This window comes from Acinetobacter sp. YH12099, from assembly GCF_013419195.1.
GTDB lineage: Bacteria > Pseudomonadota > Gammaproteobacteria > Pseudomonadales > Moraxellaceae > Acinetobacter > Acinetobacter towneri.
In genome coordinates this window covers 1-55,260 of sequence record NZ_VPAP01000012.1, presented here as the reverse complement: position 1 = coordinate 55,260, position 55,260 = coordinate 1, and the positions used below count along the sequence as shown (strand labels likewise).

General features: G+C 41.9%; 66 protein-coding genes, 1 tRNA gene and 1 pseudogene (1 of these 68 only partly in view). 39 read left to right on the top strand and 29 right to left on the bottom strand.

Annotated features, from left to right (window positions below; all coding sequences use genetic code 11):
- The 16 genes from FTU39_RS08815 to FTU39_RS08740 all read right to left on the bottom strand — a co-directional run.
- Positions 1-276, bottom strand: partial view of a PBSX family phage terminase large subunit gene (locus tag FTU39_RS08815; protein ID WP_180052042.1) — the start only. The gene continues 972 nt to the left of window position 1, outside the view; only the first 276 of its 1,248 coding nucleotides appear in the window; it begins with the start codon at positions 274-276; its stop codon lies off the left edge, out of view.
- A gap of 11 nt (positions 277-287) precedes the next feature.
- Positions 288-734: a terminase small subunit gene (locus FTU39_RS08810; protein ID WP_180052041.1), complete on the bottom strand. Its 447-nt coding sequence runs from the start codon at positions 732-734 to the stop codon at positions 288-290.
- Positions 735-738: 4 nt separating this feature from the next.
- A complete protein-coding gene (locus FTU39_RS08805) occupies positions 739-1,242 on the bottom strand; it encodes a hypothetical protein (protein WP_180052040.1) in 504 nt (167 codons plus the stop codon).
- Positions 1,242-1,514, bottom strand: a complete 273-nt coding sequence (locus FTU39_RS08800) for a DUF968 domain-containing protein (RefSeq protein WP_180052039.1) — start codon at positions 1,512-1,514, stop codon at positions 1,242-1,244. Before FTU39_RS08800 ends, FTU39_RS08805 begins: the two co-directional genes overlap by 1 nt.
- The gene (locus FTU39_RS08795; protein ID WP_180052038.1) at positions 1,501-1,680 is read right to left on the bottom strand and encodes a hypothetical protein; all 180 of its coding nucleotides are present in this window, start codon (positions 1,678-1,680) and stop codon (positions 1,501-1,503) included. Before FTU39_RS08795 ends, FTU39_RS08800 begins: the two co-directional genes overlap by 14 nt.
- Before the next feature lie 613 nt (positions 1,681-2,293).
- Complete coding sequence (locus FTU39_RS08790) at positions 2,294-2,833, bottom strand: hypothetical protein (RefSeq protein ID WP_180052037.1); 540 nt, start codon at positions 2,831-2,833, stop codon at positions 2,294-2,296.
- Positions 2,834-2,843: 10 nt separating this feature from the next.
- Complete coding sequence (locus FTU39_RS08785) at positions 2,844-3,110, bottom strand: hypothetical protein (RefSeq protein ID WP_180052036.1); 267 nt, start codon at positions 3,108-3,110, stop codon at positions 2,844-2,846.
- Positions 3,111-3,120: 10 nt separating this feature from the next.
- Positions 3,121-3,459, bottom strand: coding sequence for a DUF1064 domain-containing protein (locus tag FTU39_RS08780; RefSeq protein WP_180052035.1), 339 nt, complete (start codon positions 3,457-3,459; stop codon positions 3,121-3,123).
- Entirely contained in the window at positions 3,452-3,769 is a 318-nt protein-coding gene (locus FTU39_RS08775; protein WP_180052034.1) for a DUF6378 domain-containing protein, read from the bottom strand. The genes FTU39_RS08780 and FTU39_RS08775 overlap by 8 nt, the downstream gene beginning before the upstream one ends.
- Positions 3,762-3,926, bottom strand: coding sequence for a hypothetical protein (locus FTU39_RS08770; protein ID WP_180052033.1), 165 nt, complete (start codon positions 3,924-3,926; stop codon positions 3,762-3,764). The genes FTU39_RS08775 and FTU39_RS08770 overlap by 8 nt, the downstream gene beginning before the upstream one ends.
- Positions 3,923-4,513, bottom strand: coding sequence for a hypothetical protein (locus FTU39_RS08765; protein ID WP_180052032.1), 591 nt, complete (start codon positions 4,511-4,513; stop codon positions 3,923-3,925). Before FTU39_RS08765 ends, FTU39_RS08770 begins: the two co-directional genes overlap by 4 nt.
- Complete coding sequence (locus tag FTU39_RS08760; protein WP_180052031.1) at positions 4,510-5,487, bottom strand: hypothetical protein; 978 nt, start codon at positions 5,485-5,487, stop codon at positions 4,510-4,512. Before FTU39_RS08760 ends, FTU39_RS08765 begins: the two co-directional genes overlap by 4 nt.
- Positions 5,488-5,739: 252 nt before the next feature.
- Positions 5,740-8,052, bottom strand: a complete 2,313-nt coding sequence (locus FTU39_RS08755) for a bifunctional DNA primase/polymerase (RefSeq protein WP_180052030.1) — start codon at positions 8,050-8,052, stop codon at positions 5,740-5,742.
- Positions 8,049-8,705 (bottom strand): Rha family transcriptional regulator, encoded by a 657-nt coding sequence (locus FTU39_RS08750; RefSeq protein ID WP_180052029.1) that lies wholly within the window; start codon positions 8,703-8,705, stop codon positions 8,049-8,051. The genes FTU39_RS08755 and FTU39_RS08750 overlap by 4 nt, the downstream gene beginning before the upstream one ends.
- A 16-nt stretch (positions 8,706-8,721) precedes the next feature.
- A complete protein-coding gene (locus FTU39_RS08745) occupies positions 8,722-9,012 on the bottom strand; it encodes a hypothetical protein (protein WP_180052028.1) in 291 nt (96 codons plus the stop codon).
- Positions 9,013-9,026: 14 nt separating this feature from the next.
- Positions 9,027-9,227 (bottom strand): hypothetical protein, encoded by a 201-nt coding sequence (locus tag FTU39_RS08740; RefSeq protein ID WP_180008270.1) that lies wholly within the window; start codon positions 9,225-9,227, stop codon positions 9,027-9,029.
- Positions 9,228-9,350: 123 nt separating this feature from the next.
- Here FTU39_RS08740 and FTU39_RS08735 point away from each other — a divergent pair, with 123 nt between their 5' ends.
- The 16 genes from FTU39_RS08735 (at position 9,351) to FTU39_RS08660 (ending at position 17,584) form a co-directional block, all read left to right on the top strand.
- Entirely contained in the window at positions 9,351-10,034 is a 684-nt protein-coding gene (locus FTU39_RS08735) for a helix-turn-helix transcriptional regulator (protein WP_180052027.1), read from the top strand.
- A gap of 202 nt (positions 10,035-10,236) precedes the next feature.
- A complete protein-coding gene (locus FTU39_RS08730) occupies positions 10,237-10,461 on the top strand; it encodes a hypothetical protein (RefSeq protein WP_180052026.1) in 225 nt (74 codons plus the stop codon).
- Positions 10,458-10,736: a hypothetical protein gene (locus FTU39_RS08725; protein ID WP_180052025.1), complete on the top strand. Its 279-nt coding sequence runs from the start codon at positions 10,458-10,460 to the stop codon at positions 10,734-10,736. Before FTU39_RS08730 ends, FTU39_RS08725 begins: the two co-directional genes overlap by 4 nt.
- 9 nt (positions 10,737-10,745) lie before the next feature.
- Positions 10,746-11,150: a hypothetical protein gene (locus FTU39_RS08720; RefSeq protein WP_180052024.1), complete on the top strand. Its 405-nt coding sequence runs from the start codon at positions 10,746-10,748 to the stop codon at positions 11,148-11,150.
- A 2-nt stretch (positions 11,151-11,152) separates the two neighbouring features.
- Positions 11,153-11,842: an ATP-binding protein gene (locus FTU39_RS08715; protein ID WP_180052023.1), complete on the top strand. Its 690-nt coding sequence runs from the start codon at positions 11,153-11,155 to the stop codon at positions 11,840-11,842.
- Between the two features lie 12 nt (positions 11,843-11,854).
- Positions 11,855-12,367: a DUF669 domain-containing protein gene (locus FTU39_RS08710; RefSeq protein ID WP_180052022.1), complete on the top strand. Its 513-nt coding sequence runs from the start codon at positions 11,855-11,857 to the stop codon at positions 12,365-12,367.
- An 11-nt stretch (positions 12,368-12,378) separates the two neighbouring features.
- Positions 12,379-13,347 carry an oxidoreductase gene (locus tag FTU39_RS08705; protein ID WP_180052021.1) on the top strand — a complete coding sequence of 323 codons (969 nt, stop codon included), beginning with the start codon at positions 12,379-12,381 and terminating at the stop codon, positions 13,345-13,347.
- On the top strand, positions 13,335-14,966 hold the full coding sequence (locus FTU39_RS08700) for a DEAD/DEAH box helicase (protein WP_180052020.1): 1,632 nt from the start codon (positions 13,335-13,337) through the stop codon (positions 14,964-14,966). Before FTU39_RS08705 ends, FTU39_RS08700 begins: the two co-directional genes overlap by 13 nt.
- On the top strand, positions 14,953-15,222 hold the full coding sequence (locus tag FTU39_RS08695; protein ID WP_180052019.1) for a hypothetical protein: 270 nt from the start codon (positions 14,953-14,955) through the stop codon (positions 15,220-15,222). The genes FTU39_RS08700 and FTU39_RS08695 overlap by 14 nt, the downstream gene beginning before the upstream one ends.
- Positions 15,223-15,231: 9 nt before the next feature.
- A complete protein-coding gene (locus tag FTU39_RS08690) occupies positions 15,232-15,477 on the top strand; it encodes a hypothetical protein (RefSeq protein ID WP_180052018.1) in 246 nt (81 codons plus the stop codon).
- A 1-nt stretch (position 15,478) separates the two neighbouring features.
- Complete coding sequence (locus FTU39_RS08685; RefSeq protein ID WP_180052017.1) at positions 15,479-16,069, top strand: HNH endonuclease signature motif containing protein; 591 nt, start codon at positions 15,479-15,481, stop codon at positions 16,067-16,069.
- Positions 16,069-16,296, top strand: a complete 228-nt coding sequence (locus FTU39_RS08680) for a hypothetical protein (RefSeq protein ID WP_180052016.1) — start codon at positions 16,069-16,071, stop codon at positions 16,294-16,296. Before FTU39_RS08685 ends, FTU39_RS08680 begins: the two co-directional genes overlap by 1 nt.
- Positions 16,296-16,565: a hypothetical protein gene (locus FTU39_RS08675; RefSeq protein WP_180052015.1), complete on the top strand. Its 270-nt coding sequence runs from the start codon at positions 16,296-16,298 to the stop codon at positions 16,563-16,565. The genes FTU39_RS08680 and FTU39_RS08675 overlap by 1 nt, the downstream gene beginning before the upstream one ends.
- The gene (locus tag FTU39_RS08670) at positions 16,558-16,962 is read left to right on the top strand and encodes a hypothetical protein (RefSeq protein WP_180052014.1); all 405 of its coding nucleotides are present in this window, start codon (positions 16,558-16,560) and stop codon (positions 16,960-16,962) included. Before FTU39_RS08675 ends, FTU39_RS08670 begins: the two co-directional genes overlap by 8 nt.
- Positions 16,959-17,321 (top strand): hypothetical protein, encoded by a 363-nt coding sequence (locus FTU39_RS08665; RefSeq protein WP_180052013.1) that lies wholly within the window; start codon positions 16,959-16,961, stop codon positions 17,319-17,321. Before FTU39_RS08670 ends, FTU39_RS08665 begins: the two co-directional genes overlap by 4 nt.
- On the top strand, positions 17,318-17,584 hold the full coding sequence (locus FTU39_RS08660) for a hypothetical protein (protein ID WP_180052012.1): 267 nt from the start codon (positions 17,318-17,320) through the stop codon (positions 17,582-17,584). Before FTU39_RS08665 ends, FTU39_RS08660 begins: the two co-directional genes overlap by 4 nt.
- An 81-nt stretch (positions 17,585-17,665) precedes the next feature.
- Here the strand turns inward: FTU39_RS08660 and FTU39_RS08655 are convergent.
- A tRNA-Arg gene (locus FTU39_RS08655) sits at positions 17,666-17,741 on the bottom strand.
- 179 nt (positions 17,742-17,920) lie between these two features.
- On the opposite strand from FTU39_RS08655, the gene FTU39_RS08650 reads away from it, so the two are divergent.
- The 7 genes from FTU39_RS08650 to FTU39_RS08620 all read left to right on the top strand — a co-directional run bounded on the left by FTU39_RS08650 (position 17,921) and on the right by FTU39_RS08620 (position 24,071).
- Positions 17,921-18,856, top strand: a complete 936-nt coding sequence (locus FTU39_RS08650; protein WP_154320519.1) for an ABC transporter ATP-binding protein — start codon at positions 17,921-17,923, stop codon at positions 18,854-18,856.
- On the top strand, positions 18,853-19,626 hold the full coding sequence (locus FTU39_RS08645; protein WP_096902393.1) for an ABC transporter permease: 774 nt from the start codon (positions 18,853-18,855) through the stop codon (positions 19,624-19,626). Before FTU39_RS08650 ends, FTU39_RS08645 begins: the two co-directional genes overlap by 4 nt.
- Positions 19,626-20,441: an NADPH-dependent 7-cyano-7-deazaguanine reductase QueF gene (gene queF / locus FTU39_RS08640; RefSeq protein WP_004972810.1), complete on the top strand. Its 816-nt coding sequence runs from the start codon at positions 19,626-19,628 to the stop codon at positions 20,439-20,441. The genes FTU39_RS08645 and queF overlap by 1 nt, the downstream gene beginning before the upstream one ends.
- Before the next feature lie 18 nt (positions 20,442-20,459).
- Positions 20,460-21,110, top strand: coding sequence for a hypothetical protein (locus tag FTU39_RS08635; protein ID WP_070152374.1), 651 nt, complete (start codon positions 20,460-20,462; stop codon positions 21,108-21,110).
- A gap of 369 nt (positions 21,111-21,479) precedes the next feature.
- Positions 21,480-22,481 carry a lytic murein transglycosylase B gene (gene mltB, locus FTU39_RS08630; protein WP_096902392.1) on the top strand — a complete coding sequence of 334 codons (1,002 nt, stop codon included), beginning with the start codon at positions 21,480-21,482 and terminating at the stop codon, positions 22,479-22,481.
- A 294-nt stretch (positions 22,482-22,775) separates the two neighbouring features.
- Positions 22,776-23,384 (top strand): septal ring lytic transglycosylase RlpA family protein, encoded by a 609-nt coding sequence (locus FTU39_RS08625; protein ID WP_179996093.1) that lies wholly within the window; start codon positions 22,776-22,778, stop codon positions 23,382-23,384.
- 231 nt (positions 23,385-23,615) lie between these two features.
- Positions 23,616-24,071, top strand: coding sequence for a DUF962 domain-containing protein (locus tag FTU39_RS08620; RefSeq protein WP_004972797.1), 456 nt, complete (start codon positions 23,616-23,618; stop codon positions 24,069-24,071).
- Positions 24,072-24,105: 34 nt separating this feature from the next.
- Here the strand turns inward: FTU39_RS08620 and FTU39_RS08615 are convergent, their stop codons facing one another.
- The 3 genes from FTU39_RS08615 to rpsB all read right to left on the bottom strand — a co-directional run bounded on the left by FTU39_RS08615 (position 24,106) and on the right by rpsB (position 26,585).
- Positions 24,106-24,627: a DUF3465 domain-containing protein gene (locus tag FTU39_RS08615; protein ID WP_180052011.1), complete on the bottom strand. Its 522-nt coding sequence runs from the start codon at positions 24,625-24,627 to the stop codon at positions 24,106-24,108.
- 192 nt (positions 24,628-24,819) lie between these two features.
- Entirely contained in the window at positions 24,820-25,695 is an 876-nt protein-coding gene (gene tsf, locus FTU39_RS08610; RefSeq protein ID WP_004972793.1) for a translation elongation factor Ts, read from the bottom strand.
- Positions 25,696-25,838: 143 nt separating this feature from the next.
- Entirely contained in the window at positions 25,839-26,585 is a 747-nt protein-coding gene (gene rpsB / locus FTU39_RS08605; RefSeq protein ID WP_004972791.1) for a 30S ribosomal protein S2, read from the bottom strand.
- Between the two features lie 207 nt (positions 26,586-26,792).
- Between rpsB and map the strand changes: the two genes are divergently transcribed.
- The 5 genes from map to FTU39_RS08585 all read left to right on the top strand — a co-directional run bounded on the left by map (position 26,793) and on the right by FTU39_RS08585 (position 31,039).
- Positions 26,793-27,620 carry a type I methionyl aminopeptidase gene (map, locus tag FTU39_RS08600; protein WP_004972787.1) on the top strand — a complete coding sequence of 276 codons (828 nt, stop codon included), beginning with the start codon at positions 26,793-26,795 and terminating at the stop codon, positions 27,618-27,620.
- A 341-nt stretch (positions 27,621-27,961) separates the two neighbouring features.
- Entirely contained in the window at positions 27,962-29,014 is a 1,053-nt protein-coding gene (locus FTU39_RS08595; protein WP_180052010.1) for an OmpW family protein, read from the top strand.
- A 193-nt stretch (positions 29,015-29,207) separates the two neighbouring features.
- Positions 29,208-30,419, top strand: coding sequence for an MFS transporter (locus FTU39_RS08590; protein ID WP_180052009.1), 1,212 nt, complete (start codon positions 29,208-29,210; stop codon positions 30,417-30,419).
- Positions 30,412-30,546 (top strand): hypothetical protein, encoded by a 135-nt coding sequence (locus FTU39_RS13845; RefSeq protein WP_019836563.1) that lies wholly within the window; start codon positions 30,412-30,414, stop codon positions 30,544-30,546. Before FTU39_RS08590 ends, FTU39_RS13845 begins: the two co-directional genes overlap by 8 nt.
- A gap of 67 nt (positions 30,547-30,613) precedes the next feature.
- On the top strand, positions 30,614-31,039 hold the full coding sequence (locus FTU39_RS08585) for a VOC family protein (RefSeq protein WP_136144686.1): 426 nt from the start codon (positions 30,614-30,616) through the stop codon (positions 31,037-31,039).
- A gap of 132 nt (positions 31,040-31,171) precedes the next feature.
- Here FTU39_RS08585 and sthA read toward each other — a convergent pair whose 3' ends face one another.
- A complete protein-coding gene (sthA, locus tag FTU39_RS08580; protein ID WP_042068765.1) occupies positions 31,172-32,587 on the bottom strand; it encodes a Si-specific NAD(P)(+) transhydrogenase in 1,416 nt (471 codons plus the stop codon).
- 287 nt (positions 32,588-32,874) lie between these two features.
- Here sthA and lipA point away from each other — a divergent pair, with 287 nt between their 5' ends.
- A complete protein-coding gene (gene lipA / locus FTU39_RS08575) occupies positions 32,875-33,888 on the top strand; it encodes a lipoyl synthase (protein WP_180052008.1) in 1,014 nt (337 codons plus the stop codon).
- 211 nt (positions 33,889-34,099) lie between these two features.
- Positions 34,100-34,486, top strand: coding sequence for a carboxymuconolactone decarboxylase family protein (locus tag FTU39_RS08570; protein ID WP_004972770.1), 387 nt, complete (start codon positions 34,100-34,102; stop codon positions 34,484-34,486).
- Positions 34,487-34,563: 77 nt separating this feature from the next.
- Here FTU39_RS08570 and FTU39_RS08565 read toward each other — a convergent pair whose 3' ends face one another.
- The gene (locus FTU39_RS08565) at positions 34,564-34,824 is read right to left on the bottom strand and encodes a hypothetical protein (RefSeq protein WP_004972768.1); all 261 of its coding nucleotides are present in this window, start codon (positions 34,822-34,824) and stop codon (positions 34,564-34,566) included.
- Positions 34,825-35,029: 205 nt separating this feature from the next.
- Here FTU39_RS08565 and FTU39_RS08560 point away from each other — a divergent pair, with 205 nt between their 5' ends.
- Positions 35,030-35,542 (top strand): tetratricopeptide repeat protein, encoded by a 513-nt coding sequence (locus FTU39_RS08560; protein WP_004972766.1) that lies wholly within the window; start codon positions 35,030-35,032, stop codon positions 35,540-35,542.
- Positions 35,543-35,631: 89 nt separating this feature from the next.
- On the opposite strand, the gene FTU39_RS08555 is transcribed toward FTU39_RS08560, so the two are convergent.
- On the bottom strand, positions 35,632-36,138 hold the full coding sequence (locus FTU39_RS08555) for a cysteine peptidase family C39 domain-containing protein (protein ID WP_178319510.1): 507 nt from the start codon (positions 36,136-36,138) through the stop codon (positions 35,632-35,634).
- Positions 36,139-36,358: 220 nt separating this feature from the next.
- Here FTU39_RS08555 and ahcY point away from each other — a divergent pair, with 220 nt between their 5' ends.
- The 6 genes from ahcY (at position 36,359) to FTU39_RS08525 (ending at position 46,329) form a co-directional block, all read left to right on the top strand.
- Positions 36,359-37,741: an adenosylhomocysteinase gene (ahcY, locus tag FTU39_RS08550; protein WP_004972762.1), complete on the top strand. Its 1,383-nt coding sequence runs from the start codon at positions 36,359-36,361 to the stop codon at positions 37,739-37,741.
- Between the two features lie 183 nt (positions 37,742-37,924).
- Entirely contained in the window at positions 37,925-38,761 is an 837-nt protein-coding gene (gene metF / locus FTU39_RS08545; protein WP_004972760.1) for a methylenetetrahydrofolate reductase [NAD(P)H], read from the top strand.
- 41 nt (positions 38,762-38,802) lie between these two features.
- Positions 38,803-39,519, top strand: a complete 717-nt coding sequence (locus FTU39_RS08540; RefSeq protein ID WP_154320509.1) for a 16S rRNA (uracil(1498)-N(3))-methyltransferase — start codon at positions 38,803-38,805, stop codon at positions 39,517-39,519.
- 188 nt (positions 39,520-39,707) lie between these two features.
- Positions 39,708-42,584 (top strand): bifunctional diguanylate cyclase/phosphodiesterase, encoded by a 2,877-nt coding sequence (locus FTU39_RS08535; RefSeq protein ID WP_180052007.1) that lies wholly within the window; start codon positions 39,708-39,710, stop codon positions 42,582-42,584.
- Positions 42,585-42,723: 139 nt separating this feature from the next.
- Positions 42,724-45,003, top strand: coding sequence for an NADP-dependent malic enzyme (locus FTU39_RS08530; RefSeq protein WP_004972754.1), 2,280 nt, complete (start codon positions 42,724-42,726; stop codon positions 45,001-45,003).
- Between the two features lie 90 nt (positions 45,004-45,093).
- Positions 45,094-46,329: a multifunctional CCA addition/repair protein gene (locus FTU39_RS08525; protein WP_004972751.1), complete on the top strand. Its 1,236-nt coding sequence runs from the start codon at positions 45,094-45,096 to the stop codon at positions 46,327-46,329.
- Between the two features lie 170 nt (positions 46,330-46,499).
- Here the strand turns inward: FTU39_RS08525 and epmA are convergent, their stop codons facing one another.
- Together epmA and FTU39_RS08515 are read right to left on the bottom strand one after the other, a co-directional pair.
- Positions 46,500-47,480 carry an EF-P lysine aminoacylase EpmA gene (gene epmA, locus FTU39_RS08520; protein WP_180052006.1) on the bottom strand — a complete coding sequence of 327 codons (981 nt, stop codon included), beginning with the start codon at positions 47,478-47,480 and terminating at the stop codon, positions 46,500-46,502.
- Positions 47,477-48,544, bottom strand: a complete 1,068-nt coding sequence (locus tag FTU39_RS08515) for a 4-phosphoerythronate dehydrogenase (protein ID WP_004972744.1) — start codon at positions 48,542-48,544, stop codon at positions 47,477-47,479. Before FTU39_RS08515 ends, epmA begins: the two co-directional genes overlap by 4 nt.
- A 51-nt stretch (positions 48,545-48,595) precedes the next feature.
- Here FTU39_RS08515 and FTU39_RS13840 point away from each other — a divergent pair, with 51 nt between their 5' ends.
- Complete coding sequence (locus FTU39_RS13840; protein ID WP_256732322.1) at positions 48,596-48,727, top strand: hypothetical protein; 132 nt, start codon at positions 48,596-48,598, stop codon at positions 48,725-48,727.
- A gap of 26 nt (positions 48,728-48,753) precedes the next feature.
- Here FTU39_RS13840 and purL read toward each other — a convergent pair whose 3' ends face one another.
- The 4 genes from purL to FTU39_RS08495 form a co-directional block, all read right to left on the bottom strand.
- On the bottom strand, positions 48,754-52,590 hold the full coding sequence (gene purL / locus FTU39_RS08510) for a phosphoribosylformylglycinamidine synthase (RefSeq protein WP_179989408.1): 3,837 nt from the start codon (positions 52,588-52,590) through the stop codon (positions 48,754-48,756).
- A gap of 331 nt (positions 52,591-52,921) precedes the next feature.
- A complete protein-coding gene (locus FTU39_RS08505) occupies positions 52,922-53,689 on the bottom strand; it encodes an OmpA family protein (protein WP_180008701.1) in 768 nt (255 codons plus the stop codon).
- Between the two features lie 2 nt (positions 53,690-53,691).
- Positions 53,692-54,651, bottom strand: coding sequence for a type VI secretion system-associated protein TagF (tagF, locus tag FTU39_RS08500; protein ID WP_180052068.1), 960 nt, complete (start codon positions 54,649-54,651; stop codon positions 53,692-53,694).
- Positions 54,652-54,734: 83 nt separating this feature from the next.
- Positions 54,735-55,052 (bottom strand): hypothetical protein, encoded by a 318-nt coding sequence (locus tag FTU39_RS08495; RefSeq protein ID WP_257222792.1) that lies wholly within the window; start codon positions 55,050-55,052, stop codon positions 54,735-54,737.
- Between the two features lie 83 nt (positions 55,053-55,135).
- On the opposite strand from FTU39_RS08495, the pseudogene FTU39_RS08490 reads away from it, so the two are divergent.
- Positions 55,136-55,260 (top strand): annotated as a pseudogene (locus FTU39_RS08490) (IS3 family transposase); the annotation flags it as partial.

Here is a 55,260-nt window from a genome sequence, read left to right as displayed (position 1 = left end):
AATACGCTTAATTAAGTCACGCTGACAGTCGAAGTAATCAGACAATCCAAGTGCTTTAATCTTATCCTCAATCAATTGCTTTGATGAAAACTTGATAGACTTTTGCACTTCACGAATACATACAGCGCGAAGCTCTTTGTCTGCAAAGCAATCCTCAACCAATGCTTCTGCAAAGAAATGTGATTTACCTGAACCACGACCACCGTATGCACCTTTGTAGCGCGATGGTTTTAATAACGGCAATGCCCATCGTGGCGTTTGAATCTCAAGCTCCACAATGTCACTCCTTAGTCAATTACTCGCCTTGTAATGGTTACGTTAATGTCACCACCGTTAGGACCTGAATGCTCAATTTTTTCTTTGAACATGCCTAAGTGTTTACCAAGCAACTCCAAACCTTTTAATGCACCCTGTTCTTTAAACATGAACGCTTGAGCAAGCTCACCATCTTCGGTCTGAGTTAAGCAATTGTCCACCTGTTGCACCTGCATACATCGCTCAATGACTTTTTGAATATTGGTTAACACATAGTCTTGTGTAATTTGAGTGCGTTCTTCTCGCTTTGCTTGAGCCTCTGCAATGGCTTCTGAAATACTAAGTTTTGCTAAGTTTTGTGCGCCTTGCTCGTTTGCCGTCCTTGGCGAGTAACCCGCACGAATCGCGGCTTGTGTAGCATTTAGGTCTATCAGATATTCTTCGACAAACCTTTGCTGTTTAGGCGTTAGGTTCGCCATATCTTTACTCCATTGCAAACATCAAATCATCTGGTGTACTTAAATATTTCCCATGCTTCAAACAGAATGCATGAATGTCATTCAGGTACTCAGCAAACTGTTCAACACTTGCGTCAGTCGTTGTGATTAATTCATTCAATCCATCTGCCACTTGCTGATACATCGGATGCCGTTGTTCTTTCAAAACCTTAACCGCTGCAAACGTCTTTCGATATTGACCCACATCATCACGATGATAAATACGCGCTAAGAATTGCTTCTTGAAAAATAAATGCTCTGCGTCTTTATCTGTGCCTTGATGCTTCGACCATTGAGATAACCAGAGCCAATAGAGACGATTCTGCGCCTTGCTTCGATCTTCTTGTTTCTGATCTATGCGAACAACCAACGGCTTACCATCTTCACACGCTGCCGCATGATGCCTGTGCATATAAGCAATGGCTCGACCTACTTCTTCAAATGACTTGATAACAAAGCATGCGGGTTCGAGTTTGACTTTCGCATCCATCAAAACACCTCACCACCTTTTCGCATCATCAACTCAGTTTTGACTAGCCACTTCTCAAACATCGCTTCGCTTTCTGCCCGACTGCCTAACTCAAACCGATCAAACGCAGCATGGCAGATTGCACATAAGGGAATTGCAAAAAGGTCAGAACTTTTGATTCCTCTGCCCTTACCGTGCTTCGCTGAATTACTGTGTGCCGCTTGCGAGTTTGGATTTCCACACCTTACACACGGAAGCTTACGGATCTCTGCCAGTCGTTTAGGACTGCGCATTGAGTTGCTTCTCTATGTTGTAAATCTGTCTGCCAATCTTCTTTAATTCAGCACCACAGTCTTGTTTAAACGCATAGCTTGAAAACAGATGGTTGTAATTCATTAACCGCACTTGGTTTGCTTTAAGTATTTCTAAATTTTTAGATGCTTCGACACGATCAACCATGACCACCACCAATAAAAAGAAAAACCCCGCCAATAATGCATATTGAGCAGAGTCTTATGTGCCGTAATACGTTCGGCAAATGCCACCGAAGTGGCGAGGGTTACTTTGTTTTGCCACACTTTCTACATTCAACTTGAATGAAAATATCCGACTCATAGTCGTAATCGTGAACACAGAACAATCGTTTTAAGAATTGGAGCATTTGATTCTCCTTTCTAATTAATTACGAGAGACAAACTATTTTGCTTCTCGTTTTTAGAATCTGAATGACGGCATTCAATTTAAACCACTACGATTAAAGGGAAGCCGCCATAAAAAGCCCTTTTCGCAGGGCTAAACGCTACTCACAATCACACACACCCAACATGCACGGTCTGCTTTACTTGCTTTCAATCCTCTTTAAGTCGGGGCGCTACTCCCTGATCTAGATTCCCGAAGGAAGTTTACTCAATGGCATGTTCCACTGGTCAGCACTCCAGTAGGCTTAGGTCGCCTTTTTACAGGCAACAAAAAAGCCCACATTTCTGTGAGCCTTTACTATCAGTCTTTCCTGATCGTCATTTGCTGTTCAAGTGGCTTGCGTATAGTTTTGCCACTATACAAAAAATATAGCTTAGCGACGGCTACGTGTCAATTCCTTTCTGTACTCATCTACATAAAAATCAATTTCTTCCATGAATCCATCAAGGATATTTTCAGCCATATAACTTAGGTACTTGTACCGCTTCCCATAAGTGTCTGCATTAACTTCCGTAATTCCAAAAAAGTTAAGCTGACCTTGTGCTGTACGCTCACCTTTAAGTCGTGGTCGCAAGTTATAAAACACCGCCATTTTTGCCAATTTCATACAAAATGCCTCAAGGTTGAACTTTTGGCGTTGCACTTTTTCCTCTGCTGCATAATGTAGAATTTTGGCAATGTAGTTGCACAGAATTTTAAACGCCTCTGTATTATCCCGATAATCACCCCACACCAATAATTCACAGTATGCTTTGCATGCTGGGCATTCGATTGAAGCAATTGCAGCACAGCGATCTTCCCATGACGGTCCTTTTTCACCAGTACCTTTTGGCTCTTCAGTGTAATCAATTGCTTTAAGCCCGATTTGAGTAAGCCATTCAAGATTTGTCATTTTTTCTGTCGCCGCATTCATCCCTATTCCCCTAAATCACACTCAATGCTTTCAATAATGCAAAAATCACCACACCCTGAATAACCAAAGCACACGCCGATGCAATCTTATATGTCCAGACTTTTTCGCCACGATGAAGTTGGTTGCATTGGTTTTCGTGGTGCTCCATGCGTTTTTTAATCTGCTTACCCCGATATGTCATGTAATACAGCGGGTTAACCAGACCGATGCAGCTCAAGAAAAATTGGTATGCGATAGACACCACCAAAACCCACACCACTATTTGCTCTAATTCCATTCCTATTCCCCTAAATTTCTCTAATCTCTAAACCATGAACCGATTTCATTAAGTGCTTTTTCAAGCGATAAACTGGCAAACTCCGCGTCATCTTGCTTTTGACATCCTCGACAACCAGCTGCCCTTTTTCCTGATAAACAAAATCTGCGACATACTTGATTGCTGGCTTGCGTCTTGGCTCATTTTCAAACTTGACCGACTCAGCCAAAATGAAAGCTTTTTGCAGCTCTAAGCTCTCGATCTCCCCTGCACGTTCTAACAGTGATAAATCCCGATAACGCCTTGCTTCTTTTTGACTATCGAAAGTGATGCCGTTAAGCACCACCTTCTTGTTGTTGTATTTAGTCACTCAGTGCTCCCGCATAATCTGACTCGTAGCTCCCCATTACTTCAAGCATCCCTTTTTCACACGCTCTTTCCGCCAAAGTTGCATATCCAGCAATGTCGCGATAGTTGTCAAAATATTGCGGGTCGCCATTTACAGCTCTTGCAATCTTGTTGCAAATCATAAAAAGACTGGTTTTCTGCTCTGCGTTTAAATGCTCGTAGTTTGCGCCACATTCAACGATAGCCATGAGCTGCTGAGTTGTACCCGCCACATCGGAATAATTGCCATATCGAGCGCCACGTTCGTTTAATGTGTTGTTAATCTCACTCATTCCAAACTCTCCACTCCCCACGAATCAAATCTTCATGCAATTTGCTTTCTTCATCTGCTGCTCTGTGCATCGCTTCAAGCTGCTCTAGCAGTAATTCCTTTTCTTGCAAGTCAGTCGTTCGATTCGCCTGATCTCTCAATTCTGAAAATCCTGTCATGCTGCCAACTCCTGTAAACGATATTTTCTGCGCATTCCGCGATTCACACGCTCTGCTTTAAACTTGTTGTAAGACTCAAAATCTTTAAATTTCACATCTGCTTTCATGTAGCACATGCACTTAAACAGCTTGTAACCCTTATCTAAAAATGGCTTATGCACATCATCGGTTTCTTTCTCTAAGCCTTTCCATCTGCGTTTAAAGCCGTGTTCATCCACCACTTTTTTATCGCTACCACCAAGCTTGAATTGGTCGTAAGTCATACTTGGAACATCGAACTGCACTGCTGAACTCTGAATGTCGATTGGGTCGTCTTGGTGGTAATAGTAAGAGTCCATGCCTACAAAAAACGCAGTGTCATCCACCATCAAATCCCAAAAAATTGGCACAACAAGATCACCATCGAAATACTCATACATACCCTCGATACTTTCTTTTTGTGACAGGCCAGCCGCTTTTAATCTGTCTGATGCTTCGGTCAATTCAACATCATCAAACGATGACCAAAGCTCATAAGTTTTAGCCAATTCGTTTCGATACAGATTGACTAGCTTGTTCGGGTTATATTTCTTATTGCGCTTTTTCATGCCGACACCCCACGTTTTTGATTAAACTTTTTCTGCGATGCTTTACTGCAAGCCATGCAGCGAAATTCGTTTTTGTTTCTGCTCTCTACTCTGTGCGCTCGAAACTCTGTGTAACCATGCACCCGACACAATCCCTCAAATAGATTTGTGCCACTTACTAAAGCTTGGTCCATACGCTCGTTGTTAAAAATCGCTCGCTCACGTCGATCTAACTGCACCTGGTCAAGCTTCGGGTTTAAATACTCACGATTAAGTTTTAATTTGCACTCAAGGCAGCGCGATACACCGCCATAAATTCGATATGACGTGTACCCATGTTTTGCGCATGGTGCCGTGAAGATTCTCTCTCCGCGTGCAATGGCTTGTTTAGCAAGTGACATCACCTCTGATCTACGCAATGTTTCTACAGATGGCTCTTTCTTTTTTGCTCTCCTGCCTTTTGTTGGCGCTTTGATCTTCTTTTCTGCCGCCAAAGCGTTACGCTCACCATGCTTGAAATTGGCAATCACATCCTTAATCGCATCCCATCGCTCTTTACCAATCAGGGTTGAGCCTGTTTTGGCGTTATAGATCGTTTTGTGTGAAACCATTGCTAGACTGCAAAGCGCATTCAAGTCGCCATGAATCGCGTTTTTAAAGAAATTAGAAAGCACTAATATTTGCTCTTTCATTCGCTCTTTCTTCGCAAGCTCTCTTTGCACTTTTGCTTCAGCTCTAGCCTGCTCTTGTTGCTTCAATTTTTCTTCTTTGCGCTTTTGCAACTCGCGCACTCTTTGGTTCGCAAGCTCAATACGCTCAAGGCTCTCTAACTCAGCCTGTTTTTTGTCAGCGTAATTACCTTTAGCGACTGGTAATCTCCCATCAGGAAAATTAGAGAATCCCATCGGCAACTCAGTAATTTGGTTTTTAGCCAGCCAAGCTTCAATTTCATTATTTAATCGTTCAGATTCGATTTGTTTTTGATAAATACTCATGCTGCACCACCAAAAACGTTTTTTTCTAATTTATTTAAAAACGCCACTTGCCTACGCTTAAAATCCACACGCTGTATAGCTTTGAGCATTAGCGTAGACAAAAACATGGGGTACACCCCTCTACACAAATAATTAATTAAATATATAAAAAAAGGGTATATATATATTTTGTCTACGTTATTAGTGTATGCCTTGCTATGACTGGCTTTTAACCGTAGGCAAAAATGTCTACGTTTAGCCAACGTTAATGACTTATTTTCCATTTTCGTACTCCTCCACGTACTTTTTCAGCACGTAGACAATTCGCGCCCGACCACGACCACTAGGCGGGTCAATCTTAATCTGTTCAATTAGTTCTTCGCGTCTTAGTGCAGCAAGAATCTGCTCACGCTGCTGGGTGGGCGTAGCAGCAAACAGTCTTGAGTTTTGAGATAATTCGCGCTCAGTCAGACCGCGTTTTGCAGCTCGCGTTATGTATTCGAGAGCATTCAAATAACCACGATGGAACTCACTGTCAGCAACTTTGGTCGCAACAGCATTCATGAACTTGGTCCCGTGGTAGTACACAAAAGTAATGGCCCAATTCATAAGCCGACTGGTGATTAGTGGACTTTTCGGGCTTTCACAGACTGCCAGCATGGTCGCAATGCGCATTGCATTTTCTTGATAGCGCCGAGTTAAATCGGGAAGCTCGAAACCGCCTTGCGCTTCCTTTTCCTCTAGCATCTCTGCAAATGCGTTTATTAGCTCGTATGCGCCATCCGAGAACTCAACATCAATAGGACTAGGCGCAATGGTGTAATCGGTGTCCATGCCCTGCAAACTGCCCTCTACAGGCATGTTTGGTCTGATGGATTGAATCCATTGCTTTAAGTCGTCAGGCAACGGCGTTCTTTTTATGGATTTTTTGCCTTCCGTAGGCTGTACTGCCTGAATCACCACAAAACGGTTTAAAAAACCGTCCTCGATTTCAACGGTAGACAGGTTGTGAAATACCTGATTTGGAGTTGCCAGTCCAAGTATGGTGATTGACGGCCAGTGCACAATGTTCTGCTGTTTTGCAGCGTCACGCTCATGCGGTTTCAGGCTCATTTTTGAATAGTTGCGTGGCACCAATAGACTTGTGTTAGCTGAGTAAGCCTCAGTTACCGTGGTGAACGCTTCGGCCTGCTGACTGTTCCCTGATCGTCTAGCTGATTGCAATTGCTTTCCGATCTCGTCACTAATCTGAATATGACAAGGAGAATCAAACAGCGCACTAAAGACCGCGCCTGGTGAAGTGTTGCCAGAACCCGAAAGCAGCGAAAGTAATCCAGTTTCGGCAAGCATATTCTGCACACCAACTTTGATATAGTTTTTACCAACACCCGTTTCACCGAGCACCATGTAATACATTGCACTTGTATTAGACTCTGTAGAGCAATAGATCCGACCGCTCACTGTCGCACATGCAGCCAATACGCCAGCTTGTGAAATCTGATACTGAGGATTTCGGCTAAATGAATTAAACCAGTCAACAAGTCGGTTCATGTTCTCAACAGGGAAAGTTTTAATTTCCTCTGGAACATCATCCTCAACCTGATTAGTCAAAATCACATCACTGAGCAACGGAGAATCATCTTCAACCTGCACGGACAGCAAGGGCGAAACATCACTCATGGTGTGAATCCAACCCTGATCTTTTGCAATTGCAAAAATGCTTGCAATACCAATACCGTCCAAGCCCATATATCTGAACGAGCGCCAAACGCGATACTGGTCCTTAGGGTCAAACTTTCCTGACTTGATCGACCAATCACACCAGATTTGATAGCCGCGACTATCACCAGTGGCATGCAAGGCCATGCCCACTTTCAGCCATGTATCACGATCATCTGAATCAACAAAGTCTAAAGCCTGCATTAAGTCACGGACTTGTTCACTTGAAAGTACCTGTAATGGCGCGGTACTTGGCGCGTTCGAGTAATTGGCCTTGCTACCATTTGCAAGGTCACGCATCCAGTCTGGTAAATTACTTGGCAACGCACCCTCAAGCGGATTGCTTGATAATTCCCACTCATACTTAAAGCCTGAAATATGGTTACTTGGTGCCAGGATGATGTAGCCATTCATTTTAAGATCGACACCATCACCCAACTTGCCAGGAAGGTTCCCGTTTGGTTTGATGAAAATACGATGCTCACCACCACCACCAGTTAGCGCGGTTACGTCGGATTCAATTTTCCCATGCACATGCTCAAGCTCATCAATGGTGTAATCGCCACCGTTGCGCGGATCTATATCAACGGCGCATAGTCCAGACTTCTCAAGAAACAGCGCAATATTGGCTTTTGGGTATTTTTTCCACCACTCTTTTATGATTTCTTTATCATCGGTTGCATTTTTCTGACCATGTGGGGCGCATGCGGTAATCGGATGCTTACCTGGTGAAACGCAATTGGTCTTACAGGCACATGCACCATCTTCAATCCACCAACACGGAAAAATATGCCAACCAAGATCAGCATAAGCATAAGCAGCTTTTAAGCTCTCGCTTTGTGGTGGAATGTTCACAATGTTGTTCATCTGCCACCTTTTACAAAATAAGCATTACGTGGTTTTCCACGACCTGACGGTGATGGAATAAGTACCAATTTAATTTCTTCTAAATCAATCAATTGATTAATTATTCTTTCCGCAATTTCCAAGTCGCGTTGCACAGCTCTTGAGTTCTTTTTCAGCTCATTTAGCGTTACGCCTCTTGCTGGATTAGCGTGAACCATGCGCAAAATATCTTGTTTAATTTTGCTTTCGATAACATTGTCATCTGTGATTTGGACTTTCTGCTTACCCTTGCGTGTAAGCAATGCAACTTGGTATTGCATTTGCTCAACTTGGTTTTTAAGTTGATTGAATTCTTGGGATGAGATTGCGATTGTGTTTTGTTGTGTTGATAACTCCAATTGCTTCCATCGACTTACAACACGATGGCGCAAAACAACGCTGTAACCTGTGACCAGAGTCATTGTTAAATTTTCATCGAGAAGGTATTCAGTATAAGTTTGACCATTTTGGGGGTGTGTCCAGTTTTGGGCATACCCCTCTGAATTTAAATTAAGAGCGTCAAACATAACTTCAATGTCACGGCAAACATGCTTGTGCTGCTTTTCGCAAAGCTCCGCAATTTCGCGACTCGACATGGTTTTTTTATTTTCAGCAAATTGTGCTAAAATATTCATTGTTCATGATCCTTAATTATTGAACATCAAGCTCAGTGGTTGCGCCCACTGGGCTTTCTTTATTTGTGGACGATGTGTTCACCGTATTTGTGGTATTACCAAACGCCCTGCTGAGATACTCATGTTGTTTCTTAAACTTCAGGAGCTTCTCAATGGCTGCATCCCGAATCCACTCTGAACGCTTTATGTCGTCCATTGCTGCCAGTGCATCAATCGCCTGCAATGCTTCATGTGTCATGCGCACTGATGTTGAGTCAGTCTTTTTCCCATGCACATCAAGAAAACCTAAATCCAATGCTTCTTGCATATCGTCTGCTCCCATCACGCAGCACCCTTGTCGCGAGCCACGCTTGCAATATTTGGATTTAAGAAGATATGCGGATACTGGAGTTTCACTTCCGCAGGTATCCCCCTTGTCATCCAGTTTTGAACTCGCTGTTTGCTTTTTAAACCAAGCATCTCAGCAACTTTTGTTGATCCACCAAGAGCAACAATGATGTCTTTATCAGTGCTGATAGACATTTCACTCTCCTATAAACATTTGTGTATTAAATGGTAAACGCTGTGTTTACTAATGTCAAATCATTTGTTTAACACAATTTGTTTACTGCTGAGATAATAAAACTAAGAAAAAAGGGGCTTGTTATGCATGAATCATTTAAGAGACTGCTTGAAATAAGCAACGGTCTTAGTCAGGAAGTAATAGCAAGACGTATTGATGAATCACCACAAACGCTGACCAACTGGAAAAAGCGTGGTGTGTCAAAAGCTGGGGCTTTAAAAGCGGCTGCTGAGTTTAACTGTTCTGCAAACTGGATTTTAAGTGGTGTGAGCGATAGCTCCAGTAGCGATGTTTCTCGTGTTGTTGGCTGGGATAGTTCTACACCACTGGATAGTGATGAGGTTGAAGTGCCGTTTTATAAAGATATTTTGGTGTCTTGTGGATCAGGTTCGCTTGGCGAAATCATAAATACAGAAACAAGAAAATTAAGACTAAGTGCTTCAACACTAAGACGTTATGGGGTTGATCCAGCAAATGCACTGGCATTAACAGCTTTTGGCAACTCAATGTCTCCAGTCATTAATGATGGCGCTACGGTTTACGTTGATGTAGGCAGAAAAAATGTTATTGATGGCAAGATTTATGCGATATGTCACGGAGGTCTTTTTAAGTTTAAATACTTATACAGAATGCCAATGGGCGGTATAAGGATTGTTAGCGCCAATAGTGACGAATACAAAGAAGAAGTTTTGACGCAGCAAGAAATTATTGACCAGGAGTTTGAAGTTATTGCCTATGCATTTAATGTGCAAAATTCGTTGCCATAAATAAGTAAACAAAATGAAATTTTAAGACTGCTTATGCGGTCTTTTTTTATGTCTATATAAAACAGTTGTTTATAAATTAATTACACATTTGTTTATTTAAAGTGTTGACTACAGTACACATCATGTTTACTATTAACCTCGTGAACACAAAAAAGCCCAGCAACTTTCGACGGGAACTGGGCTTCTACACAACGAGGTCATTATGGCAACAAATACTTCCCAAAACAAGCTAGTCGAAGCGCTAATTAAGCGCCAAGACAAAAAACGCTTTGTTTCCAAGCTTAAAAGCTTTGCTTCAAATGCTGCTGCATCTGCATTGATTGCAGCAAGTACATTCATCTTTTTTGGTGTTGGTTTAAAGGCTTGTGAAGCTGAACAGGTTGCACAGGTTAAAGCAGCTAAAGCACATCAGGAGGCTATGCGATGAGTATTCAAGCACCAGCAATCCTATCAGTCGAAGTGGTGCGAGCCGAAGCTCAACTGTTAGAGCTAGCGCATGAACTGGCCATGCTATCCACTGCTGACGATGTCGTGGAAGTAAATGGCAACCACATCACTCTAACTTATGTTGGTCGTGGTTCTGAAAGCATCACGCTTTGTCTTGGGAGCAACTACTCGGACGAGATGCGCGTTAAGTATGCGCGTGAAAACTTGGCACGACTTAAAGCAATTAAGTCTGATCTTATTTGTTGGGCTGCGTAGGAAATAACTATGAATACATTTGTAAATAACACGGTTCAGGCGGCGCTATTTCAATCATGGATTGATGCTAAACACAGTGAAGACGCAGCAAGAGCACAGCGTCTTGAAGTTGAAGCGCAAATTGTCGCAATGGTAGGTGTCAAGGATGAAGGTGTGACTTCGGTTGAAGTTGACCAATTCAAGGTAAAAACCACTGGCAAGGTGACGCGTTCTGTTGACACGGATGCAGTCCAAGACGTTTGGGAAGTTCTGCCAGAGGAAGTTAAGAAGTGCTTTAAGTGGGAAGCAAAGCTTAACACCAAAGAATACAGAGCATTGTGTTCTATGCGTGAAGACTTGGCTCCACACCTCAACAAGTACATCACATCAAAACCTGCAAAACCCAGCATTTCTATTGAACTAAAGGACGCTTAATCATGGCGATCAAACTCACAACAACACGCGATAGCGTAAAAAGCATCAAGGTCTTGGTGTACGGACAAGCAGGCGCAGGTAAAACCTGTCTGTCTGCAACCACTGGTGGCAATGCGCTGATTATCTCAGCAGAAGCTGGCTTGTTATCACTACGTGATACGGACATTGCAGTGGCGGAAGTGCAAAGCATGGACGACCTGATGGAAGTCTATGAGTTGCTTAAAAACAACCATGAGGATTTTAAAGACTTTGATTGGATCTGCATCGACTCGATTTCAGAAATTGCCGAAGTCGTTTTAAACAAAGCCAAGAAAGACCACAAGGACCCTCGCGCAGCGTATGGCGTGTTGTCTGAGCAGATGCAAGACCTTGTGCGTGCCTTTCGTGACTTGCCACGCAATGTCTATATGTCGGCCAAGATGGAAAAGCAGCAAGATCAGGACACTGGTCGCATGCTGTATCAACCAAGCGCACCAGGCGCAAAGATTGGTCAAGCCCTCCCTTATTTCTTTGATGAAGTATTCGTACTTCGCATCGAAAAAAACCCTGAAACAGGCGAAATGGAACGCATGCTCCAAACTCAACCTGATTTCAATTATCAAGCGAAAGATCGTTCTGGTGCGCTGGACTACTACGAGCCTGCCGATCTTTCACATATCGCAAACAAAATCTTAAACACACCAAACGCATAAAAGGAAATACCCATGAACATGCTAAACATGCAATTCGACCAAGCAGAACTTAACTCAGCGCCAAGCTACGAGCTTTTACCAAAAGGCAACTATGCTGCGCAAATCGTGAATTCTGAAATCAAGGAAAACCGCAATGGCGGCAACCGCTTGTCACTGCAATGGGAAATTGTAGATGGTCAATACGCTGGTCGTATGGTTTTCCAAAACATCAACATCAACCATTCAAACCCTGAAGTTGTTCGCATTGGTCGTCAGCAAATCGCACAGATCTGCGCCGCCATTGGTCGTAACGCAGTGAATGACTCTAGCGAGTTACACCATCAACCGATGCAGGTTCGCGTCATCATCAAAGAAGACAAGACTGGTCAGTATGAGCCATCGAATGAGATCAGAGGCTATTCAGCACTAGCACAAGGTCAATCACAAGGCTTTAAACAGCCAGCGCAAAGCGGTGGATATGGCGGTGCGCAACAACAAGCTGCATCTGCACCACAAGCTGCATCTGCACCTTGGGCGCGTAAATAAGGGTCTGACTCATGGCTAAACTAACAGTGATTCAAGACGAGCCAACGGTTGCAGCGATCTACGCTGCAATCAAGGCGGCAAACAGAAGTTCACACCGCACATATTTGGGCGCGTCTTCTATTGGTCGTCCATGTGCTCGTGAATTGTGGTTCATGTTTCGCTGGGTAAAACGCTCACAGTTTGACGGGCGCATGCTGCGCCTGTTCAACACTGGTCATTTGGAAGAACCACGCCTTATTGCGGATCTACAGTCCGCAGGCGTGGAAGTTTTGGAAGTTGATCCGACCACTGGAGAGCAATGGGCAATTGCTTTTCATGGCGGTCATTTCAGAGGACATGCAGATGGTGCGGCATTAGGACTGCACTCAGCACCGAAAACATGGCATCTCTTAGAGTTCAAAACACATAATGACAAATCGTTTGCAAAATTGCAAACCGATGGCGTTGAGAAAACCAAGCCTGAACACGTGGCACAAATGCAGGTCTACATGCACGGACTTGGCTTAACTAGAGCCTACTACTTAGCCCGAAACAAGAACACAGACGAGCTATACGGCGAGCGTCTGCGCTACGACAAAAAGCAAGCTGAATACTGGATTGAACGTGCTGGACAAATCATTTTTGCACCTGAACCGCCTTTACCGATTGGCAAAGATGCAAGTTTCTTTCAGTGCAAGTTTTGCGACTTTTCAGAATATTGCTATCGCACTGTAGCGGATTTACCAAGTCCACTACCTGAGAAAAATTGTCGTACTTGCATCCACAGCACACCCAAAGAAACAGGCGGTTGGCTATGTGAGAAGAAAGGCTATGAAGTTGAGCAAGACGAAGGAATGGTATGCAAAAACCATCGTTTCATCCCGATGCTTTTCCCAAGCCTTGAGTTCACCCATACAGACGAAAACCTAAATGTTTTCTATCGCTCAAATACGCAAAAGTACATAAACACAGAAAAAGGAATGGTGCCATGTTCCAATTAAGACCATATCAGGAACGTGCGATTTCAGAGCTTTACGCATGGATGAATCGCCACATTCAAGATAATAAAAATCCCATCGTAAATATGTGTGTGGGTGCAGGTAAGTCAGTTGTTATTGCAGAACTGTGCAAACGCGCTATTACTGAATTTCCGCAAACGCGCATCATTATGACCGTTGCAAGCCGTGAACTGTGTCAGCAGAACTTGGAAAAGTTACTAGCAATTTGGCCAGAAGCACCTGCTGGGGTCTGTAGCGCGGCACTTGGTAAAAAAGACTTAGAAAGTCAGATTATCTTTGCCACCATTGGCAGTATTGCGAAGCAAGCAATCCATCTTGGTCGCGTGGATCTAATTATTGTGGATGAGTGTCACAACATCAACACCGAGCAATCGGGTATGTATCGGAAGTTTATTTCTGAGTGTGAAAGATACAACAACGGAAAAATACTGGTAATCGGATTCACTGGCACACCGTTTCGTGGTAACGGCGTTCACCTGCACGATCCAGGCAATGAAAAACGCCTGTTTGATTCAATCGCCACAACTGTCGGCATGGATGAATTGCTCAAAAGTGGTCACTTATCCCCGCTTGTTGTTCAGGATGACACCCCGACATTGGTGGATACTTCATCTGTAAAAGTGGTCGGTGGTGATTATGTGATTTCTGATCTTGATGACTTGATGAATGATGATTTTGTTATCGAGCAAGCCACCAGTGACATTATTTTAAAAGGCGCGCAAAGAAAAAAGTGGCTGACCTTTTGTGTGACTGTTGAACATGCCGAAAACGTCCTTGCATCATTTATCAGGAAAGGCATTAACGCCAACATGATTACAGCCAAGACACCAAAGGCAGAGCGTCAGGCCATCATTAACCAGTTTAAAAAAGGCGATCTTCAATGTCTTGTGAACATTGCCACGCTGACCACAGGCTTTGATGCACCTGAAACAGACCTTATTGCACTACTCCGACCTACAAAGTCGCCAGTTTTGTATGTGCAGATTGCTGGTCGAGGGATGCGTATTGCAGATGGAAAGGAAAACTGTTTGTGGTTGGACTACACCGACACCACTGTCGAACAGGGACCAGTCAACAAAATCACTGGACGCAAGGCATTTAAAAGTAAGTCATCAGAAGCGCCAACACGCGAATGCCCTGAATGCCAGAACTACATGCCTATTTCATTCAAAGAGTGTAGTGAGTGCGGTTATATCTTCCCGATTGAAGAAAAGCCAAAGCACGACACGCGATCTGGAACTGCTGATGTTCTGACAGGCATTAAGCCGCCAGTGAAAGAGTGGTTTGATGTTTCTGATGTTAGCTATACCAAACACACAAAAAGAGAAACTGGTGTAAACAGTCTGCGCGTGTCGTATCACATTGGCGATATTGGGCCAGTAATCAGCGAATGGATTGCACTCGAAAGTCAGAGCCAATTCGCACGTAAACAGGCGAACGCATGGTGGTTAAAACGCTATATGCCTGATGTTGATTTCAACTGCATACCTGAAACCGTTGCTGACGCAATAAACGCAAGTGAACTCCTTATGACACCAAAAAGAATTTTGGCGCAAAAGGAAGGTAAATACTGGAAGGTGATCAATTATGAATTCAGTTAAGTTGAGCAATATGCGCGAAGCCATGCGTATTCAGATTGAAAAATCAATCAGTGAATACAACCAGTTGCCAAACGGAACGTGCTTTGAATGCGTGTTCATGACAAGAGGTGAAAGCAATGTGTGCAGTAAGTTTAATGCAGAGCCGCCACAAGAATTTATTGACAATCCTGAATGTGACGAATGGCGTTTTGATGGGGTTCCCTCGGTTTTGGGGAATGCAACTTGGGAAGATTTCGACAATGAACTTCCATTCTGAGGTGGCAGCATGAGCACATTAAAAGATTTAAACAAGCATCTGTTTGATCAGTTGGATCGTTTGGCTAAGGCTGGCAAAGATGATCTTGAAACTGAGGTTAAGCGCGCTGAGACAATTCAGGGTGTTAGTGCTGAGATTATCAAAGCACATGCTACCCAATTGGAAGCAGTAAAACTGGTGGCTCAATACAAGGGGCTTAACACGAATCAAGAAGCTCCACAGATTTCTGTTGGCGATATGAATGTGAGTGTTTGATATGCCTAAAGGTATTGCGATTAAGTACACCGAAGAAATGCTGATGTTTTTACGTCAGCATGAAGAAACTCCACGTACTGAACTCACTTGTAAATTTAATGAAAAGTTTGGCTGCAACCTTTCAGCAGATAGCATTAAAGCTAAATGCTTGCGAATGGGATTAAAGACAGGTCGAACTGGTTGTTTTGCTAAAGGTCAGACATCGTGGAATAAGGGTAAAAAAGGGTATATGGGTGCAAATATCACCAGCTTTAAAAAAGGTCAGCAAGGCTGGAATGCCAAACCCATCGGATATGAGCGCATCACTAAAGATGGCTATATTGAGGTCAAGACCGCAGAGCCAAGAACATTTGAGTTGAAGCATCGTGTGGTGTGGAAGAAAACACACGGTGAGATACCTGGTGGTCATGCGCTTGTTTTCAAAAATTTGAATAAACAAGATTGCCGAATTGAAAACCTGATGTTGGTTAGTCGTGCTGAACTAGCTAGATTGAATCAATCGTACATAAAGCACAGCACACCTGAAACACATGAATCATGCATTTTACTGGCAAAAATTAAAGACAAAACTCATAAATTAAAGGTGGCGTGATGGATATTCAGAAAATTAAAGAATTAGCTTTAGCAAATAGCTTTAAGTTGAAAGAGCAAGCAGACGGAAGTATGGATTTAAATGCTTACGTTTATGACTTTGCGAATGCTATTGAGCGGGAAGCCCAAGCCGATGCACCAGGTCACATAACTGTCACCCATGAGCGTTTTCAAGAGTTAATTGCGATTGGTGTTAAAGCGGCACTTGATGAGCGGGAGAAAGAGTGATGGATTTGCAGAAAGAAAGAGAAGCGTTTGAGAAAGAATGCAAACTGCTTTGCTACAAGGGCAACATGGTTATGTCTAATTTGGGCAACTTCTACAACAATGAGCAAACAAATTGGATGTGGCAAATGTGGCTGTCATCTAAAAACCAGGCCATTCCTGAAGGATTTGTTTTAGTGCCGAAAGATCCACTTTTGAGAATGGTTGAATCTGCATTAAAGCTGTATCCAGAGAGAAACTTTACGGAAGCACAGGAGCAAGCCAATGACTAATCTAATCAGTGGGAAAGAAGCGTTGATTGCTTTGGCGAATGGTGAAGCTGTTGAATGGAGACACCCAGAAAGAGATTGGTTTATAGCGCCTCGATGCAATATGAGGACTCAAGACTTTTTCTCAGGTGTTTATCAATTCCGCCTAAAACCAAAAACAATCAAGCTGAATGGTATCGAAGTTCCTGCGCCTTTCGAGCCGAGAGTTGGTGGAACCTATTGGTGTTTTAGTACACAAACAATACTTGGGTATAGTCACAATGTTTATGTATCAGAGCAAGACGATAGGCGTTTTATGAATATGGGAGTATGGCGCACCGAAGATGAAATCAAACAAGTAGTCGCAGCATTGCGTCAAGTATTCGGTGGTGTGGTTAAAGCTTTGGGAGAGGTGTCGTGAGTCTAATTGAACAGTTGGGCGGGTATGATGTGGCTAAAGAAAAATATCAAAGTCTTAGTGATTCGGATGTGATAACTATTGGTCCTTTCGAGGTTCCGGCAAAGCCTTATTTTAAAGATGAGCTTCTAGAATACCGCCGCCAGCACAATATTTTTGAGGTTGGGGATAAGGTGGTTTTCATCGAAAGCGAGTTGAAGAACCCAAGACTAATGACAGTCATCGAAGTTAGCGAGCCTATCTGTGGTTTTTTAATGGCTGAGTGTAGTTGGGGTATTACAAATGGGTTTTATCCGTCAAGGTATAGACACGCCACAGATGCAGAAATCAAAGCGGGTAAAAGATTGGAGGTAAATCAATGACAGCAATGGCAAACATGGGCAACTTGGTTGTTGCCCTGCCTCCTGCGGATATTTGGCTTACAGATGAACAGGCGGCAGATTTTTTGGGTTATGCGGGCACTTATTTCAAAGCATCTATTATTTGCTTAAAAGGATTCCCAAAGCCAAGATACATCACAGACAATTCAAAAGGTCGCAGATGGAACTTAAAAATGCTATCTGATTGGCTGAATGACAGACCAGAAGATTTGAAAATTAAGACAGGCAGACCCCGCAAAATTTAGCGGGGTTTTTCTTGTTTAAAATATGGATTACGCCAATATTACGCCAAAGTGCATATAAGTTATTGTTTTTATAGTGTGTATTGGTGCGCTCAGCGGGACTCGAACCCACGCCACAGGCTTCGGAGACCTGTACTCTATCCAGTTGAGCTATGAGCGCGCGCTGCACATCATAACAAAAAATTGCTGAAGGTAAAGCAACTATATATAAGTTACGTATTTTTATGCTTATGCTTTAAACAATGTTCCAAACTTGCAACATAGAATTCCATCTAACTTACTTGGTTTATTGGCGCAGATCGCTCACAATAGTGGCTCTATTCCTCAAGTGAGAATTTCATGACTGATGCATTGACGTTAAGGGACGTGTCAAAGACCTATCGAAATGGTTTCCAAGCACTGAAAGGAATTAATTTGACCGTTCCTGAAGGCGAGTTTTATGCCCTACTTGGACCCAATGGTGCAGGTAAATCTACAACCATTAGCATCATCAGTTCTCTCACCAAAAAAACGGCAGGCACGGTAGAAATTTTTGGGCACAATCTGGATACACAACCATCTCAAGCCAAGCAGTGCTTAGGAGTTGTGCCGCAAGAATTTAACTTCGGTCAGTTTGAAAAGACGTTTGATATTTTGGTCACACAAGCAGGCTATTACGGTATCCCTAAAAAAATTGCCGAACAACGTGCCGAAGAATATTTAGAAAAACTGGGTTTGTGGGATAAACGTGCCACTCAAGCGCGAATGCTGTCTGGCGGCATGAAGCGTCGTTTAATGATTGCACGTGCCATGATGCACGAACCGAAACTACTTATTTTGGATGAACCCACTGCAGGTGTAGATATTGAGCTGCGTCGTTCAATGTGGGATTTTTTAACAGAGATGAATGATAAAGGCACCTCAATCATTCTCACTACCCACTATTTAGAAGAAGCCGAAATGTTGTGTCGTCGTATCGCGATTATTGATCGTGGTGTGATTAAAGAAGACACTTCCATGAAAAACTTCTTAAACCAGTTAAGTGAAGAATCTTTTATTTTCGATTTAGCTGAACCGATTCAACCCATTCATTTAGATATTATTGGTGTACGTTTCAACTTAATTGATGCAGTGACCCTAGAAGTCACTATGGATAAAGCTCACACCTTAAATGATTTATTCCAACTTTTAGAAGCACAAGGCATTCGCGTGCGCAGTATGCGTAATAAGTCCAACCGTCTAGAAGAGTTATTTGTCAAAATGGTCGAAAAGAATTTAGATGGAGCTGCGCAATGAATTTTACCCAACTACGGATTGCACTCTATACCTTAGTGCATAAAGAAGTTCGTCGTTTTATGCGCATATGGCCTCAAACCTTGCTCCCGCCAGCCATCACCATGAGTTTGTACTTTGTGATTTTTGGTAATTTGGTCGGTTCGCGTATTGGTGAAATGGGCGGCTTTAGCTATATGCAATTTATTGTGCCCGGCTTAATTATGATGGCAGTCATTACCAACAGCTATGCCAACGTATCTTCAAGTTTTTTTAGTGCAAAATTCCAGAAAAGCATTGAAGAACTAATCATGAGCCCTGTACCTTTGCATGCCATTTTATGGGGCTATGTTTTGGGTGGTGTTAGTCGTGGCGTATTGGTCGGTATTATTGTCACCACCATGAGTCTATTCTTTACCGACCTTTATATTACCAATTGGTTTGTTACCATTTATACCGTATTAATTACGTCCTTTTTATTTTCATTAGGCGGTTTTATTAATGCTGTTTATGCCAAATCATTTGATGATATTTCTATTATTCCAACTTTTGTACTGACTCCACTGACTTATTTAGGTGGTGTATTCTATGCCATTAGTGCCTTAAGCCCTTTTTGGCAAAATCTCTCTTTAATTAACCCTGTGGTGTATATGGTTAATGCTTTCCGTTACGGCATTTTAGGACATAGTGATGTCAACGTGACGATTTCATTATCTGTGATTACACTATGCTGCGCAGTGCTTTATGGTATTGCCTATCATTTACTTTCTCGTGGTTCAGGAATGCGTGAATAATGAGTGTTGAACAATCTCTTCTTGGTAAAGACACCAATTATCCTACAGAATATCAACCCGATATTTTGTTCCCTATTTCACGTGCTGCTGCACGTGAAAAATATGCAGATGTTGAGGGAATTCAACTCGGGCAAGACTGGTGGCACGTTTTTGAAATTTCGTGGTTGAATGCCGCAGGTGTTCCACAGGTTGCGATTGGTCGGATTACGCTACCTGCCTCATCCCCCAACCTGATCGAATCAAAATCATTAAAGCTCTACTTTAATAGTATGAACTTTACTCGCTTTCAGTCTGAAGCCAATTTCATTGAAACTGTTGAGCATGATTTAACGGCTGCAGCACAAGCACCTGTTACGCTAACTTTATTTAAGGTTGATGATTTGGCAATTAGCCAACCTGAAGGTATTTGTATTGATCAGCTCACGCCTGAGCGTTTAGAGCAGCATCCTGACCCAAGTTTATTGCAATTCGATTTAGAACAAGCGGAAGATATAGAGGTACAACTTTTCTCACATTTATTACGCAGCAATTGTCCTGTCACAGGACAACCTGACTGGGGCACGGTTTTTATCCGTTATCAAGGCAAAAAACCTTGTTATCGCAGTATTTTGGCTTATATTATTTCTTATCGTCAGCATAATGGTTTCCATGAACAATGTGTGGAACAGATGTTTGCAGACATCTGGCAAAAATTCGCACCAGAAAAACTGATGGTATATGCAACCTATACACGTCGTGGTGGTTTAGACATTAACCCTTGCCGTGTATCGGACTTAACATGGATGCCTCGCCCTATTCGTTTAGCGCGACAATAACAACATTGAGGTTGAACAATGCCATTTTTTGGATTCATTCCATCTGCAGAATTATTAAATACGATTGAAACTGCACAACAGAAAAAAAATTCAAGTGAGCCGCTGTACCCACTGCGCGACAAAACCGCATTAATGATTAATGAAGAAATCATTGATGCCATTTTAACCGAGTTGGTACGTCGTTTTCCTGCCAGCGATAAACGCGACACTGCCGAAAAACTTGCGGGCTATGTCAAATCTACCGTTGCAGTACTCCTAAAACAATTATTAAGCAAAGCGCCAAATGATGTCGTGAAACAATCGATTGAATTTTCTGAGCGCAGTAGCTTTAAAGATGCAGCAGGCAATGCACGTGTAGGTGAAACGCTCGATGCAAGTTTAGTGACCAACCTGAAACACAACTATGCCGAAATTCAAGCAGGCAATGAAGTGAACAAAGCTGCTTTAACCGAACTATATAAACAGTTTGCAGAAGCGACGGTACGCCACTTTATGAGCGACTTTAACAAAACCCTCGATTTGGGCATGATTAAGCGTAAAGCAGCAGATATTGGCGCAGCAGCGGTAATTAAAGCTGTCCATATTGCGGTGGATAAAATCATCCCAAATTTAACCAAAGAGGAACTCTTGGTTTTAGCGGAATATCACGACACCTTATTCCATCATTAATATCAGTGGGTTTAACTCATAATGCGTTTTAAGCCCTTTTGTTGCATGTTAAGTGCAAAATGCCTGATTTTGATCAGGCATTTTTATATGCAATGCAATATCAGGATATGTCTGCAACTTTTGCACAATCAAGAATAACTTTTTGCACCTAGATTGAATTTTGTTACAAATCCTGCGCGCTTTTTACACATTCTTTGTCTATTTTTGTATAAGTTTTTGCAAACCAGTCACGCATGAATGCTATCTTAGCCGCTTACTTCGCTTTCGCAGTTTGGCCCCAATAGCGGCTTATTCTTCATATATAAGTAGCAACTTATTTACTGCATATAAATAAGTTGTGTAAATCATCAATTTGGAATTTTCCTCAATATGTTCAAACTTGATTTTTATAACAAACTAAAACGTCTTTCTTTACTCATTGGTGCATTTTCTATCACCAGTTTTTGTCAGGCCAATGATTTCCAAAATCATCCGTCTTATGCCAGTTTTAAACAAAAAACCATGCAGACCTATGGCTTGAGTGCAGCACAAGTCGATTGGGCGATGGAAGGCTCTAAAAACTTACCCAATATCATCAACATCATGAACCGCCCAGGCGAAAGTAAGCCTTGGTACGACTATAAAACCAATTTCCTTGCAGAAAGCACTATTCAGCGCGGTGTGCGCTTTAAACAACAATATGCAGACACGCTCAATCGTGCTGAACAGCAATTTGGTGTACCGCAATCCATTATTTTAGGGATTCTGGGTGTAGAAACAGGTTTTGGAAGCAATAAGGGCTCTTTTGTAACCCGTGATGCCCTTGCCACCTTAGGCTTTGGTTATGAACGTCGCGCGGAATACTTTAAAGATGAACTCGCAGCACTGATCGCATGGTCATATAAAGATGGTGTGCCAACTTCTTCAATTGTTGGTTCTTATGCAGGTGCTGTTGGTTATCCGCAGTTTATGCCTAGCAATATTCCAAAATTTGGGGTCGATTATGACGGCAACGGACATATTGATCTACGCAACTCGGCAGTCGATGCCATTGGCTCTATTGCAAACTACTTAGCACAACATGGTTGGCAGCGTAATCAACCCATTGCATTTGCTGCACGGTATACAGGCAACAATCCTGACAGCGTCATCGCCAAAGATTTAACCCTGCCAACACCTTATGGAGTTTTAAAATCGCAAGGTGTGATGCCAATGAATCCAATTGTGCAAATAGATGACCTCGACTTGGTCAATGTCATTCAATTACAAGAAAATTATGGTCATATCTACTATATAACCTATCCAAATTTTCAGGTGATTACGACTTATAACCGTAGCCGTATGTATGCGACTGCACTGTGGTTATTGGGCACTGAAATTGCGAGCCGCTAAGCGCGAGTTCAAACACAAAACCAAAAAGTCAAGAAATATTTTTAACAATTTGATCACAAAACAAACTTTTTAAATATTATGTTACAATGTTGATTATTTTTTAATCAAATAGAGTTGGTTTTTGTCACTTTTTGTCATTATTTTCGTATAAAGACTAGACACCTTTAGTAAGGGGTGAATATTATCCATTTCGTCAAATGTAGTCGAAAAAGTGAAATTACAGACAGGATTACCGCTATTTCAATCAGTTAAGAGCGAAATAAGTTAAAAATTCTGTCTTCAGGAGTTCAAACCATGCATAGTTCACTTAAATACTTACTTGCACTTTCTGCAGCTATTGCCCTAAGTCAGTCGCAAGCTGAAATGGTGCAATCATCATTCAACAATGATAATGAGTCATCTAGCCTAGCTGCGCGTGTACTGAACAAAGAAGCACAAAGTTTTAATTCACATTTCTCAAATTTGAATAGCCTTTCAATCACCGAACGTTCAGGCGACCAAATCCGTCGTCAAACGATTGCAGCGAAAATTGAAATTCCTGCTGAAGAGCCTTCAGTGATTGAAAAGTTAAATACAGTGGCATCGAACACTGTACGTAAATTTAGCCAAACAGGTATGGCATCTTGGTACGGTCGCCAATTCCACGGTCGTAAAACTGCAAGCGGTGAAACGTTCGACATGAACGCAATGACTGCTGCACACCGTAGCCTGCCGCTAAACTGCTATATTCGCGTAACCAATAAAAACAATGGTAAAAGCGTTGTAGTTAAAGTAAATGACCGTGGTCCATTCCATGGCAACCGTGTACTCGATCTTTCTTATGGCGCTGCAAAACAATTGGGCATCACCAATGCAGGTACTGCCAAAGTAAGCATTGAGCGTATTGACGGTCCAAACTCTTAAGATTCGCTTACACGACTTCACATTTGACTTGAAAGCCACAGCAATGTGGCTTTTTTAATGCCTGTAAGATTTACAGTCATCCCATGCATGTCTGCACAAAGATGATCCACACAAATTTTGTTGCCACTTCATTTTGAAAATATGAATACTGTTTTGACCGCCTCACTGTTCTCAGTTATATTTTAGACAGTCAAACAATAACAACGGATGATCGGTCTACAGGAGTAGCACATGAAGACAGTAAGCGAGTGGCTAGATGAATACAGCGAGAGCCATCAAAATAAAACCAATAAATTAATTCACTGGGTGTGCGTACCTACGATCTTTTTTTCGATTGTCGGCATCTTGGCGCATTTCAGCGCTTTACTAACAACATTACTTCTGGTGCTCAGTTTTATTTTTTATGCACGTTTAGACTTGGTTCTTGCAGTTGCAATGGCAGCATTAATGCTGGTAATGGCATGGCTGATTTATGTTTTGCCTGTTGGAATGGGTTTTTATATCGCAATTTTTGTTTTGGCGTGGATTGGGCAGTTTTATGGTCACAAAGTTGAAGGGAAAAAGCCTTCATTCTTCAAAGACCTCCAATTCCTTCTCATTGGCCCAATTTGGTGCATGGATGCCTATTTAGGTAAAATCCTACCCTCTTGGAAAACACGTCGTAAAAACAGCATTATGAGCATTTAAACGCTATATCCTATTTTCGTTATCGGAAGAACCGTTATTGATAGGTTCTTCCTTGATGTTTTAACCATCCGCCCACGTGTTTATTTGCTGGATCATGATGCGTCCAGTGAATCACCCCACCCTTATCTGAGTATTCATATTCACCAAAAAACTCAACAGTATCACCTTTTGCAATATTGGTAATTCGTGGTGCAAGATCAATATTATGTGCAACCAATACAGTTTGCCCATTATTCAGTTTTAAAATAAATTTTTGATGACGTGAGCCTTCGTTGTCATCCGCTAACACTGCAATGACCTGCCCACTCGCACGGACTTGTAAATCGCTCTGTTTGCGCTCAAACGCACGTTCAATCAGCTGAACACCCTGAGCATCATCTTGCAGCGCATCTCGCTGTACGTCTAACTGCTCTTTTTCAGTTTGCGATGTGCGAGCAGTACTTGTAGATGGTTCATTTGATGTTTCAGACTGAAACTGCTGTAAATCTATGCCAAAAATTGCAGCAATTAGCACTACAATAATTGCGCCGATGCTTAAATTCTTTTTATTTGCCATATAACCTTCTTGTTCTGATTCCACCCTATACGATTAAGTCAATTATTCGTAACATACTGATTTAAAATTAATATCTTTAATCTTCATCTCAATATTTATGCCACGATTGCATATTGCCAAAATCTATATTCACAAAAAAGCCCCAAAATAAATTGGGGCTTTCCTTACAAAATATTTTACCTTAAGTAAAAATTATTTTGCAGCAGCTTGAGCAGCAGCAACTTCTTCAGCGAAGCTCATTTCTGCTTTTTTCTCAATACCTTCGCCTACTTCGAAACGAACGAATTGAGCAACAGTTGTACCAGTTGCTTTTAATACTTCAGCAACTTTCTTCTCGTTGTCAATTACGTACATTTGACGATCAAGCGCAACTTCGTTCAAGTATTTTTCAACTGAACCAGTTACCATCTTCTCTACGATGTTTGCAGGCTTACCAGATTCAACTGCTTTCGCTTCTGCAATTTCTTTCTCTTTAGCGATAAGATCAGCAGGAACTTGTTCAGCAGTAACAGCAACTGGGTTGAATGCAGCAACGTGCATTGCAATACCTTTACCAGTCGCAGCATCACCTGTGTAAGAAACAACAACACCGATTTTTAAACCGTGCTTGTACACAGCAAGGTTTTCACCTTCAACGATTTGTGCACGACGAACTTGGATGTTTTCACCAATTTTTTGAACAAGTGCAACACGTGTTTCTTCAACAGTTGCGCCATCTTCAAGTTTAAGTTCAGCAATTTTAGCAGCATCAGTTTCGTTTGCAGCAAGAGCAGCAGCAGCAACTTTCGCAGAGAAACCAGCAAAGTTTTCGTCTTTTGCAACGAAGTCAGTTTGACAGTTTACTTCTAAAAGAATCGCTTTGTTGCCTTCTTGAACGATTGTGATTGCACCGTCAGCAGCAATGTTACCTGCTTTTTTAGCAGCTTTTGCTTGACCAGATTTACGAAGGTTGTCAATCGCTAATTCGATGTCACCGCCCGCTTCTGTTAATGCTTTTTTACATTCCATCATTGCTAGACCAGTACGATCACGCAATTCTTTAACCATGCTTGCTGTAACTGCAGTCATGTTTATCTCCTAAAATCGGTAGAAAATGAATTCTTTTTTTAACAGAAACGGCCCAGAGGGTGTCTCTTGGGCCGTCTGCATACATGACGCTTACTTTGCCACTATCACATGTCGCAAAAATGACAAGCTTACGTCAAAACGCATTAAGCCTCAGAAGCAGGAGCTTCTTCGCCTTTTGCTTGAGCATTGGCTTGAGTTTGAGCGTATTCTTTACCAGCAATGATCGCATCAGCCATTGAAGAAGCGTAAAGTGTTACTGCACGGATCGCATCGTCGTTACCCGGAATAACGTAGTCTACGTTGTCTGGGTTAGAGTTTGTATCTACGATACCGATTACAGGAATACCTAAGTTTTTAGCTTCTTTAATTGCAATTGCTTCGTGATCAACGTCAATTACGAATAATGCGTCAGGTAAACCACCCATGTTTTTCACACCGCCTAAAGCGCGCTCAAGTTTTTCCATTTCACGGCTACGCTCTAAAGCTTCACGTTTAGTAAGCTTAGCAAAAGTACCGTCAGTAGACTGAACTTGAAGATCTTTTAAACGGCTGATAGATTGGCGAAGTGTTTTCCAGTTCGTCAACATACCACCTAACCAACGGTGATCTACATACGGTTGACCAGCGCGTTGAGCTTGTTCACGGATGATTGCAGAAGCAGCACGTTTTGTACCAACGAACAAAACTTTGTTCTTTTTGCTAGCCAATTGGTTTGCAAAGTTCAAAGCATCATTTAACGCAGGAACAGTGTGTTCAAGGTTGATGATGTGAATTTTGTTACGCGCACCAAAGATGTATTGACGCATCTTTGGGTTCCAGAAACGTGTTTGGTGACCAAAGTGTGCGCCAGCTTGAAGAAGGTCGCGCATGCTTACGTTGTAATCTGCCATTTTCTTTACCTTAAAGTTTGGGTTAGGCCTCCATATATCCGCATTCTCCACCCCAAAGGGCACCCAGAGTAATGTGACGATATATGTGCGGATTTTTAATTTCCCTTTTACCAAGCTCTTTGAAACATATTCATAAAAAGCATTTGATAAAATGGGCGGCTATTTATACCATAGTCACACACAAATTTCCAAAAGTTTTTAAAGATCATGAACACAACTTATCAAGCACCTCGTCGACTCATCAAAACCGCAGAAGATATTGAAAAAATGCGCGTGGCAGGACGACTGGCGGCAGAAGTTTTGGAGATGATCAAAGCACACGTTAAACCAGGCGTTACTACGCTCGAACTGGATACGATTTGCCATGACTATATTGTCAATCAACAACAAGCTATTCCTGCCTGTTTAGGTTATGGTGCTGCTCCGGGTCGTCCAGCATTCCAACACACCATTTGCACATCGGTTAACCATGTGGTTTGTCACGGTATTCCGTCAGAAAGTAAAGTGCTGAAGAAAGGCGATATTTTAAATATTGATGTCACAGTCATTAAAGATGGTTTCCACGGCGATACCAATATGATGTATATCGTGGGTGGTGAAACTTCCATTTTAGCCAATCGTTTATGCAAAGTTGCCCAAGAAGCGATGTATCGCGGTATGGCAACCGTTAAACCCGGTTCAACCATTGGTGATATTGGTCATGCGATTCAAAAATATGTTGAATCTGAACGCTTTAGTGTCGTGCGTGAATATTGCGGTCATGGTATTGGGACGACCTTCCACGATGAGCCACAAGTATTGCACTATGGTCAAGCCAACACAGGCATGATTTTAGAAGAAGGTATGACTTTTACCATTGAACCAATGGTCAATGCAGGCGTATGGCAAACCAAATTACTTGGCGATAAATGGACAGTGGTGACCAAAGACCACAAATTATCGGCACAGTTTGAACACACCATTTTGGTCACCAAAGATGGCTTGGAAGTGCTGACTGCCCGCCCTGATGAAGATTTATCACGCTTTACTGCATAACGTGTTTGCAGCCAAAATCTGTCATTGGCTAAAAATTTAACCCGTATGTCAAAAAGATCAGTTCCGACTGGTCTTTTTTATTAATTTCAACGCATACAATTTCTATAAAATCTTTTTATTTCAAACCAATAGAACTTTAAAGCCATCCAATAAAACAAGCATTTTCACGTATTCAACAGTTTAGGATTTAACAAAACACCTGCACACTTTTCCAGTTATTCACAAAAGTTTAAAAAAATATCTTGTAAAAACAACAGTTTTATTTTTCCAGTCCATTTCATAATGCCTTGCATAACAATGCCGTAAATAACAACAAGCAAAATTGGACATGGAGTTCCACAATGAAAAAAACACTATGCTGTTTGGCACTGAGTAGTTTGCCAGTCATCAGTTATGCCAACTCACCTTATTTTAGTTTAAAAGATGGTGATGGTTTTAAACGCTTTTCTGTTTCGGTAGGTGCGCTGCACGTTATGCCACAAGGCAAAGCACAACCTTTTCGGGTCAATACAGCCATTCACAACGGCTACACAGCCGATGTCGGTGAGGTTCAATCTCAAACTGTAAGAGATAATTTACGTGACGGTTTTGAGCCACCCGTATTATTAAGCGGAGCATTAAATTTACTGCCTACCGTACCTGCCAACATGAGTGGACAAGCCACAATTTCAGGTTTGGAGCAATGGGATAATCCCGGCACAGGTTTAGAAGCAGATGATGTCACCACACTGGGTATTATCAGCAACTATTTCTTTACCGATAATATTTCCTTTGAAGTTAAAGGCGGTATTCCACCTAAAGTTGATTTGCAAGGCAAAGGGAAAATTTATGCTCCCTTCTCCGCAATTGCACGTCCATTAGGCGGTGCGTTGGGTGAGCTAGAATTACAAAATGATATTCTCATTACCGATTTAGCAGCACATGGCCCTGCTGCTTCTGCCCGAGCATGGACACCTGCATTTGAGTTTCAATATCACTTTGGCAAAACAGGCGTAAATAAGTTCCGCCCCTATGTTGGCGTCGGTTTGATGTATGCCTATTTCAATGAGTTAGAAATTAATCCACGTACTGAGCAGCACTTGATTGCCGCAGGTCACATGATTGCCAATATTAAAGAAGGAAAAGCGGGCGCATCTTTAGAAGGCACACCAAGTGCAGCCAATCCTAAAGTTGAATTAGATGCCACCGATGCCTTTGCGCCCGTTGCCACTGTCGGTTTTACCTACGACTTTAATGAAAAATGGTTTGCGGTCGGTTCTGTATCTTATGCACATCTTAAAAACGAAACCACCATTACTGTGACCGATGCTAAACACGGCGAACTCATTCACTCCAAAGCCGATATTGAAGTGAATCCGATCATTGCATATGCAGGTTTTGGGATGCGCTTTTAAGCTCTAATTTTACTTTTCCACTTTCAACTAAATTTAAGACGGCTACGGTCGTCTTATTTTTCTTGTACTTCTTAATTAAAGTAATCGTTTCAATCTTAATAACTCAATTTTATCATTTGATGAATTTTATTTTATCGCGATCTGCGGCTGAATCGACTACCATAACAAGCTGTTAGCCATACGTGGATGCCTTATGTCGAATGCTCAATTTTCCAAACCTCTAATTTATATGTTAATTGGAAGTGCCATTATTTTGGCATTATCGCTTGGGGTTCGGCATGCATTTGGTTTGTATTTGGTGCCTATGAGCCATGAATTTGGCTGGGGACATAATGTCTTTAGTTTAGCCATTGCCATGCAAAACCTGATTTGGGGTGCAGTCCAACCCATCACAGGTGCTTTTGCAGACAAATACGGCAGTAAAATTGTAGTTGCAGTTGGTGGTGCACTGTATGCACTCGGCTTATTGCTCATGGCCGTCAGCTCGACTGGGTTATTGCTAAATTTAAGTGTGGGTTTAATTTTAGGATTGGCTCTTTCTGCGACATCATTCCCAGTATTACTTTCTGCAGTGGGTCGTGCAGCTCCACCAGAAAAGCGTAGCCTTGCAATGGGTATTGCCAGTGCTGCAGGCTCGTTTGGGCAATTTATTATGTTGCCATCGACCTTATTGTTATTACAAAATGTGGGCTGGTCGGGCGCATTAATTGTCAGTGCGATTTTAATTGTCTTGATTGTTCCTTTGGCATGGATGCTCAAAGCACCCATGTATCAAAACCCTAATGCAAGTTCAGTCAGCCAACCCGCTTTAGGCTTTAAACAAGTTTTGGTGATTGCCAAAAACCATAAACCCTTTTGGTTTTTAGCTTTGGGCTTTTTTGTCTGTGGTTTTCAAGTGGTGTTTATCGGGATTCACTTACCTAGCTACTTAATCGATCATGGCTTTAATGCAACCACAGGCACAGTTTTTCTAGCACTCGTGGGTTTATTTAATATTGTAGGCACTTATACGGCGGGTTGGTTAGGTGGTCGCTATTCCAAACCACACTTGCTGATGTGGCTTTACGGACTACGCGGTATTGCCATTATTGCCTTTTTAATCCTGCCTTTAAGCATCTGGACAATTTATGCATTCGGGATCATTATGGGTTTGTTGTGGTTATCTACAGTGCCTTTAACCAATGGTATTGTGGCAAATATGTTTGGAATTAAATACCTGACCATGCTCAGTGGCATTGTGTTTTTCACACACCAAGTCGGCTCTTTTTTTGGTGGATGGCTTGGCGGTTTAAATCACGACCTGACAGGTAACTATAATGTTATCTGGATTGTTTCTATTGCTTTAAGTGCGTTTGCGGTCTTGGTACATTTTTGGGTAGATGAGGAGCACGTCATTCATGATTAATTCTTTATTGAATTTTAAAGTATTGCTCACACTCGCAATCACTGCCCTTTTTGGCTTGTCGATTTTTTTATGGATGCAAACGCCACAACTGTTTGAATATTTTAATCAGGCGTTTTGTGCGCATTAAAACCCAATCTCTAAAATATTAAGTCTATTTTGCTATTCAAAATTCCGCTTTAGACATGGAGCGTCTTATGCAGATTCAATTGCATCGTGGAAGACTGATTGACCATATTCATCTTGTGGTGAGTGACCTTGAAGCAAGTCGAGCATTTTATACCGCCATCTTGGCAGTGTTGGATATTCCAGTTATGGGAACAGCCAAGGATCACTTTTGGGCAGATGAACTTTTTATCTCCTCAGTAAAAAGTCCTGCCGCACAAGGCATACTCACTGGGCGTCATCATCTCGCCTTTCAAGCTAAAAATCGTGAAATGGTCAATGCTTTCTATCTTGCAGCATTGGCACATGGCGGCAAGTGCAATGGCAAACCTGATGAACGTGCTTATCATCCTGGTTATTATGCAGCTTATGTACTTGATCCTGATGGTAACAATATTGAAGCTGTCTTTCATGGCGAAACGCCACGCAGTGCGGCATCAGTCATAATTGATATTTAACGCTCAATGTTCCACAAATCAACTTTCCCTCAATGCATAAATTTCCTTACAGCAAGTCAATAAAAAAACACCCCACAAGAATGATCTTATGAGGTGTTCTAAATTTTCTATTTTGCAGTCAGCAGAATCTGCTTAAAACAAACGATTCATCCCATTCAAGGTCGCCACACGATACGCTTCCGCCATGGTTGGATAGTTGAATGTGGTTTCCACAAAATACTTAATGGTATTGTTCGGGCTGTTCATCACCGCCTGACCAATGTGGATAATCTCTGCCGCATTATTACCAAAGCAATGCACACCCAATACTTCTAAAGTGTCACGGTGGAATAAAATCTTCAATTCACCCACTGTATCACCCGTAATTTGCGCACGCGCTAAATGACGGAAAGATGCCTGACCAACTTCATAAGGAATTTTTTCTTCCGTCAATTCCTGCTCAGTTTTACCAATCGAAGAAATTTCTGGAATGGTATAAATACCTGTTGGAATATCGGTCACAGGCGCAACATTTTCTTCGCCACTCATATTTGCACCCGCGCAACGACCTTGGTCATAGGCAGCTGATGCCAACGAAGGCCAACCAATTACATCGCCCGCAGCATAAATATTCTCTACTTCGGTTTGATATTGATCATTGACTGTTAACTGACCACGGCTGTTTGGCTTAAGTTCGACATTTTCAAGACCTAAACCATCGGTATTACCCGAACGACCGTTACACCACAAAATCGCATCGGCTTTGATTTTCTTGCCACTTTGCAAATATAAAACCACGTGATCATCAAAAGTTTCTAAATGATCAATTTGCTCATTGTGGCGAATCAGCACCCCTTGCGCACGCAAGTGATATGACAAGGCATCTGAAATTTCATCATCCAAATAGCTGAGCAATTTGTGCTGAGTATTAATCAAATCAACTTTATGATCTAAACCAATGAAGATGGATGCATATTCACAACCAATCACACCCGCGCCATAAATAATAATTTTTTGAATCGAGAAATCCAAATCCAAAATTTTGTCTGAATCAAATACACGTGGATGGTTGAAATCCAACATTTCTGGACGATATGGACGGCTACCTGTCGCAATCACAATTTGCTGACACATAATGGTTTCTTTAATGCCATCTGCACCAAATACCAAGACCGTATTTTTATCTTGGATATAAGCACGACCATGATAAATCGCAATTTCATTACGGTCATAAAAGCGAGAGTGCGTTTCAACTTGCTGCTGAATAACTTTATGCGCACTTTGCAACACTTGCTTCATGGTGAACTGACGCCAATCGCCCATTTTTTTAAACATTGGGTCACGGCGATAACGGATAATATTCGACACTGTCTGACGCAATGCTTTACTTGGAATGGTACCCACATGGGTACAGTTACCGCCAAGCTGCTCACGAACATCTACAATCGCAACACGCTTACCAGATTTGGCAAGTTTCATTGCCGCGCCTTCACCCGCAGGGCCTGAACCGAGAACAACCGCATCGTACTTCACGAAAGTTCCACTAACGACCTCTTTTTTACGTGGCATTCAACGCTCCTTTTCTTTAAATCTGTCTTTTCAATGGGCTATATTATGACGTAAATCTTTTGAATTTTCTGTATTTACTGTGCATATATTACGTGATAACCACATTTTTTATATGAATATCGTTTTTACCCAATTTAAGCACAATTTCGTTATAATAACCGTCTTATGATGAAGTTAAGGTGACATTTTACTTTTGCACTTAGATTCGGTTTAATCAGACTCTATTTCACGTAAAATCTAGCCTACACTAAATCTCTCCCCTTTCAAAAACAGTGGAAAAGTTGAATATGTCTGCAAACCGTAAACCAGAACAGGGTGTCAAACTTCGTGGTGCTGAAAAAGTCGCACGTATTCCTGTAAAAGTTGTTCCTACGGTTGAAACGCCTCGTAAACCTGACTGGATTCGGGTCAAAATGACGGCACCAGAAGAAGTTCAACGTATTAAAACCACTTTGCGTCAGCAAAAATTGCACACCGTTTGTGAAGAAGCCGCTTGTCCAAACCTTCCAGAATGCTTTGGTGGTGGTACAGCAACCTTTATGATCATGGGTGATATTTGTACCCGTCGCTGCCCGTTTTGTGATGTTGCGCATGGTCGTCCAAATGCACTAGATCCTGAAGAACCTCGTCACATGGCAGAAACCATTGCCAACTTAGGCTTAAAATATGCCGTGATCACCTCTGTAGACCGTGATGACTTGTTAGATGGTGGTGCACAACATTTTGTCGATTGTATTAAAGAAGCCCGCTCTTTAAGCCCAAATACGTTGTTAGAAATTTTGGTGCCAGACTTCCGTGGTCGTATGGATATTGCACTACGCATTATGACCGAATGTCCGCCAGATGTTTTTAACCACAACATTGAAACTGTGCCACGCTTATATAAAGCCATGCGTCCGGGTTCAGACTATCAGCACTCTTTGAACTTGCTGAAAATGTTTAAAGAATATTGCCCAGATATTCCAACCAAATGCGGTTTGATGGTAGGTTTTGGAGAATCTGAAGAAGAAGTTATTGCACTGTTAGATGATCTTAAAGCGCACGATGTAGATTATGTGACCATTGGTCAATATTTACAGCCATCTAAAGAACATGCGCCAATTGACCGCTTTGTAACACCTGAAGAATTTGAGCGTTATACAGCGCATGGTCAAAAGTTAGGTTTTAAAAATATTTGGGCTGCGCCAATGGTACGTTCAAGTTATTTTGCAGACCGTCAATATTATGGTGAACCTGTACCAACAGTACGTCGTAAAGCCGACCCTGCTAAAAAAATTAGCGTGCAAACCATTGAAGCTTAACACTCGCTTATTTCAAAATTTGCGATAAAGCTAAAACAGCCCCGACTTTATGTTCGGGGTTTTTTATACCTTGTGGATATATTAAAAATAGATAGATGTGAATATTTTTTGATGGTCTACGACCAAGTGCGCATGGTGTCATCGCCATAAATTGTTAATCTATGCACTTAATCTATACACCGAGCTCAAACAATAAAACAGGGATAGTAAAATGTCACAACAAGACTATGACAATGGCTTAAAAGTTCGCACTGAAGTCATGGGCGAAAGCTTTGTAAAACGCGCACAGGACAACACTGTACCATTTACCCAACCTTTGCAGGACTGGATTAATGAACATGCATGGGGTTCAACTTGGCAACGTGAAGGTGTGTTACCACGCAAATATCGTTCCTTAATTACTATCGCCTTTTTAACTGCTTTAAAAAGCCCGACAGAGCTTAAAGGACATATTCGTGGTGCGCTAAATAACGGGGCAAGTGTCGAAGAAATTCAGGAAGTCTTGTTACACAGCTTGCCTTATTGTGGCGCACCTGCAACTCAGGAAGCTTTTCGCGCAGCGTTGGAAGTTTTGGCAGAACATACTGCAAATACTTAAACGCAATCTAAATCAAAAAATATAAACGCTCGACATTTCACTAAAACTATTTGGTGAAATGTCGGTAGAGTTGAGTTTTAAATCCAATACACATTAAAGCTATAAAAGAACTCATTTAACTCAAAGCGCACCTGATAACCCAAATCAGTCAGCTGTGCCGATAAATTTCGAATATCTTCTAAAGGTAAATGTTTTGGCAGCACAGTAAAAACTGCGGTATTGCCCTGCTTGGCATTCTCTTCGATTAAAGACGCCAAACGCTGCTTATATAATTCAATATCTAGCTTGGCATGATCTGAATAAACTTTTGCTTGTTCAGCAGTTAAAAAATTTGCCATCTTATTGTTCTCATTATGACCATGTTTAACATTCAGCATATTGAAACTTGACGATATGGCTCAAGTGATTTTTTGTTATTGTCTGCATAAACGCATGATCAATTAACCCTAATTTTTTAAAAAAATCACACCGAAGATGGCTTTTTCCCAGCAGACCTTTTAGGCTATCGCACAATCTTATGTTGTAATTTTGCTGGATGACATTATGTCAGAATCTGTTTCAATCTCCCCTGCGCTAATGAACCGCGCCATTGCAGGACAAGCCGATGCCCAATTTGAAATGGCGGTGCTGTATATGCAAAGCGATTTTAATGAAGATATTGAACTTGCCGAACAATGGGCGCTCAAAGCTGCCGCAAACGGACATATCGAAGCCATGTATTGGCTTGGTGAAGGCTATACCGTATATGCCAAAGATGTTCTAGAAGATGACCCTGAAGATGCTAAACAACATTTTGAAGATGCTTTTGTCTGGCTCAAAAAAGCCAGTGATGCACAACACCCTGCCGCTATTTTAGAGTTGGCAGGCTACTACCGTCGTGGTGATGTGGTTGAACAAGATGTCGCTCGCTCTGTGGCATTGGTACAGCAAGCAGCAGAATTGGGCGAAGTACAAGCCATGCGTGACCTTGCTTTTATTTATGCAAATGCTTTGGGTGTAGATGCTGACGAAAATAAAGCTGAATATTGGACACAAAAAGCCGATGCAGCGGAGTAATTTATTTGTCTAGCCAATCAATTGATGGGCTAGACAATTTTTGCATGACTCGAATCGTCATTGAATAAAGCTTAGACTTTGAATAACACTTAGACTTCGACCACAATTACTTGTCTGCAAATGCCCTCTTGCTGACGCTGTTGTTCAAACACAGCCGCAGGCATCGGCTCAAAACTGTCAAAGAAACAAATTTCAGCATCATCAATAGAATATAGCAATGAGTGATTGCCCACGCCTTCTAAAGTGTCGTAGTAGACAATTACAAATTTATTTTCATCAAATGCGTGCTGAATTTGCTGATAGCCGATTGCCGCCAATACAGGCAATTTAAGCTGTTCAGCTTCGGCATAACTTAACTTTTCTGCATCTTGTAAATCTGGGTCAGGGTCAGTATAAAACTGCACATTAAAGCCAAACTTTTTCAGTCCAACAGCCAAACCAATTGTGGTTGTGCCCTGCTCTGGCGTATAACCACACACTTCAATCAATTGTTGAATATCGGCATCAATTCCTAAGTGTCGTAGCAACATCCACACTGCGTAAATCCCGCCGTTGGCTTCTAAATTTGCCAACTCTTGAGGAAGCTCTAAAGCCATCATTCAATCTCAAAAATATGTTTGTAGTGATAATAAACAAAACATGATTGGAACTGAATCAATTTCCAAGTACAATATCGCGCTAGTCGAGGGATGCTGCGACGTTTTACAGGCACGAAATGTAAAATCGCCAGGCTCGACCAGCATAGCAACGCGTTTGCTATGCAAGAAACGGCATCCGCGAACTGAATGATCAATTGTTTTTTATAAGGAGATCGTGATGAACGCGGTTAATGCTTCATTTACAGATTATAAAGTTGCCGATATCACACTAGCTGATTTTGGTCGTAAAGAAATCAAACTTGCAGAAGCAGAAATGCCAGCCCTTATGGGTTTGCGTAAGCGCTACTCAGCTGCAAAACCTCTTGCAGGCGCGAAAATTCTCGGCTGTATCCACATGACCATTCAAACTGCTGTTTTAATTGAAACGCTAGTTGAATTGGGCGCAGAAGTTCGTTGGACTTCTTGTAACATCTTCTCTACTCAAGACCACGCTGCTGCAGCAATTGCTGCTTCAGGTGTGCCTGTTTTTGCTTGGAAAGGCGAAACTGAAGAAGAATATGTATGGTGTCTTGAACAACAAATTAATGTAAATGGCACACCATGGGATGCCAACATGATTTTGGACGATGGCGGTGACTTAACTGCACTTGTTCACGAAAAATATCCTGCATTATTAGAGCGCATTCACGGCATTACTGAAGAAACCACTACGGGCGTACAACGTCTAATTGAAATGTGGAAAGATGGTTCTTTAAAAGTGCCTGCAATTAACGTCAACGACTCTGTGACTAAATCTAAAAACGACAATAAATACGGCTGCCGTCACTCACTCAACGATGCGATTAAACGTGGTACAGACATGTTATTGTCTGGTCGTCGTGCATTGGTTATTGGTTATGGTGATGTAGGTAAAGGTTCTGCACAATCTTTACGTCAAGAAGGCATGATTGTTCGTGTTTCTGAAATTGACCCAATTTGTGCAATGCAAGCATGTATGGATGGTTACGAAGTTGTATCTCCGTACAAGAATGGCGTACAAACAGGCAATAAAGCAGACGTCAACCTAGAGCTTTTAGAAAATACTGACTTGATTGTGACTACAACAGGTAACTATCACGTGTGCGACGCAGCAATGCTAGATACACTTAAAGCAGGCGCTGTTGTATGTAACATTGGTCACTTCGATACTGAAATCGACACCAACTACTTACGTGGTTATAAGTGGGTTGAAGTGAAGCCACAAGTACACCAAGTGTATCGTTCAGAAAACGAAAACGATTATTTAATCTTGCTTTCTGAAGGTCGTTTAGTGAACTTGGGTAACGCAACAGGTCACCCATCACGTATTATGGATGGTTCATTTGCTAACCAAGTATTGGCACAAATGCACTTATTTGCAGAGAAATTTGCCGATCTTCCTGCCGATCAAAAACAAGCGGCAATTCGTGTTGAAATCTTACCGAAAAAACTAGACGAAGAAGTTGCTGCTGCAATGGTTGCTGGTTTTGGTGGTGTATTAACACAATTGACTCAAGTACAAGCGGACTACTTAGGTGTAGCTGTTGAAGGTCCGTTTAAATCGGATGCTTATAAATACTAAGTTTTTAATCCTTCTCCCTAACCCTCTCTCATAGGGAGAGGGAATGATTCATTGTTTAATGAATGTATTCGAGGGTAAGTCCTCTCCTGAGCAAGTTTAAAGCATTGCTTTTAAACCCAGCGCAAGAGAGGATTTAGGAGAGGTGAAAAAATATAAATAAGTATTTATAACAAGGATTTAATCATGACCAAACAAGTTCCTATTTCATTTGAATTTTTCCCATCTAAAACCGATGTAGGTGCAGAAAAACTCAAAGTTGTGCATCAAGAATTACAACTTTTAAATCCAGAGTTTTTTTCTATCACTTATGGTGCAGGTGGTTCTACTCGTGAACGTACTTTATCGACCATTAGCGACTTCAATGGCAAAGGCACACCTGTAGCGCCGCACCTGTCTTGTATTGGTGATGACAAAGCGCGTATTGCTGAATTGCTTGATATTTATAAAGCACAAGGCATTGACCGCATTGTGGCTTTGCGTGGTGATTTACCTTCAGGTCAAGTTGGTTTAGGCGAATTGCCGTATGCGTCTGACTTGGTGCGTTTTATTCGTGAACATTCAGGTGATCATTTTCACATTGAAGTTGCGGCTTATCCTGAAATGCATCCACAAGCAGACCACTTTGATCAAGACATTAAAAACTTTGTCACCAAAGTAAATGCTGGTGCCAATGCTGCCATCACCCAGTTCTTTTTTAATCCAGATGCGTACTTTTACTTTGTAGAACGTATTCAAAAGCAAGGTGTGAATATTCCTGTTGCGCCTGGCATTATGCCGATTACCAATGCCAGCAATTTAATTCGCTTTGCAGATGGTACAGGTGCAGAAATTCCACGCTGGATTCGTAAGCAATTAGCAACCTATGGTGATGACACAGCTTCAATCAAAGCCTTTGGTCATGAAGTGATTATTAAACTGTGCGAACGCCTGATTGCAGGTGGTGCACCAAGTTTGCATTTTTACACCATGAACAACACCGAACCGACTCGTCAATTAGTGACAGATCTTGGTTTGGCTTAAGCTGTATTTTTCATATTTATTGACTTGAACGAGTAATCCCTATGCCCCGTTTTTATATTGAGGCTGAATTAGTAGTAGATACGCAAGTTGAACTGACTGAAACAGTATTTCATCACTGGGTGAAAGTACTACGCGCACAAGTCGGTGAAACCGCCACCTTGTTCAATGGGCAAGGTGGTGAATATGAAGTGGAACTGGTTGAAGTTACCAAAAAAACAGCGCAAGTGCAGATTAAAAGTTTTAATCCAGACAATCGCATCCCAAGCTTTAGCGCCTTATTAGGACAAGTAATGAGCAAAGGCGATCGTATGGATTATGCGATTCAAAAAGCGGTAGAGCTTGGCGTGACTAACATTCAGTTGCTCACCTCTGAACGCTGTGAAATGCGCTTAAAATATGACCGCGATCAAAAAAAATTAGATCATTGGCAAGGTATTGCCATTGCAGCCTGTGAACAATGTGGCATGAATATCGTACCGAAAATTTTAGCCCCACTACGTTTAGAGGACTGGCTGAATAGTGACCTTCCTACCACCAAATTAGTGTTAGCACCGAATAAAGATCAAGTAGATGTGCTAAACAATGTCAGTAAAGATTTGGCTTTATTAATTGGGCCTGAAGGTGGTTTAAGCGAAACAGAAATTAGCGCTGCCAATGCGGTTGGCTTTCAAAACTGGTGTATTGGTACTCGGGTATTACGCACTGAAACCGCACCTGTGGTTGCTTTAGCTCTCTTAAATTATCGCTTGGCTGAGTAATTTATCCGTTTTTACAGAAATCGATTGCCAATAACATTGCAATTTATAAAGTACAGGATTAATCTCGAACAATATATTAAAAAATTTGCATAAAATTTAAACACAAAACAGCAATATTTTATGCATGAACGTGATGTTATTTAAGAAAATATAAATGTTGGAATCATTTAACTAGATTTTGGGGAAGTATGTCAGACGCTCAAGATGAATTGTTGCAGCAATACTTAGATGCTGCGCAAATCACCAATACCATTCGGCTTATTCGATTCTTTTTGGTCAGCATCCTGATTGTTTGCCTGTATGTGTTTTTTATTTATCAAATTTCTTTCTCACATTCATCACCCTACCTCAATATCTGGTTTATTCTCACTGAACTGACCATTGGTTCGTGTTTACTGCTCACAGCAGTTCACTTTAAAGCGGGACAATATCAACTCCAACAAGCACATCGTTGGTTAAAATTGGTGTGTTTCTTGATCGGAACAGCAATCGCGGTTGGGGTAAGTTTACTGTATTACTTTTTACCTCAGCAAAACCCTGAACTGAGCAACTATGAAGCGATTATTTTAGCGGCCTTATTAATTATTGTGAGTCAAACCTTTGCCCTCACCTTTTTAACGCAGCGCTTGAGTTATTTTTGCTGGGTATTCATTCCAGTGATTACACCCTATATTGTCGCACAGTTTTTAGTTCACTCCGAAACTTCCGCTTTCTTTTTTCTCGCGACAAATTTTGCCTTAATTACCTTACTGATTTGTGCCAATACTTCAATGCACATGCATCGTCGTTTATCGAGCGTCTATTTTAAGAACGACCAACTCAAAAAAGCCGCAGAGCAACAAGTCGGCTGGACAGATCAACTCTGCCAACAATTACAAGTTGAAATGAACAAGTCCAAAGATATTGAACTTCAACTGCAATTTAACAATCAAATGCTAGAACAAAAAGTAAGAGAACGTACCTTTGACTTAGAACAAACGCACCAAGATTTAATCAATCAACAACATAGTTTAATTTTGGCACATGAAGCCGCAGGTCTAAAAGCATGGGACTGGAATATACGGCAACGCAGTATTGTATTTGGTAGTGGCGCACAGCAAACTCCTTTAGAGAATACTAAACAGCATCGGAATAAATTACAGCAACTGATTCACCCTGATGATATTCCGCACTTTCACCAAACCATGAAACAACATTTACGGGGTCTAACTGAACGCTATCAAGCCACATATCGCGTACAACATAGTTCAGGTCAATGGTATTGGGTGCATGATATTGGGCGGGTGATTGAGCGTGATCCTGTCACCAATAAACCTTTACGCATGGTGGGGATTCGCCGTGACATTCACCAAGAACGGATTGGGCAAGAACGCTTAAAACTCACTGCCAGCGTACTTGAACAGGCAGCCGAAGGTATTTTTATTTTAGATGAAAACCTACGCTATATTGAAGCCAATCCATTCTATGCACAAATGAGCGGATTTAAACGCGACCATATTTTAGGTAAATATCTGTTTGATTTAGTCAAATCCAACAAAGCAAATCCACGCATGACACAAGAGGAAATTGTTCAACAATTGCTCAACAAGGGTGAATATCATACTGAAAAGAGTATAAAATTCCGCTCAGGAAAAGAATTAGAAGTTCGTTTGCATATCAATGCAGTCAAAGATGAGCAAAACCGCATTATTAATTATATTGGGATTGTGTCTGATTTAACCGAACATAAATTACAAGAACAGCGTCTATCCTATTTAGAAAATTACGACCCACTGACCGACTTGCCTAATCGCTTTTACTATAATTATCAACTACATCAATATCTTATTTCGCAGCAAGATTCATTGCAGCAATTGGCGGTCATTCGACTCAATATTGACCGTTTCAGACCTTTAAATGAATATTTAAGCAATAATGGTGGCGATGAATTACTCCGTCAAGTGGCGCAGCGTTTACGCATCACCAATGCCGAAGCGCTGTTTGTCGCGCACTTAAATGGCGATGATTTTGCAATTGTGTATGAAATTTCTCATATTCGCCCTTCTATACAGCAGCACTGTGAACGCATCGCCAAAGCCTTTAATTTGCCGTTTAATGTGCAGGGACAAGAACATATTATTACCCTATCGATGGGGGTTTCCCTCTATCCTGAACATGGACGCCAGTTGGATTATCTAAATAATTGTGCTGAACAAGCCTTGTCTGAGGCTAAGCGTTTAGGTGGCAATACCATTAAATATTACACTTTAGACAACACCAAACTGCTAGAGCAGGATGTACATTTAGAGCGTGACTTACGCCAAGCCATTAAAAATGATGAATTAATTGTATATTATCAACCTAAAATTGATTTCCATAATTATCAGGTGATCGGGTTTGAAGCATTGGTGCGCTGGCAGCATCCAACCAAAGGCATTATTCCACCCAACCTATTTATTCCTATTGCGGAACAAACCAGTTTAATTTCCGATATTGGTCGGGTTGTAATTCAACAAACTGCCAAGCAAATTCGTGAATGGAATCTGTTAGGTTTTGATCATATCCAAGTATCGGTTAATGTAGTTGCACAACAACTGCAACGTGGTCAATTGCTGCAAGATTTAGATGATGCGATTAATACCTATCAAATTTCAGGTGCAAGCTTAGAATTAGAAATTACCGAATCCTCTTTAGTGGAAAACTCCACAACCGTGAAGTCTTTATTAGATGAAATTAAACAACGTGATATTCATATCGCCTTAGATGATTTTGGTACAGGCTATTCTTCACTTTCTTACTTAACAGACTTCCCAATTGACAGTTTAAAAATAGACCGTAGCTTTGTTTCTAAAATTGGGAATACCAAACAAGAAGCCATTGTTAGTGCCATGATTGCTATGGGCAAAGCCATGGGCATGAGTGTGGTGGCTGAAGGGATTGAAACTGAGCAACAACTGCAATATTTGCAGAATTTAAATTGTGATATTGCGCAGGGGTATTTATTCTCTAGGCCTTTGCCTGAAAGTGAAGCGACCCAATTTCTAAAAGCCAATTTAGTATCGCGCGCTTATCGCTCCTTAATCTGAAACTAGACCCAAAAGCTCTAAGTTTGTTCTAAAAATAAACAGTGACGTCTGTGCTAAGGGGGCAAGTAATGGTATATTCGATAAGATTCATAAAAAAACCACCAGCATCGCTGGCCAACTTGTCACACACGAGATTCAGATGGACGATCAATCATTAAAACAGCAGGCACTTTACTATCACGAATTTCCAACACCAGGAAAAATCAGCGTTACTCCAAGTAAGCAGCTGGTCAACCAACGTGACTTAGCGCTCGCTTACTCACCAGGTGTCGCAGCACCATGTTTAGAGATTGAACGTGATCCTTCAACAGCTGCACTTTATACCGCTCGCGGTAACTTGGTTGCTGTCGTTAGTAACGGTACAGCAGTATTAGGTTTAGGTAATATCGGTCCTTTGGCGTCTAAACCTGTGATGGAAGGTAAAGGCGTACTCTTTAAAAAGTTTGCTGGTGTCGATGTATTTGACATCGAAATTGCTGAAAATGATCCAGACAAAATTGTAGATATTGTTGCAGCATTAGAACCAACTTTTGGTGGTATCAACCTTGAAGACATCAAGGCGCCAGAATGTTTCTACATTGAGCAAAAACTTCGTGAACGCATGAATATTCCTGTGTTCCACGATGACCAACACGGTACGTCAATCATTGTAGGTTCTGCCCTACTCAATGCCTTGTTACTTAACGGCAAGAAAATTGAAGAAATCAAAATCGTTGCTTCAGGTGCAGGTGCAGCCGCACTGTCTTGTTTAGACCTGTTATGTGCATTGGGCGCGAAAAAAGAAAATATCATTGTTGCGGATTCGCGTGGTCTAATCACCACCAAACGTGAAGGTTTGGATGACTCGAAAAAACGCTATATGCAAGACATTGAAGGAACGCAACTTGCTGATGTAATTAGCGGTGCGGATATGTTCCTTGGTCTTTCTGCAGCGGGTATCTTGACCAAAGCTATGGTCAAAGAAATGGCTGAAAATCCAATTATCTTTGCTTTGGCTAACCCAGACCCAGAAATCTTGCCTGAACATGCGCATGAAGTACGTCCAGATGTGATTATGGCAACAGGTCGTTCGGATTATCCGAACCAAGTTAACAACGCACTTTGCTTCCCGTATATTTTCCGTGGTGCATTAGATGTTGGCGCAACTACCATCAACGAAGAAATGAAAATTGCTTGTGTACACGCAATTGCACGCATGGCACACATTGAAGCAGATGCAGCAACTTATGGTGAAAAATCTGCATCATTTGGTCGTGACTATTTAATTCCACGCCCACTTGATCAGCGTTTAATTCTTGAAATTGCACCTGCAGTTGCTCAGGCAGCAATGGATTCAGGTGTAGCAAGTCGTCCAATTCAAGACTTCTCTGCATACCGTCAGCGTTTGTCTGAGTTTGTATATAACTCGGCATTTATGATGAAGCCTATTTTTGCTCAAGCAAAAACTGATCCTAAACGTATTGCTTATGCAGAAGGTGAAGACTTACGCGTCCTTCGCGCAGTACAAATTGCAGTGGATGAAGGCTTGGCTAAACCAATCCTTGTAGGTCGTACCTCAGTAATTGAAGCGAACATCAAAAAGTTAGGTTTACGTCTTGAACATGGCGTGAATATGGAAATAGTAGACCAGGAAAACAACCCTAACTACGAAAAATTTGCAGATGATTACTACACCATCATGCAGCGTAAAGGCGTTACACCTGAATACGCGCAGCGTGAAGCACGTCGTCGCTCTACCCTCATTGCAGCAATGTTAGTGAAGCATGGTTTAGCCGATGGTATGTTATGTGGTACTTATTCAAGCTACGACATTCACCTTGATTTCGTAAAAAATGTGATTGGTCTAAAAGAAGGTCGTACTAACTTCTTTACCCTTAACGCATTGATGCTTGAAGATCGCAACTTGTTCATTGCCGACACTTATGTCAACACAAACCCAACTGCTGAACAGTTGGCTGAAATGACACTTTTAGCGGCTGAAGAAGTACGCCGTTTTGGTATGACACCACGCGTTGCTCTACTTTCTCACTCAAGTTTTGGTTCTGACCAACAAGACTCTAGCGCACAAAAAATGCGTAAAGTCTTTGAAATCTTGAGTGAGATTGCACCTGAGCTTGAAGTTGAAGGTGAAATGCACGGTGATGCAGCATTAGACGAAAATATCCGTCATTTTGCTTTCCCGAACTCACGCTTCAAAGGTTCTGCAAACTTGTTGATTATGCCGAACTTAGATGCTGCCAATATTTCATTTAACTTGTTGAAATCGACTTCAGGTAACAATGTTACGATTGGCCCTATCTTGTTAGGTGCAGCAAAACCTGTACATATTTTGACTCCGACTGCAACGACACGTCGTGTTGTGAATATGACTGCACTCACTGTTGCTGAAATTCAACAAACAGCACAAGTTAAAGCATAAACCTATATTTCTGAGTGACTGACTCAGAATTATAGACTTGAGAAAACCTCTATTCTGTAGCATGATTGCTTGAAGAATAGAGGTTTTTTCATGCAAGTTTATTTAGTAGGCGGTGCAGTTCGAGATCACTTACTCGGGCATCCCTATCACGAAAAAGATTATGTTGTGGTTGGCGCAACGCCCGAACAACTTTTGGCTCAAGGTTTTCAACCTGTGGGCAAAGATTTCCCTGTTTTTCTTCATCCTGAAACCAAAGATGAATATGCACTTGCTCGTACAGAGCGCAAATCTGGACATGGTTATCACGGTTTTGAATTTCATACCGACCCAAGCGTGACTCTAGAAGAAGATTTAATCCGCCGTGACTTAACCATTAACGCCATGGCAATGGATAGCGATGGCAATGTCTACGACCCTTACGGTGGACAGCAAGATTTGTGCAATAAAGTGCTGCGCCATGTATCCAATGCATTTGTAGAAGACCCGTTACGAGTACTGCGCATTGCCCGTTTTGCGGCACGTTATCATGCTTTAGGCTTTGTGGTTGCCCCTGAAACCTTGTTATTAATGCAAGAATTGGCAGAATCTGGTGAGTTACATGCGCTGACACCTGAACGCGTATGGAAAGAAACTTCACGTGCCTTAATGGAAGCACGTGCCGATGTTTATTTTGAAACATTGCGTGCCTGTGGTGCTTTAAAAGTTTTATTTCCTGAATTAGATGCTTTATTCGGTATTCCACAGCGTCCTGAATATCACCCTGAAATTGACAGTGGTGTGCACACCATGATGTCACTACAACAAGCCTGTCGTGCCAATTACTCACTCGATGTACGCTTTGCAGTGTTATTGCATGATTTAGGCAAGGCCTTGACCCCTGCCGATGAATTACCACGGCACATTATGCATGAAGAACGTGGGATTCGACCTGTAACGGAAGTGTGTGAACGCCTGCGCGTACCGACCAATACCAAACAACTTGCACTTGCTGTATGTAAAGAGCATTTAAAATGCCACCAAGCATTGAGCTTAAAGCCTGGCACGTTATGGCGCTTATTACAGCGTTTGGATGTCTTGCGTCGTCCTGAGCGTGTAGAAGCCTTTGTACAAGCCTGTGAATGTGACTCTCGTGGGCGTTTAGGTTTGGAAGATCGTGACTATCCGCAAGCGAGCTATATTTTGGAAGCGATTCAAGTGGTACGCAGCATTAAGGCGCAAGACTTACCTGCCGATGTCCAAGGCCCCGATATTGGTGAAATGCTGATTGAACGACGCATTAAAGCGATTGAGCAATTAAAGGCACGTCACTTGGCTGCTACTGCTTAGGCTATTTAAGTCTATAGAACGTCATTACATGCGTTCTTTGATCTATCATTCTTAACCTATTTAAGTCAGCCTAAATTTCTGATCGAAAAGCCGTAATCTTCTAAAATATAGAAGCTACGGCTTTTTAGCTCAAATAAATCCTTCTTGAAATAAGAAACTGTCTTTTGCTTTTAGGCAAGCTGCGCAGGAAAGCTAATCACTTGCTCTAAACGCATCTGCTCAGTTGCAATCATCAATAAGCGATCTATGCCCAAGGCGATACCTGAACATTCAGGCATGTTCGGCAACGCAGCCAATAAATATTCATCAATTGGCATCACATGTAAACCAAGTTGTGCGCGTTCTGCATTATCGGCTTCAAAACGAGAACGCAGCACAGTAGCATCAATCAATTCATCATAGGCATTGGCAAGCTCTAAACCTTCGATATATAGCTCAAAACGGGCTGCGACCAATTCCCCATCATCATCTGTTCTGGTTTTAGCCAAAGATGCTAATTCAGGTGGAAAATCGGTTAAAAATACAGGAGCATCAAAGCCCAAACTTGGTTCTACAAAATGTGAAAACAATAGGTCGATGTAGCCTAGACGGTCATCACCCAAATCCAGATGCAAACCCACACGATGACAGCAGTCTTTCAATTGTTGCAGACTTGCCTGTAAAGGATTTAAATCCAAACGATCCATAAATGCGTGTTTATAACTCAACACTGTTGGACGTACTTCGCCAAAGCGTTGTTTTAACGTCAGATTAAGTAAATCTGTCACCTCAAACATAAGCTCTTTCAGGCTAAATTCGGGACGATACCATTCCAACATGGTAAATTCGCTGTTGTGTTTACGTCCATGCTCATCATCACGAAAGACTTTGCAAATTTGATAAATAGCACCACTACCACTGGCCAATAAACGCTTCATGGCAAATTCAGGTGAGGTCTGTAAATAGTGCGTATGCAATTTGCCCTGCACATGGCGCTGTGCTTGTACTGAAGCCAAATGCACATCTGTCACTCCTGCCTGTGACAAAATTGGCGTTTCAACTTCAAGTACTTCACGTTTCGCAAAAAACTGGCGTATTTGTGCATACAATTGTGCACGTGCGCGCATGCTGTTTAAGTCGCAAGTTGGTTGATATTGGAGATTTGAACTCATGCTTGCGGGCCTCCGTGTGCTGCCCATTCACGACGCAGAGGATAGGTTTTTCTTAAATGATCAAAAGCCTGCTGCTCAACTTTGCCCGCTTTGACACAGGCACGTAAATTGGCATCATCCTGTGCAATATCATAAATTTGACTTAAATGTGCATGCAGACTATTTTTCAAATCTTGGGTTTTGAAATATTGCGCGCAGCTTGGCAATTGAGTTTCAAATTGTTTTGTGGCATCTAAACCAAAATTTTCACAAAAAGCCTGATAAATCATTTGTGTGCCGCGTGCCTTGCCTTCTAGGCTATACCCTGCAATATGCGGGGTTGCCAAAGCAAGCAAATCTAATAATTCTGCAGAGATTTCAGGTTCATATTCAAAAACATCTAATACCACTAAACGCTGAGTATGTTGAATATCCTGCATTAAAGCCGCTTCTTCTACCACTGGCCCACGCGCTGAATTAATCAGAATGGCTTGAGGCTTCATACATGCCAAACGCGCTGCATTAATTAAATGATGAGTAGGATGTTCACCAGTTTCTGTTAATGGCACATGAATGGAAATTGCATCTGCCTGTTGTAATAGTGCATCTAAGTCACATTGCTGCACATTGGGCAACTGCACAAATGGATCGTATGCGATGACATCCCAACCTAATAATTGTGCCATTTTGACCAAGCGCGAGCCGACATTGCCCAGTCCAATAATGCCAAGTTTAAAGTTTTGATTGGCATGTAGTAATTCAGGCTCGAGATGAAGCAATGCGGTAATCACATACTCACTCACCGCCTGCGCATTACAACCTGCCGCATTTGACCATGCAATGCCCTGCTGCTCGATGGCTGGGATATCAAGGTGGTCTGTGCCAATGGTCGCGCTGCCAATAAATTGAAGCGCGGTCTGTTGAATCAATGCTGCATTCACTTGGGTGACGGAACGAACTAGCAGCGCATCAGCATCTTGCACATCTTGATGCGTTAGACGGCGTCCAGCCTTGTGCTCTATTTCTGCCAAATCTGCAAAGAAATAATCGGTATATGCCAGATTTTCATCTGCAATGATTTTCATAAAGCCATCCCATGTGTGTTTGCTTGTTTATGATAGCTTGAGTTGTCTAGGATGACTATGATTGTTGAGATTAATGCAGAATTGTTGAACAGCAAGCCGACGATTCATTTAGGTGGAAACATGCACGTCTATATAAAAGTTGCATATTCACAGCAAAAAAATCAGCCACCCGAAGGTGGCTGACTGCTATAGATTAAGCGAGTGAAATCTTAACCAATAAATTTACGCGCATTGCGGAACATACGTAACCATGCACCATCTTCAGTCCATTCTTCAGGTTTCCAAGAATGTTGAAGCGCACGGAAATTACGTTCAGGGTGCGGCATCATAATTGTTGCACGACCATCTTTTGAAGTTACGCCTGAAATACCTTCTGGCGAACCATTCGGGTTCATTGGATAATGTTGAGTCGCATTTCCGTGGCTATCGACATAACGTAAAATCACTTGGTTACCTGCATTTAAGGCTGCCAAATTAGCTTCAGGTGCAACGACACGACCTTCGCCATGCGCCACCGCGATTGGTAAAATCGAGCCTTCCATATCTTGCAATAATACAGAATTCGATTTTTCCACGCGTACATTAACGCTACGCGCTTCAAACACTTCTGAGGTATTACGATGGAAACGTGGCCACGCTTCTGCACCTGGAATGAGTGGTGCTAATTGTGACAACATTTGACAACCGTTACAGATACCCAGTGAGAATGTTTCTTGACGGTTAAAGAATTTCTCAAACTGGTCACGTAATTTCGGGTTAAACAAGACTGACTTTGCCCAGCCACCGCCCGCACCTAAGACGTCACCGTAAGAGAAACCACCACACGCAACCAAGCCTTCAAAGTCGTCTAAATCGACACGCCCTGCAAGCAAGTCACTCATGTGTACGTCAACGGTGTTAAAGCCGACTTTGTCAAATGCTGCCGCCATTTCTACATGACCGTTTACGCCTTGTTCACGTAAAATCACCATGTTAGGACGACGTGTGTTGATGTATGGCGCTTCAACTGGCTCATTTAAGTCAAATGTCGGTTGAGCAATTAAGCCTTTGTGGTTCTTATCTGTAATCAAGGCAAATTCTTGATCAGCAGTTTCTGAGTTGTCACGTAAACGCTGGATTTGGTGTGATACTTCACTCCAAGCCGTTTGCAAATCAGCACGCTCAAGCACTAAGCCATTTACAGCAAGTTGGTCGGTGTTATTAACTGTACCGACTACCGAAATTGCATCTTTCAGAGTAGATGCAGCAACTTCAGTAACTAAGTCAGCCCAATCCGCTTTAGAAATTTGTAGTACTGCACCAATTTCTTCAGCAAACAATGCCGCAACAGATTGATCTTCAAGCGCTACGCCTAAACGCGAAGCGAACATCATTTCTGTCACAGTTGCCAATAAACCACCATCACCGATGTCATGGTAAGCTTGAATCAAGCCGCGGTTATTCCAGTCTTGTACCAAAGCAAAGAATGCTTTGAATTCGTCAAAGTTATCGACATCTGGTGTTACTGAACCAATAGCTTTATAAACTTGCGCTAAAATTGAACCGCCTAAACGGAACTGACCTTTAGACAAGTCAATACGTACCAATACTGAATCGGTATTTTTCAATTCAGGGGTTAGTGTTTTACGTACATCGGTCACTGGTGCAAATGCAGTAATTACACCTGACATTGGTGAAGTTACAGATTTATCAACACCTTCGTCATTCCAAGTGGTACGCATAGACAATGAGTCTTTACCTACTGGAATTGCAATTCCTAGCGCAGGACACATTTCCATACCAATGGCTTTTACACCTTCAAACAAAGCTTGGTCTTCGCCTTTTTGACCTGCTGCTGCCATCCAGTTTGCAGATAATTTAATGTCGCTGATCTGGTCAATTTTGGCTGACATGATATTGGAAATAGATTCTGCCACTGCCAAACGCGCAGATGCTGCAGGGTTTAATAAAGCTACAGGTGGACGTTCACCCATCGCCATTGCTTCACCTGTAAAGCCTTGCAAGCTGGTAGTGGTTACTGCTGCATCTGCAACAGGCACCTGCCATGGGCCAACCAACTGATCACGTGCAACCATACCTGTAATTGAACGGTCACCAATCGTGATTAGGAATGATTTGGACGCAACAGTTGGATTCTTGATGACACGGTAAATCGCATCTTTCAGATCAGTAACTTGAGCTGCATCAAAATCATCACCTTGACGCTCAATGCTTTCATAAGAACGGCTCATGCGTGGCGTACCACCTAACAAGACCTGCATTGGCATATCTACAGCTTTGTTATTGAACAGTGGATCTTCAACCGTTAAATGACGCGCTTCTGTCGCTTCACCCAATACTGCAAACGGACAACGCTCACGCGCACAGATTGATTCAAATAATTCTAAAGAACTTGGACGGATGGCCAATACATAACGCTCTTGCGCTTCGTTTGACCAAATTTCCATTGGTGACATGCCTGGTTCTAAAGATGGAATCTTACGCAAATCAAGTACAGCACCTAGTTCGTGATCATTCACCAACTCAGGCATTGCGTTCGAAATACCACCTGCACCCACGTCATGCACTGATACGATTGGGTTAGCATCTTCCAAACGCCAGCATGTATCAATCACTTCTTGGCAACGGCGTTCCATTTCTGGGTTTTCACGTTGTACTGAAGCGAAGTCAAGATTTTCACCCATGGTTCCGCTATCTACAGAAGATGCAGCGCCACCGCCTAAACCGATCAACATCGCAGGGCCGCCTAAAACGATTAATAAATCGCCTGGCTGAATTGGGTCTTTTTCGACATGGTCTGGACGAATGTTGCCGTAACCACCTGCAATCATGATTGGTTTATGGAAGCCTTTTACTTCACCATTCACGTTTTGCTCGAAAGTACGGAAGTAACCATTTAACGCAGGACGACCAAATTCGTTGTTAAACGCTGCACCGCCCAATGGGCCTTCAATCATAATTTGTAATGGCGATGCCATACGTGAAGGCTTGCCATAGTTTTCTTCCCAAGGCTGTTCAAAACCAGGAATATTTAAATTCGATACTGTAAAGCCTGTTAAACCTGCTTTTGGTTTACCACCACGACCTGTCGCGCCTTCATCACGGATTTCACCACCCGAACCTGTCGCAGCACCTGCAAATGGTGCAATTGCAGTTGGGTGGTTGTGTGTTTCCACTTTCATAAGAATGTGGGCAGCTTGGCTCTTATATTTATAAACGTAGTGACCTGTTGCAGCATCTTTTTTCGGATAGAAACGCTGCGTATCAAAACCAACAATCACCGAAGCGTTGTCTTTGTAAGCCGACAATACGTCTGTTGGTGATTCTTTATAAGTATTTTTGATCATTTGGAACAATGATAATGGCTGTACTTCGCCATCAATTGTCCATTCAGAACCAAAGATTTTGTGACGGCAGTGCTCAGAGTTGGCTTGTGCAAACATCATCAATTCAATGTCATGCGGATTACGGCCTAACTTGATAAATGCTTCGGTTAAATAATCAATTTCTTCATCAGACAAGGCAAAACCAAACTCACTGTTGGCTTTTACCAATGCCGCTTTGCCTTCACCCAAAATATCAATGCTATTTAAAGGTTTTGGTTCAGTTTCAACAAATAACGCTGCAGCATCGTTAATGTGGTTAAACACACTTTCGGTCATGCGGTCATGCAATACTTGTTTTACTTCGTTTGAAACGTCTGTAATACCTTTTAAGGTAAACAAAACACCGCGTTCTAGGCGGTGTACAGGCGTATTACAGTTGGCAAAAATATCGGTTGCTTTTGATGACCAAGGAGAAATTGTGCCCACACGTGGTGTCACTAAAATTTGAACTTCATCACTTGCAGCTTGGCGTAATTCAAAAGATGCACCATCGTTTAAAAGCTGTAAAGCAGATTGCTGTTGTTGCTCGTCGAGCGCTTGGTCAAATAAATAAACCCATTGGCTATCGAAAGATTGAACAGAACTCATTGACGCTAAACGGTTTAAGAGTTGAGTTTTCTTAAAAGATGAATGTGCAGGTGCACCGGCAACGATAAACATGCTGATTTTGGCTCCACGGGCTGATCTTTTGGACCATGCCACAATGTGACTTGAAGAGAGCGCATATTCTACTGTGAAATGCCATAATCAGCTAGATGGAAAATGGTTTTCTTGGCGCGTTTCGGCAGTAAAACTTCCGAATGTTGATTTAAAGCCTCTATTTCAGATCAATGTATTCAAGATTCGTGCTTTAAATTGCACAAAGCACTCTCACTGTGGAAATTACTGAATGATTGATGCTGTTTTTATTTTCTATGCCATCTGTTTACACACAGATGCTCTAAAGATCAGGACATGACGCTCAACTTCCGCCTTGCTCAATATCAACTAATCAAAGCACCTCAAATTCAATACGTCGATTTTTCTTACGTCCTTGTGGCGTTGTATTGTCTGCGACAGGCTGATTAGAACCTTGACCTTCGGTGCTTAAATGCGTTATCGCAATACCTTTATCGATCAAATAATTTTTTACCGCGCCTGCACGTGATTGGCTTAACACTATATTTTTATGCGCATCGCCCGAACTGTCTGTATGTCCAACAATTTTCACTTTTTGGGTGCCAACTTGCTTCAATGCCACAGCCATTTCATCCAGAATTTTTTGCCCTACGTCAGTCAAAATTGCACTGCCCGATTCAAACTCAACAATCCTGTTTTTGAGCGCAGCATCCAGCATTTTTTGTTCATACTGACTCCCCGAAAGCTGTGTGTTCAAACGATAAGGCTGCTGTACCAAAGCCTGAAAATTTGCTGTCGTGGCTTGAATTTGATGAGCAGCATTCACTTTTCCTTTCAAATCAACTTGAGTCCCTTTCACACGTAACTGCCCTTGAGAAATCTTTTTTAACTCTGCTGTAATCATACGAGTGACTGAATCATCCCAACCATTCGGTGCAGCAACTGCACGGACTTGAATTTTATCTAACACCTGCGATTCACCATACACAGCTTGCATTTTCGCCAAAATGGCTTGTTTACTTGCTTCGTTTGGCACCACACCTTCTATAACAATGGGCGCTGCATAGATCAAATGACTTTGGACTAAAAAACACAAGCCAATAAGTAGACTTACGCGAATACGTTTTTGATTATTTTTCATATTTATTTATCTAAAAAAGTTTGCCTAAACAGCTTCAAGGCTTGGTTAAGATTTAACTGCCGCTGACAAAGTAATTGTTCCAATGTTGCAAGACCTGCATTTTGTTCTAAATAAGCATCAATCCAAGTGGCTTGAATTAAAGAAACCCAATGTTCACCCTGCATATTTTGAATAAATAGATCGCGCAGCGTCATGACATCAGCCCCCTGAAAATCAATGATCAAAATGGGTGCCTCAAAATGTAGTATCCCCAGCAAAATTTCAGTATGATGCGCGCCTAAAAACCGCCCGATCATGCCCATCCAAAATGCTGCGATTTCAAAGCAATATCGCGGATGATTCAGCGGTAAAATCATCACTTTGTTTAAACGACGAGTGCCATTTTTGAGGACGGGTTGCAGTAAAAGTCCCAACCCAATCATACTCTGAGCCAAGTCATTGACACTGATTTTCATTAATTGTGCCAATGAATGCGTGCTGTGTTTTTCATAAAAGTCTTGGTATTCTTCTGCACTCAAAAGTTGAACCCTATTCGGCAATTGATTCAACAGTTCAAATGACATATTGGGATCACGGATATTGCTTAAGACCTGATTGCGTTGCAATAAATCAGTCCAAATAGCTTTGTAAAAAAACGGCACAAATAATAACTTTTGACTCGGCTGTTCGACCTCAAACAACTGCCCCAGTAGCATTGGAAATGCCCGCCCCGAGCTATCTTGGCTCGCCTTTAAATTAACAGCTAAAAACATTGGTTCTGCTGGATGGGCAATCAAAAAATCTAAAGCAGGCAAAGTTGCATAACGCTGTTTAAAATCTGCGCTCTGCATGGCATGTTCCAGTGCATTACTAATCCACTGATCGAGCTGCTGAATGAGTTCCGATTGCCCTTTAGACTTTATAAAATCACCACGGGCAGGTATTTTCCATACAAATACTATTTTTAAACTGCCAGCATAAATATTTTAAATGCTTAGCATTCAAAACCAGTTGACAAAGGATATCTTGATTTCTAAAGAGAAAGGAAAATAAACTCTATCTTCCTTCAATTGTTTGATACTGCAGTCAAAGTATCCCCACCATGCTTGGTCACTCTAGGTCGACACTGGATCTTCATTGCATCACTCACGAATGCGTTATCGCTGGCTTTGCTAGACCAAATATATGCCTCGCCTGGCTTTAATGCGCCAAGCTTCTCAGGTGTTAAAGACTTCAATCCAATACAAGCTTTCTGAATGTGTTTTAACCAATCTGGAGCATTAAACTTATGCAATATTATCTGAGATGAAAGCTGGATGAGCTCAACTGGAACAGATGGTGGATCTTGGCTAGCAATCATCACACTGGTACCTTTATGACGCATTTCACGAACCGTTTCTACAAGTCCTTTTACTAGTTCTGGGCTATCGATGTACTTATGGCACTCATCAAAAACTATCAGTTTAACGTGCTCTGCATGATTTACATCATGCAGAGCAAATCAAACGTATTTGGAAAGAAAGTTTAGGTCGATATGGTGTGCGTAAGGTCTGGCAACAATTGAAACGTGAAGGTTATGTTATCGCACGTTG

What these genes read in the sequence shown, in the direction of transcription:
- FTU39_RS08810 (WP_180052041.1), bottom strand. Translation starts at nt 734, where the DNA reads ATGGCGAACCTAACGCCTAAACAGCAAAGGTTTGTCGAAGAATATCTG.
- FTU39_RS08805 (WP_180052040.1), bottom strand. Translation starts at nt 1,242, where the DNA reads ATGGATGCGAAAGTCAAACTCGAACCCGCATGCTTTGTTATCAAGTCA.
- FTU39_RS08800 (WP_180052039.1), bottom strand. Translation starts at nt 1,514, where the DNA reads ATGCGCAGTCCTAAACGACTGGCAGAGATCCGTAAGCTTCCGTGTGTA.
- FTU39_RS08795 (WP_180052038.1), bottom strand. Translation starts at nt 1,680, where the DNA reads ATGGTTGATCGTGTCGAAGCATCTAAAAATTTAGAAATACTTAAAGCA.
- FTU39_RS08790 (WP_180052037.1), bottom strand. Translation starts at nt 2,833, where the DNA reads ATGAATGCGGCGACAGAAAAAATGACAAATCTTGAATGGCTTACTCAA.
- FTU39_RS08785 (WP_180052036.1), bottom strand. Translation starts at nt 3,110, where the DNA reads ATGGAATTAGAGCAAATAGTGGTGTGGGTTTTGGTGGTGTCTATCGCA.
- FTU39_RS08775 (WP_180052034.1), bottom strand. Translation starts at nt 3,769, where the DNA reads ATGAGTGAGATTAACAACACATTAAACGAACGTGGCGCTCGATATGGC.
- FTU39_RS08770 (WP_180052033.1), bottom strand. Translation starts at nt 3,926, where the DNA reads ATGACAGGATTTTCAGAATTGAGAGATCAGGCGAATCGAACGACTGAC.
- FTU39_RS08765 (WP_180052032.1), bottom strand. Translation starts at nt 4,513, where the DNA reads ATGAAAAAGCGCAATAAGAAATATAACCCGAACAAGCTAGTCAATCTG.
- FTU39_RS08760 (WP_180052031.1), bottom strand. Translation starts at nt 5,487, where the DNA reads ATGAGTATTTATCAAAAACAAATCGAATCTGAACGATTAAATAATGAA.
- FTU39_RS08755 (WP_180052030.1), bottom strand. Translation starts at nt 8,052, where the DNA reads ATGAACAACATTGTGAACATTCCACCACAAAGCGAGAGCTTAAAAGCT.
- FTU39_RS08750 (WP_180052029.1), bottom strand. Translation starts at nt 8,705, where the DNA reads ATGAATATTTTAGCACAATTTGCTGAAAATAAAAAAACCATGTCGAGT.
- FTU39_RS08745 (WP_180052028.1), bottom strand. Translation starts at nt 9,012, where the DNA reads ATGCAAGAAGCATTGGATTTAGGTTTTCTTGATGTGCATGGGAAAAAG.
- FTU39_RS08740 (WP_180008270.1), bottom strand. Translation starts at nt 9,227, where the DNA reads ATGTCTATCAGCACTGATAAAGACATCATTGTTGCTCTTGGTGGATCA.
- FTU39_RS08735 (WP_180052027.1), top strand. Translation starts at nt 9,351, where the DNA reads ATGCATGAATCATTTAAGAGACTGCTTGAAATAAGCAACGGTCTTAGT.
- FTU39_RS08730 (WP_180052026.1), top strand. Translation starts at nt 10,237, where the DNA reads ATGGCAACAAATACTTCCCAAAACAAGCTAGTCGAAGCGCTAATTAAG.
- FTU39_RS08725 (WP_180052025.1), top strand. Translation starts at nt 10,458, where the DNA reads ATGAGTATTCAAGCACCAGCAATCCTATCAGTCGAAGTGGTGCGAGCC.
- FTU39_RS08720 (WP_180052024.1), top strand. Translation starts at nt 10,746, where the DNA reads ATGAATACATTTGTAAATAACACGGTTCAGGCGGCGCTATTTCAATCA.
- FTU39_RS08715 (WP_180052023.1), top strand. Translation starts at nt 11,153, where the DNA reads ATGGCGATCAAACTCACAACAACACGCGATAGCGTAAAAAGCATCAAG.
- FTU39_RS08710 (WP_180052022.1), top strand. Translation starts at nt 11,855, where the DNA reads ATGAACATGCTAAACATGCAATTCGACCAAGCAGAACTTAACTCAGCG.
- FTU39_RS08705 (WP_180052021.1), top strand. Translation starts at nt 12,379, where the DNA reads ATGGCTAAACTAACAGTGATTCAAGACGAGCCAACGGTTGCAGCGATC.
- FTU39_RS08700 (WP_180052020.1), top strand. Translation starts at nt 13,335, where the DNA reads ATGTTCCAATTAAGACCATATCAGGAACGTGCGATTTCAGAGCTTTAC.
- FTU39_RS08695 (WP_180052019.1), top strand. Translation starts at nt 14,953, where the DNA reads ATGAATTCAGTTAAGTTGAGCAATATGCGCGAAGCCATGCGTATTCAG.
- FTU39_RS08690 (WP_180052018.1), top strand. Translation starts at nt 15,232, where the DNA reads ATGAGCACATTAAAAGATTTAAACAAGCATCTGTTTGATCAGTTGGAT.
- FTU39_RS08685 (WP_180052017.1), top strand. Translation starts at nt 15,479, where the DNA reads ATGCCTAAAGGTATTGCGATTAAGTACACCGAAGAAATGCTGATGTTT.
- FTU39_RS08680 (WP_180052016.1), top strand. Translation starts at nt 16,069, where the DNA reads ATGGATATTCAGAAAATTAAAGAATTAGCTTTAGCAAATAGCTTTAAG.
- FTU39_RS08675 (WP_180052015.1), top strand. Translation starts at nt 16,296, where the DNA reads ATGGATTTGCAGAAAGAAAGAGAAGCGTTTGAGAAAGAATGCAAACTG.
- FTU39_RS08670 (WP_180052014.1), top strand. Translation starts at nt 16,558, where the DNA reads ATGACTAATCTAATCAGTGGGAAAGAAGCGTTGATTGCTTTGGCGAAT.
- FTU39_RS08660 (WP_180052012.1), top strand. Translation starts at nt 17,318, where the DNA reads ATGACAGCAATGGCAAACATGGGCAACTTGGTTGTTGCCCTGCCTCCT.
- FTU39_RS08650 (WP_154320519.1), top strand. Translation starts at nt 17,921, where the DNA reads ATGACTGATGCATTGACGTTAAGGGACGTGTCAAAGACCTATCGAAAT.
- FTU39_RS08645 (WP_096902393.1), top strand. Translation starts at nt 18,853, where the DNA reads ATGAATTTTACCCAACTACGGATTGCACTCTATACCTTAGTGCATAAA.
- queF (WP_004972810.1), top strand. Translation starts at nt 19,626, where the DNA reads ATGAGTGTTGAACAATCTCTTCTTGGTAAAGACACCAATTATCCTACA.
- FTU39_RS08635 (WP_070152374.1), top strand. Translation starts at nt 20,460, where the DNA reads ATGCCATTTTTTGGATTCATTCCATCTGCAGAATTATTAAATACGATT.
- mltB (WP_096902392.1), top strand. Translation starts at nt 21,480, where the DNA reads ATGTTCAAACTTGATTTTTATAACAAACTAAAACGTCTTTCTTTACTC.
- FTU39_RS08625 (WP_179996093.1), top strand. Translation starts at nt 22,776, where the DNA reads ATGCATAGTTCACTTAAATACTTACTTGCACTTTCTGCAGCTATTGCC.
- FTU39_RS08620 (WP_004972797.1), top strand. Translation starts at nt 23,616, where the DNA reads ATGAAGACAGTAAGCGAGTGGCTAGATGAATACAGCGAGAGCCATCAA.
- FTU39_RS08615 (WP_180052011.1), bottom strand. Translation starts at nt 24,627, where the DNA reads ATGGCAAATAAAAAGAATTTAAGCATCGGCGCAATTATTGTAGTGCTA.
- tsf (WP_004972793.1), bottom strand. Translation starts at nt 25,695, where the DNA reads ATGACTGCAGTTACAGCAAGCATGGTTAAAGAATTGCGTGATCGTACT.
- rpsB (WP_004972791.1), bottom strand. Translation starts at nt 26,585, where the DNA reads ATGGCAGATTACAACGTAAGCATGCGCGACCTTCTTCAAGCTGGCGCA.
- map (WP_004972787.1), top strand. Translation starts at nt 26,793, where the DNA reads ATGAACACAACTTATCAAGCACCTCGTCGACTCATCAAAACCGCAGAA.
- FTU39_RS08595 (WP_180052010.1), top strand. Translation starts at nt 27,962, where the DNA reads ATGAAAAAAACACTATGCTGTTTGGCACTGAGTAGTTTGCCAGTCATC.
- FTU39_RS08590 (WP_180052009.1), top strand. Translation starts at nt 29,208, where the DNA reads ATGTCGAATGCTCAATTTTCCAAACCTCTAATTTATATGTTAATTGGA.
- FTU39_RS13845 (WP_019836563.1), top strand. Translation starts at nt 30,412, where the DNA reads ATGATTAATTCTTTATTGAATTTTAAAGTATTGCTCACACTCGCAATC.
- FTU39_RS08585 (WP_136144686.1), top strand. Translation starts at nt 30,614, where the DNA reads ATGCAGATTCAATTGCATCGTGGAAGACTGATTGACCATATTCATCTT.
- sthA (WP_042068765.1), bottom strand. Translation starts at nt 32,587, where the DNA reads ATGCCACGTAAAAAAGAGGTCGTTAGTGGAACTTTCGTGAAGTACGAT.
- lipA (WP_180052008.1), top strand. Translation starts at nt 32,875, where the DNA reads ATGTCTGCAAACCGTAAACCAGAACAGGGTGTCAAACTTCGTGGTGCT.
- FTU39_RS08570 (WP_004972770.1), top strand. Translation starts at nt 34,100, where the DNA reads ATGTCACAACAAGACTATGACAATGGCTTAAAAGTTCGCACTGAAGTC.
- FTU39_RS08565 (WP_004972768.1), bottom strand. Translation starts at nt 34,824, where the DNA reads ATGGCAAATTTTTTAACTGCTGAACAAGCAAAAGTTTATTCAGATCAT.
- FTU39_RS08560 (WP_004972766.1), top strand. Translation starts at nt 35,030, where the DNA reads ATGTCAGAATCTGTTTCAATCTCCCCTGCGCTAATGAACCGCGCCATT.
- FTU39_RS08555 (WP_178319510.1), bottom strand. Translation starts at nt 36,138, where the DNA reads ATGGCTTTAGAGCTTCCTCAAGAGTTGGCAAATTTAGAAGCCAACGGC.
- ahcY (WP_004972762.1), top strand. Translation starts at nt 36,359, where the DNA reads ATGAACGCGGTTAATGCTTCATTTACAGATTATAAAGTTGCCGATATC.
- metF (WP_004972760.1), top strand. Translation starts at nt 37,925, where the DNA reads ATGACCAAACAAGTTCCTATTTCATTTGAATTTTTCCCATCTAAAACC.
- FTU39_RS08540 (WP_154320509.1), top strand. Translation starts at nt 38,803, where the DNA reads ATGCCCCGTTTTTATATTGAGGCTGAATTAGTAGTAGATACGCAAGTT.
- FTU39_RS08535 (WP_180052007.1), top strand. Translation starts at nt 39,708, where the DNA reads ATGTCAGACGCTCAAGATGAATTGTTGCAGCAATACTTAGATGCTGCG.
- FTU39_RS08530 (WP_004972754.1), top strand. Translation starts at nt 42,724, where the DNA reads ATGGACGATCAATCATTAAAACAGCAGGCACTTTACTATCACGAATTT.
- FTU39_RS08525 (WP_004972751.1), top strand. Translation starts at nt 45,094, where the DNA reads ATGCAAGTTTATTTAGTAGGCGGTGCAGTTCGAGATCACTTACTCGGG.
- epmA (WP_180052006.1), bottom strand. Translation starts at nt 47,480, where the DNA reads ATGAGTTCAAATCTCCAATATCAACCAACTTGCGACTTAAACAGCATG.
- FTU39_RS08515 (WP_004972744.1), bottom strand. Translation starts at nt 48,544, where the DNA reads ATGAAAATCATTGCAGATGAAAATCTGGCATATACCGATTATTTCTTT.
- FTU39_RS13840 (WP_256732322.1), top strand. Translation starts at nt 48,596, where the DNA reads ATGACTATGATTGTTGAGATTAATGCAGAATTGTTGAACAGCAAGCCG.
- purL (WP_179989408.1), bottom strand. Translation starts at nt 52,590, where the DNA reads ATGTTTATCGTTGCCGGTGCACCTGCACATTCATCTTTTAAGAAAACT.
- FTU39_RS08505 (WP_180008701.1), bottom strand. Translation starts at nt 53,689, where the DNA reads ATGAAAAATAATCAAAAACGTATTCGCGTAAGTCTACTTATTGGCTTG.
- FTU39_RS08495 (WP_257222792.1), bottom strand. Translation starts at nt 55,052, where the DNA reads ATGCGTCATAAAGGTACCAGTGTGATGATTGCTAGCCAAGATCCACCA.